The 57,671-nt window shown below is 66.9% G+C and carries 41 protein-coding genes (2 of these 41 running past the window's edge); 8 read left to right on the top strand and 33 right to left on the bottom strand.

All coding sequences use genetic code 11. From position 1 onward, the window contains the following. From queA to GQY20_RS12520, 11 genes are all read right to left on the bottom strand, one after another. A protein-coding gene (gene queA, locus GQY20_RS12570; RefSeq protein ID WP_157217448.1) for a tRNA preQ1(34) S-adenosylmethionine ribosyltransferase-isomerase QueA crosses the window boundary here: on the bottom strand, positions 1 to 717 show its 5' portion. Its footprint begins 309 nt before the window's first position; only the first 717 of its 1,026 coding nucleotides appear in the window; it begins with the start codon at positions 715 to 717; the stop codon falls past the left edge of the window. A 7-nt stretch (positions 718 to 724) separates the two neighbouring features. Next, positions 725 to 1,444: a peptidylprolyl isomerase gene (locus GQY20_RS12565; protein ID WP_232476029.1), complete on the bottom strand. Its 720-nt coding sequence runs from the start codon at positions 1,442 to 1,444 to the stop codon at positions 725 to 727. 90 nt (positions 1,445 to 1,534) lie between these two features. Further along, positions 1,535 to 2,032: a pantetheine-phosphate adenylyltransferase gene (gene coaD / locus GQY20_RS12560; protein WP_198350963.1), complete on the bottom strand. Its 498-nt coding sequence runs from the start codon at positions 2,030 to 2,032 to the stop codon at positions 1,535 to 1,537. Between the two features lie 6 nt (positions 2,033 to 2,038). Continuing rightward, entirely contained in the window at positions 2,039 to 2,956 is a 918-nt protein-coding gene (locus GQY20_RS12555) for a polyprenyl synthetase family protein (RefSeq protein WP_157217445.1), read from the bottom strand. Then, positions 2,946 to 3,194 (bottom strand): exodeoxyribonuclease VII small subunit, encoded by a 249-nt coding sequence (locus GQY20_RS12550; RefSeq protein ID WP_157217444.1) that lies wholly within the window; start codon positions 3,192 to 3,194, stop codon positions 2,946 to 2,948. The genes GQY20_RS12555 and GQY20_RS12550 overlap by 11 nt, the downstream gene beginning before the upstream one ends. Before the next feature lie 31 nt (positions 3,195 to 3,225). Further along, entirely contained in the window at positions 3,226 to 4,332 is a 1,107-nt protein-coding gene (locus GQY20_RS12545; RefSeq protein WP_157217443.1) for an MBL fold metallo-hydrolase, read from the bottom strand. Positions 4,333 to 4,345: 13 nt separating this feature from the next. Continuing rightward, on the bottom strand, positions 4,346 to 5,002 hold the full coding sequence (locus GQY20_RS12540) for a DUF1013 domain-containing protein (protein WP_157217834.1): 657 nt from the start codon (positions 5,000 to 5,002) through the stop codon (positions 4,346 to 4,348). A gap of 131 nt (positions 5,003 to 5,133) precedes the next feature. Then, positions 5,134 to 5,946 (bottom strand): enoyl-CoA hydratase, encoded by an 813-nt coding sequence (locus tag GQY20_RS12535; protein ID WP_157217442.1) that lies wholly within the window; start codon positions 5,944 to 5,946, stop codon positions 5,134 to 5,136. A gap of 61 nt (positions 5,947 to 6,007) precedes the next feature. Then, positions 6,008 to 6,769, bottom strand: a complete 762-nt coding sequence (locus GQY20_RS12530; RefSeq protein WP_157217441.1) for a glucose 1-dehydrogenase — start codon at positions 6,767 to 6,769, stop codon at positions 6,008 to 6,010. A 67-nt stretch (positions 6,770 to 6,836) separates the two neighbouring features. Continuing rightward, the gene (locus GQY20_RS12525) at positions 6,837 to 7,856 is read right to left on the bottom strand and encodes a glycosyltransferase family 4 protein (RefSeq protein ID WP_157217440.1); all 1,020 of its coding nucleotides are present in this window, start codon (positions 7,854 to 7,856) and stop codon (positions 6,837 to 6,839) included. Continuing rightward, positions 7,853 to 8,743, bottom strand: coding sequence for a UDP-2,3-diacylglucosamine diphosphatase (locus tag GQY20_RS12520; RefSeq protein ID WP_157217439.1), 891 nt, complete (start codon positions 8,741 to 8,743; stop codon positions 7,853 to 7,855). Before GQY20_RS12520 ends, GQY20_RS12525 begins: the two co-directional genes overlap by 4 nt. 154 nt (positions 8,744 to 8,897) lie before the next feature. Here GQY20_RS12520 and GQY20_RS12515 point away from each other — a divergent pair, with 154 nt between their 5' ends. Further along, on the top strand, positions 8,898 to 9,476 hold the full coding sequence (locus tag GQY20_RS12515) for a glutathione S-transferase family protein (RefSeq protein WP_157217438.1): 579 nt from the start codon (positions 8,898 to 8,900) through the stop codon (positions 9,474 to 9,476). Between the two features lie 8 nt (positions 9,477 to 9,484). On the opposite strand, the gene GQY20_RS12510 is transcribed toward GQY20_RS12515, so the two are convergent. Then, positions 9,485 to 10,018: a hypothetical protein gene (locus GQY20_RS12510; RefSeq protein ID WP_157217437.1), complete on the bottom strand. Its 534-nt coding sequence runs from the start codon at positions 10,016 to 10,018 to the stop codon at positions 9,485 to 9,487. After that, positions 10,018 to 10,995, bottom strand: coding sequence for an NAD(P)H-quinone oxidoreductase (locus GQY20_RS12505; protein WP_157217832.1), 978 nt, complete (start codon positions 10,993 to 10,995; stop codon positions 10,018 to 10,020). Before GQY20_RS12505 ends, GQY20_RS12510 begins: the two co-directional genes overlap by 1 nt. A gap of 77 nt (positions 10,996 to 11,072) precedes the next feature. Between GQY20_RS12505 and GQY20_RS12500 the strand changes: the two genes are divergently transcribed. Both GQY20_RS12500 and clpA read left to right on the top strand, forming a co-directional pair. Then, positions 11,073 to 11,300, top strand: a complete 228-nt coding sequence (locus tag GQY20_RS12500; protein WP_456298467.1) for a DUF1192 domain-containing protein — start codon at positions 11,073 to 11,075, stop codon at positions 11,298 to 11,300. A gap of 135 nt (positions 11,301 to 11,435) precedes the next feature. Beyond that, the gene (gene clpA / locus GQY20_RS12495; RefSeq protein ID WP_157217436.1) at positions 11,436 to 13,751 is read left to right on the top strand and encodes an ATP-dependent Clp protease ATP-binding subunit ClpA; all 2,316 of its coding nucleotides are present in this window, start codon (positions 11,436 to 11,438) and stop codon (positions 13,749 to 13,751) included. Between the two features lie 262 nt (positions 13,752 to 14,013). Here the strand turns inward: clpA and GQY20_RS12490 are convergent, their stop codons facing one another. Further along, on the bottom strand, positions 14,014 to 15,030 hold the full coding sequence (locus tag GQY20_RS12490; RefSeq protein ID WP_232476027.1) for a Rieske (2Fe-2S) protein: 1,017 nt from the start codon (positions 15,028 to 15,030) through the stop codon (positions 14,014 to 14,016). Positions 15,031 to 15,269: 239 nt separating this feature from the next. Between GQY20_RS12490 and GQY20_RS12485 the strand changes: the two genes are divergently transcribed. Next, on the top strand, positions 15,270 to 15,968 hold the full coding sequence (locus tag GQY20_RS12485) for a type 1 glutamine amidotransferase domain-containing protein (RefSeq protein WP_157217435.1): 699 nt from the start codon (positions 15,270 to 15,272) through the stop codon (positions 15,966 to 15,968). 17 nt (positions 15,969 to 15,985) lie between these two features. On the opposite strand, the gene GQY20_RS12480 is transcribed toward GQY20_RS12485, so the two are convergent. The 3 genes from GQY20_RS12480 to GQY20_RS12470 form a co-directional block, all read right to left on the bottom strand. Continuing rightward, entirely contained in the window at positions 15,986 to 18,667 is a 2,682-nt protein-coding gene (locus GQY20_RS12480; protein ID WP_157217434.1) for a LuxR C-terminal-related transcriptional regulator, read from the bottom strand. Positions 18,668 to 18,743: 76 nt separating this feature from the next. Further along, on the bottom strand, positions 18,744 to 19,598 hold the full coding sequence (locus tag GQY20_RS12475; protein ID WP_157217433.1) for an SRPBCC family protein: 855 nt from the start codon (positions 19,596 to 19,598) through the stop codon (positions 18,744 to 18,746). A 23-nt stretch (positions 19,599 to 19,621) separates the two neighbouring features. Then, positions 19,622 to 21,796 carry a TonB-dependent receptor gene (locus GQY20_RS12470; RefSeq protein WP_232476026.1) on the bottom strand — a complete coding sequence of 725 codons (2,175 nt, stop codon included), beginning with the start codon at positions 21,794 to 21,796 and terminating at the stop codon, positions 19,622 to 19,624. Positions 21,797 to 22,098: 302 nt separating this feature from the next. On the opposite strand from GQY20_RS12470, the gene GQY20_RS12465 reads away from it, so the two are divergent. Continuing rightward, on the top strand, positions 22,099 to 24,045 hold the full coding sequence (locus tag GQY20_RS12465) for an alpha/beta hydrolase domain-containing protein (RefSeq protein WP_157217432.1): 1,947 nt from the start codon (positions 22,099 to 22,101) through the stop codon (positions 24,043 to 24,045). A gap of 24 nt (positions 24,046 to 24,069) precedes the next feature. Here GQY20_RS12465 and GQY20_RS12460 read toward each other — a convergent pair whose 3' ends face one another. Next, complete coding sequence (locus tag GQY20_RS12460) at positions 24,070 to 24,981, bottom strand: LysR family transcriptional regulator (protein WP_157217431.1); 912 nt, start codon at positions 24,979 to 24,981, stop codon at positions 24,070 to 24,072. A 100-nt stretch (positions 24,982 to 25,081) separates the two neighbouring features. On the opposite strand from GQY20_RS12460, the gene GQY20_RS12455 reads away from it, so the two are divergent. From GQY20_RS12455 to GQY20_RS12445, 3 genes are read left to right on the top strand one after another with little or no spacing between them, the layout of a single operon-like run. Beyond that, positions 25,082 to 26,353, top strand: a complete 1,272-nt coding sequence (locus GQY20_RS12455; protein ID WP_157217430.1) for a DegT/DnrJ/EryC1/StrS family aminotransferase — start codon at positions 25,082 to 25,084, stop codon at positions 26,351 to 26,353. A gap of 54 nt (positions 26,354 to 26,407) precedes the next feature. Continuing rightward, positions 26,408 to 27,310 carry an SDR family NAD(P)-dependent oxidoreductase gene (locus tag GQY20_RS12450; RefSeq protein WP_157217429.1) on the top strand — a complete coding sequence of 301 codons (903 nt, stop codon included), beginning with the start codon at positions 26,408 to 26,410 and terminating at the stop codon, positions 27,308 to 27,310. Positions 27,311 to 27,370: 60 nt separating this feature from the next. Continuing rightward, positions 27,371 to 28,129, top strand: a complete 759-nt coding sequence (locus GQY20_RS12445) for an SDR family NAD(P)-dependent oxidoreductase (RefSeq protein WP_157217428.1) — start codon at positions 27,371 to 27,373, stop codon at positions 28,127 to 28,129. Between the two features lie 54 nt (positions 28,130 to 28,183). Here the strand turns inward: GQY20_RS12445 and GQY20_RS12440 are convergent, their stop codons facing one another. From GQY20_RS12440 to GQY20_RS12370, 15 genes are all read right to left on the bottom strand, one after another. After that, a complete protein-coding gene (locus GQY20_RS12440) occupies positions 28,184 to 31,243 on the bottom strand; it encodes an efflux RND transporter permease subunit (protein WP_198350940.1) in 3,060 nt (1,019 codons plus the stop codon). 8 nt (positions 31,244 to 31,251) lie between these two features. Then, entirely contained in the window at positions 31,252 to 32,277 is a 1,026-nt protein-coding gene (locus tag GQY20_RS12435; protein WP_157217426.1) for an efflux RND transporter periplasmic adaptor subunit, read from the bottom strand. Then, a complete protein-coding gene (locus tag GQY20_RS12430; protein WP_157217425.1) occupies positions 32,274 to 33,629 on the bottom strand; it encodes a TolC family protein in 1,356 nt (451 codons plus the stop codon). Before GQY20_RS12430 ends, GQY20_RS12435 begins: the two co-directional genes overlap by 4 nt. A 447-nt stretch (positions 33,630 to 34,076) precedes the next feature. After that, positions 34,077 to 34,970 (bottom strand): ROK family protein, encoded by an 894-nt coding sequence (locus GQY20_RS12425; RefSeq protein ID WP_157217424.1) that lies wholly within the window; start codon positions 34,968 to 34,970, stop codon positions 34,077 to 34,079. Positions 34,971 to 35,134: 164 nt separating this feature from the next. Further along, positions 35,135 to 35,959, bottom strand: a complete 825-nt coding sequence (locus GQY20_RS12420) for a universal stress protein (RefSeq protein WP_157217423.1) — start codon at positions 35,957 to 35,959, stop codon at positions 35,135 to 35,137. Positions 35,960 to 36,275: 316 nt separating this feature from the next. Beyond that, positions 36,276 to 37,790, bottom strand: coding sequence for a hypothetical protein (locus tag GQY20_RS12415; RefSeq protein WP_157217422.1), 1,515 nt, complete (start codon positions 37,788 to 37,790; stop codon positions 36,276 to 36,278). A gap of 2 nt (positions 37,791 to 37,792) precedes the next feature. Beyond that, positions 37,793 to 44,434, bottom strand: coding sequence for a hypothetical protein (locus tag GQY20_RS12410; protein ID WP_157217421.1), 6,642 nt, complete (start codon positions 44,432 to 44,434; stop codon positions 37,793 to 37,795). After that, complete coding sequence (locus GQY20_RS12405; RefSeq protein WP_157217420.1) at positions 44,434 to 46,470, bottom strand: ATP-binding protein; 2,037 nt, start codon at positions 46,468 to 46,470, stop codon at positions 44,434 to 44,436. The genes GQY20_RS12410 and GQY20_RS12405 overlap by 1 nt, the downstream gene beginning before the upstream one ends. Continuing rightward, positions 46,470 to 48,116: a hypothetical protein gene (locus GQY20_RS12400; protein WP_157217419.1), complete on the bottom strand. Its 1,647-nt coding sequence runs from the start codon at positions 48,114 to 48,116 to the stop codon at positions 46,470 to 46,472. The genes GQY20_RS12405 and GQY20_RS12400 overlap by 1 nt, the downstream gene beginning before the upstream one ends. A 10-nt stretch (positions 48,117 to 48,126) precedes the next feature. Next, positions 48,127 to 48,357 (bottom strand): hypothetical protein, encoded by a 231-nt coding sequence (locus GQY20_RS12395; RefSeq protein WP_157217418.1) that lies wholly within the window; start codon positions 48,355 to 48,357, stop codon positions 48,127 to 48,129. Positions 48,358 to 48,367: 10 nt separating this feature from the next. Continuing rightward, positions 48,368 to 50,446 carry a hypothetical protein gene (locus GQY20_RS12390; protein ID WP_157217417.1) on the bottom strand — a complete coding sequence of 693 codons (2,079 nt, stop codon included), beginning with the start codon at positions 50,444 to 50,446 and terminating at the stop codon, positions 48,368 to 48,370. Between the two features lie 13 nt (positions 50,447 to 50,459). Next, the gene (locus tag GQY20_RS12385) at positions 50,460 to 52,415 is read right to left on the bottom strand and encodes a hypothetical protein (RefSeq protein ID WP_157217416.1); all 1,956 of its coding nucleotides are present in this window, start codon (positions 52,413 to 52,415) and stop codon (positions 50,460 to 50,462) included. A 22-nt stretch (positions 52,416 to 52,437) separates the two neighbouring features. After that, the gene (locus GQY20_RS32135) at positions 52,438 to 54,969 is read right to left on the bottom strand and encodes a YncE family protein (RefSeq protein WP_198350939.1); all 2,532 of its coding nucleotides are present in this window, start codon (positions 54,967 to 54,969) and stop codon (positions 52,438 to 52,440) included. A gap of 5 nt (positions 54,970 to 54,974) precedes the next feature. Next, the gene (locus GQY20_RS12375; protein ID WP_157217415.1) at positions 54,975 to 57,149 is read right to left on the bottom strand and encodes a phage tail protein; all 2,175 of its coding nucleotides are present in this window, start codon (positions 57,147 to 57,149) and stop codon (positions 54,975 to 54,977) included. Continuing rightward, positions 57,149 to 57,671, bottom strand: the end of a protein-coding gene (locus tag GQY20_RS12370) for a putative baseplate assembly protein (protein WP_157217414.1). Its footprint extends 1,487 nt past the window's final position; only the last 523 of its 2,010 coding nucleotides appear in the window; the start codon falls outside the window, past its right edge; its stop codon occupies positions 57,149 to 57,151. The genes GQY20_RS12375 and GQY20_RS12370 overlap by 1 nt, the downstream gene beginning before the upstream one ends.

Genomic DNA, 57,671 nt, shown 5'->3' with positions numbered 1-57,671 from the left:
ATTCAGCCGGTCGACCGTCGCATCGTCGATTCGTCCCCATTCGGCATGCATGCGATGCTCGTCGGTATCCTCCGCCTTCACCGGCAGGAACGTGCCGGCGCCGACATGCAGGGTAAGCGTGACATGACCGATGCCCCGAGCCTCCAACGCAGCGACGAGCTTGGGCGTGAAGTGCAATGCAGCCGTAGGCGCGGCAACGGCGCCCGGATCGGCGGCGAACATGGTCTGATAATCTTCCGCATCCCGTTGATCGGCAGCGCGCTTTCCGGCGATATAGGGGGGCAGCGGCATGCGGCCGGCGCGTTCGAGCAGCAGTTCGACGGGCTCGTCGCCCGCGAAATCGAGCGCGAAGCTGCCATCCTCCCCGCGATCCGATGCGACCGCGGACACGTCGTTGCCGAAATCGACGGCATCGCCTTCCCGAAGGCGCTTGCTGTTGCGGATGAAGGCACGCCAGCGGCGCGGGCCTTCCCGCTTGTGCAGTGTAGCCCCGATCCGCGCCGCACCGCGAAGTCCCTCGAGTTGGGCAGGAATGACGCGGGTGTCGTTGAACACCAGCATGTCGCCTGCATTCAGGAGATCCGGCAGATCGTGAACGTGACGGTCGGCGAGCCCCTGGTCGTCGACCAGCAGCAGCCGCGCCGAATCACGCGGACTGGCCGGGCGAAGGGCGATCCGCTCCTGAGGCAGCTCGAAATCGAATGCATCGACCCGCATGGCGGGATCAGCGGCCTGGGCCCTGCTTCTGCGAATCGATCGCCTGGTTGCGCACCGCCTGCTTGGCGGCCTCACGAACCTGCTCCGCCTGAGCTGCCGCCTTTGCCTTATCCTCCGTCGGCAGGACGGTGGGGATCGCCCATGCGGGAATTGCCGCGACCGCAGCCTGGCCATCGACATCCGCGGCGATCTGCGCCTTCACGATCTTGGTCGGCTGCGCCGGCGGCTCGCCGCGATGTATGGCGTCCACATATTGCATGCCCGATACGACCCGGCCGATGACCGTATATTTGCCGTCGAGCTGCAGCTTGGGCGAGAGCATGATGAAGAACTGGCTGTTGGCGCTGTCCGGATCCTGCGCACGGGCCATCGCCATCGCGCCGCGCACATGCGGCAGATCGTTGAATTCCGCCTTCAGGTTGGGAAGATCCGATCCGCCCTCGCCGGTACCTTTCGGGTCGCCGCCCTGCGCCATGAAATCATCGATGACGCGATGGAAGATCAGGCCATTGTAAAAACCGCGGCGAGCGAGCGTGCGGATGCGCTCCACCGCAACCGGCGCCTTGTCGGGGCGGAGCAGGACGACGACACGGCCGCCATCGTCCAGATCGAGATACAGGATGTTCTCCGCCTCGACCTTGATCGGTGTACCGGCCTCACCCATCGCCTGATCAAGCGACTGCGCTGCGACGGGCGCGGCGAGGAAAAGCCCCATCAGGGCCGTCATGATCACTCTCACTCGCATGGCGCTCTCTTCATCTCCCGGCGGGCAACCTGGCTGCCCTCTACCATCTGCGGCTGTCGCGGCCGTGAATGCTCAGTCCCCAAGCTTGCCGAGCGCATTGACGCGGGCGACGACATCCTCGCACACTGTCGGCGACACGAACTTGTGGATCGCGCCCCCATATAACGCGATCTCCTTCACCAGCCGAGAGGCGATGGGCTGCAAAGCCACATCGGCCATGAGGAAGACGGTCTCCACGCGATTGTTGATCTGCTGGTTCATCCCCGCCATCTGATATTCATATTCGAAATCGGCGACGGCACGCAGGCCGCGCACGATGATCGAAGCGCCCTGCCGCTCGGCGAAATCCATCAGCAGGGAGTTGAACGCAACTACCTCTATCCCCGGGATGCCGGCGGTTTCGCGCCGCACCGTCGCAAGCCGCTCCTCGAGCGAGAACATCGGCGATTTGGACGCGTTGGTGGTCACACCGATCACCAGCCGATCGACCAGCTTGGCGCCGCGTCGGATGATGTCCATGTGACCGAGCGTGATCGGATCGAAAGTTCCCGGATAGACGCCGGTTCTCAAGGTCATTCAGCGATCCCTCTCGATCACGTAACGGGCGATGGCACGCAGCAGATCAGCCTCCGAGCCATAGCCCTGGAGATGTGCGATCGCCTGGTCGACGAGCAGATGCGCCTGCTGGCGCGCCCGATCCAGGCCGAGCAGCGACAGGAAGGTGGCTTTGCCCGCAGCCGCGTCCTTGCCGACCGCCTTTCCGGCCGCATCGGCATCGCCCTCCGCGTCGATCAGATCGTCGGCGATCTGGAACGCGAGACCGACGTCGCGCGCATAGCCGCGCAAATGCGTCCGGCCCTCCGGAGGCACATGACCCATGATCGCCCCGGCCTCCAGGCAGAAGGCGATCAATGCGCCGGTCTTCAGTTGCTGAAGACGAGTGACGGTCGGCAGATCGAAGGTCTCGCCCTCGGCGACCAGATCCATCATCTGGCCGCCGGCCATGCCAGCCGGCCCCGCCGCCCGCGCCAGCGCGAGCACCAGTTCGGACCGGACGAACGGATCCTCGTGGGTCGCCTCGTCCGCCAGCACCTCGAAAGCAAGCGCGTGGAGCGAATCGCCGGCAAGCATCGCCGTCGCTTCGTTGAACTGGACGTGGACCGTGGGCTTGCCGCGGCGCATGTCGTCATCATCCATGCACGGCAGATCATCGTGGATCAGCGAATAGACATGCATGCATTCGATCGCGAGCGCGACACGCAACGCCCGATTGCGATCGATGTGAAAGATATCGCAGGCGGCGCAGACCAGCAGCGGGCGCAGACGTTTGCCGCCACCGATCGCCGCATGGCGCATCGCCTCGTATAATTCGCGGCGGGGATCGTCCGGCACGGCCAGCAGCCGATCGAACAGGCGGTCGATATCGCTGGCCACGCGCTCCAGCGCGGACTTCAGAACCAGCGGAATGCCGCCGTCCACGAGCTCAGCCGACATCGAAGGGCTGTACGCCGGCCGGGCGGCCGTCGCCGCCGAGCGTGATCTTCTCTATCCGGGCCTGCGCAGCCTGAAGACGCGCCTCGCATTGCTGGCGCAGCCTGTCTCCCTCGGCATAGAGTTCGATCGACTGATCCAACGGCACGTCTCCGCTCTCCAGACGCTGCACGATCGCCTCCAGGCGACGCAGCGCATCCTCGAAACTCAAAGTCGCTATCGTATCGGGTTCTTCGGCCATGGCTGGCTTGTGGCGGCAGGTCAGCCGGGGGTCAAGCAGGCGCGAGCGCGCGAAACCACCAGACGCCGTCCTGCGTCTCGCGAGCCACGCGTCCATCGACCTCCAGACGGCGGAGATGCGCCAGCGTCTCACCGGTGGCGAGGATCAGATCGTCTCCCGAAAGCCGCCGACGAAACAGCACCTCGAAGCAATCCTTGGCGCGCGCAGGCGAAGCCAGGAAGCGATGGAGGTCGATCAGGCGGTCCTGATGGCCGCTACGCAGCGCCTCCAACCGCGCATGCAGGCCGGCGAACGGACCGCCATGAGCCGGCAGCACCAGAAGATCCGGGGGAAGCATGGCGCGGAAACGATCGATCGACGCCAGCCAGTCGCCCAGCGGATCGCCCTCCGGCTCGATCAACGAAAGCGACACGTTGGAAGTGATGCGGGGCAATACCTGATCTCCGGCGATCAGCAGGCCGCCCGCTTCGTCCCACAGGCAGGCATGCTCCGGCGTATGCCCGCTTCCCACGACGATGCGCCACGTCCTTGCGCCAATCCGAACCTCGTCGCCATCGGCCAGACGCATATGGCCTGCCGGTGGCTGACTGCAAATCTGCGCGAAGCGCCCCCAGCCACGCTCGCCGACCTCGGCCACCTCAGCATCGCTCCACCCTGCGGCATGCCACATCGCTGTCGCCTCGCGCGGTGGCTCGGGCCGCTGATCGGTATAGAGCATGCTCAGCATCAGCCATTCGGTGCGGGCCATCCACAGGCGGACGCCGAACCGATCGCAAAGCCAGCCGGCGAGGCCGGCATGATCGGGATGGAAGTGGGTGGAGAAGATGCGCGTAACCCGCCGTCCGGCGAGCGGCCCCTCGAACAGCGCATCCCAGACGGCACGGCTGCGCTTCAGGTCCATCCCGGTATCGACGATGGCGACACCCTCGCCCGCCTCGTCCCGATCGTCGAGCAGCCAGACGTTGATGTGCTCGAGCCCGCCGGGAATGGGCAGCCGCGCCCAGCCGACCCCGGGCGCGACATCGATGCACTCGCCGGACGCCGGCCCGCGATCGCCGAAGGGATATGTCAGACCCTTGTGCGTCGTCGGCACGAAGCCTTCGTCGCCGAGCAGCGATTCGTCCGAAGCGCGGGCCACCCGCCTGTTCGAATCAGTGCTTGAACGGATCGATGAAGCCGCCAGCGTGCTGCACCCCGGCGTGATCGTCATCAGCCAGATGATGCGCCGCCTCGCGCTCGGCCCGAAGCTGCTCGATCAACGCTTCGCGATCGCCTTCCAGGCGGCTGTCGACGGGCGCTTCGATGCCGGCAGCCTTCGCGGCCTTCGCCACCAGCCCGTCGAGCTCGCGCTGCGAGCACAGGCCCAGCGTAACCGGATCCTTGGGCTGGATATTCGCTATGTTCCAGTGTGTGCGATCGCGGATGGCCGCAATGGTGGTGCGGGTGGTGCCGATCAGCTTGCCGATCTGGCCATCCGATATCTCCGGATGGTTGCGGATGATCCAGGCGATGCCGTCCGGCTTGTCCTGCCGCTTGGAAACCGGCGTGTAGCGCGGTCCCTTGGTACGGCGCACCTGATCGGGGCCTTTCTGCATGACAAGCCGATAATCCGGGTTCTTCTGTCCCTTCTCGATCTCTGACATGGTAAGCTCGCCCGCGCGCACCGGATCGCGGCCGGTGAGCTTGGTCGCGGCCGTGTCGTCGGCGATGGCCTGCACCTCGAGGATGTGCAGGCCGCAGAAGGCCGCAATCTGCTCGAAGCTGAGCGCGGTGTTGTCGACCAGCCAGGAAGCGGTCGCATGAGGCATAAGCGGCTGGGCCACGAGGCATCCTCCGGAAATAAATAGGGCCGCCCCATCACGGAGCGGCCGATGCATGGCCGAGGATGTAATGCGCTGCTGCGCGAAGGGCAAGCAGAAGCGCCTGTCCCTGCTACAGCCTATGTCGCCTTCCCCGTCTCGCTGCCCTTCTGGATCGCGCCGCTGAGCCCCGTGTCGCGCGCGCGGCGAAATTCCTCGCTGCCGTGAGACAGCTGGTGCGTATCGAAATGGGCCTGGAGCGCGGTGCGGAAGCCCTGCATGTCGAAGCTGCGATTGAGCGAACGCTTGGTAAGGCGGAGGGCGAACGCCGGCGCGCGGGCAATCTGCTCGGCCAGTTCCAGCGTGGCGCTTTCCAGCTCCGCGCGCGAAACGACGCGGTTGACCATGCCCATCGCCAGCGCTTCCTGTGCGGGCACGCGCCGGCCGGTGAACAGCATGTCCTTCGCCTGGCGCAGCCCCATCACCCAGGGATGCACCAGTATCTCGACCGCCGCCGTGCCGAGGCTGTGCAGAACGGGATCCGCGAAGAAGGCGTCGTCCGACGCGACGATCATGTCGCAGAGATTGGCGACCATGAAGCCGCCGGCGATGCACGCGCCCTGCACCTGTGCGATCACCGGCTTGGGCAGATCCCAGAGGCGCAACGCATAATCGAAATAATGGGAGATCTCATAGTCCCAGCGCTGTTCGACGGTGAAATCGGCGCGTGAGCGCTGCGCTTCCTTGAGATCGTGGCCGGCCGAGAAATGGTCGCCCTTGGCGCCGACGATGACCACGCGAACGGAGTCATCCTCACCGGCACGGCGCACCGCATCGTCCAGTTCCTCCAGCAGGCGTTGGCTCTCCGCATTCCGCGCCTCGGGACGATCGTGAGAGATGCGCACGATACCATCGAAGCGCTCGACGGTGATATCGGAATAATCAGGGCTCACGCGGGGCTCCTCTGCACTATAGAGACGCGCGATATCATCGCCATGCCGCCATGCAAGCCGATCACTGGATCAGGAAGCCGCCGTCGATGACCAGTTCGGACCCGAGGACGAAGCCGGATTCATCCGACGCGAGATAGAGCACGCCCCGCGCGACATCCTCCGCCGTGCCGAGATGGCCGATCGGATGGCTGGCGATCTGGGCCTCCAGCGCTTCGGGATAGGCGTCGAAATAGCCGCTGACGAGCGGCGTCACGCACATGCCCGGATGGATCGAATTGACCCGGATCGGCAGCTTGTGCGTCGCGCAATAGAGGGCTGCGGCCTTGGTGAGGCTCCGCACTCCGCCCTTGCTGGCGCTATAGGCTGCGGTGGTCGGGCTGGCGGTCATCGCCATCACCGAGGAGATGTTGACGATCGATCCGGGCTCGGCATTGCCCCGCATCGCCCGGACGCCGGCACGGGTGCCGAGGAAGGTACCGTCGAGATTGACGCTCATCACCTTGCGCCACAGCTCGAATTCCATCTCGATATCGCCGACCGGCGCGATACCCGCATTGTTCACCAGCACCGTCAGCTTGCCGTAGCGCGCGATGACGGCGGCGATCGCCTCGTCCCAGCCGGTTTCGCAGGTCACGTCGAGACGGACGAACATGGCCTCGCCGCCCGCCGCCGCGATGCGATCGACCACGCTATTCCCCGCCTCCTCGGCGATGTCGGCTACGGCAACCTTGGCGCCCTCCCGGGCGAGCAGCAGCGCCATCGCTTCGCCCAATCCGCTCGCCGCGCCGCTGACCAGCGCGACCTTTCCGCTCACTCTCCCCATGCTGCACCTGTCCCCGGTTGCCGTTCGACGGGCCATAGCCGCGATGGCGAAAGGGCGCTAGGCGCCGTCAGGCCGCAGCCCGCCGACGGATCGGCGCGAGCGCATCCAGGAACTGGAGCGCGCTTTCTTCCCAGGTGAAGCGGCGTCCATAGCTGGCGCACGCCGCGCGGTCGCGGGTCAGCGCGACGGCGATCGCATCCCCGAGATCCTCGTCCATGCAGCCGACGGTGGTGTCGAGCACGTCGACGGGGCCGATCACAGGATAGGCTGCGACCGGCGTGCCGCTGGCAAGCGCCTCGATCATCACCAGGCCGAACGTGTCGGTGCGGCTGGGAAAGACGAAGACGTCGGCACCCGAGTAAGCGGAAGCGAGCGGTTCGCCCGACAACGCGCCGAGAAAGACCGCATCCGGATAAGCGCGCTCCAGCCGCTCGCGCGCCGGCCCGTCTCCGACGATGACGCGGGTGCCGGGGTGGCGGGTCTCAAGGAACGCTTCGATGTTCTTTTCCACCGCGACGCGGCCGACGTAAAGTTGGATCGGGCGCGGAAGATCGGCAAAGGCCGGATGCGGCGGCACGTCTGGATGGAAGCTGGCGAGATCGACGCCGCGGCCCCAAGGCCGCACCTTGACGATGCCATGCGCTTCGAGCGCGCGGCGCACCGTGGACGTCGAGGCGAGCACGGCGGCGGCAGGGGCGTGGAACCAGCGGATATAGCGCCAGACGAAAGAGGCCGGCACGCGTGTGCGGCGCGCGACATATTCCGGGAACTGGGTGTGATAGGCCGTTGTGAAAGGATAGCCGCGCGCCATGCACCAGCGCCGTGCGGCGAGACCTAGCGGCCCCTCCGTCGCGATATGGATCGCATCCGGCGCGAAACGCTGGATCCGCCGGCCGACGGCACGTGCCTGTGTGATGGCGAGCCGGATCTCGGGATAGGTCGGGCACGGCATAGAGCGGAAGCCGTCCGGCGAGAAGACGCCGACGACATGCCCCATCCGTTCCAGTTCGCCACGCACCGCCTTCAAGGTGCGGACGACGCCATTGACCTGCGGCGACCAAGCGTCGGTGACGAGAATGATCCTCATGCGGCAAGCCGGCGGCGGCCGTCGGTCTGGCTACGCGCCTCCTCCGCACGCGTGCGGACCTCGTCGGCCCAGTGCAGCACCTCCATGCGTCCGTCGAAATGCTCGACGAGAGCAGTGCAACCCTCCACCCAGTCGCCGTCATTATAATAAGCGACCCCGCCGATCTCGCGTATCTCGGCAGTGTGGATGTGACCGCATACCACGCCGTCGACGCCGCGCGTCCCGGCTTCGTGCGCCACCACTTCCTCGAAGCGGGAGATGAACTCGACCGCGTTCTTCACCTTGTGCTTGGCGTGTTTGGAGAGCGACCAGTAGGGCAGACCCAGCCGGCTGCGGACGGCGTTCACCACCACGTTCAGCCGCATCAACGTTTCGTAGGCGAAATCACCGATGTGGGCGAGCCAGCGGTGCGCCAGCATGATCGTGTCGAATTCGTCGCCGTGCAGGACGAGAAGCTTGCGGCCGTCAGCCGTCTCGTGAATCGCCTTGCGGCGGATCTCGACGCCGCCGAAGCTCATGCCCGTGAACTGACGGAACATCTCGTCATGGTTGCCAGGGATGTAGACGATCCGCGTGCCGCGCTTGGCCCGCTTGAGCACGCGCCAGACGATATCGTTATGCTGTGCCGGCCAGTACCAGCGCTTCTTCATCCGCCAGCCGTCGATGATGTCGCCGACCAGATACATTGTCTCGCTGTCGACGCTGTCGAGGAAGTCGATCAGCATCCCGGCATTGCAGCCACGCGTGCCGAGGTGGACGTCGCTGATCCAGACGGTGCGGTAACGGCGCCGCTGGCCCTCGCGCTCCGGAATCGACGGATCGAAAGGTACCGCATCGGAAAGTTCGGCGAGAGCCGCCACGGCTGGCAGGCGGACAATGGCGTTCATCTCGGCGCGCCTCCCGTCATTGCTACTGCGGGCGCTATCGCTCCTTTGTGTTACAGTTCGAAGGGCTTCCCGCTTTCCCCGGCGCGAAGGGAAGAATGATGCGGGACATGACGAACGAGCGACGTTAGGAAACCGCGACGACGGAGCGGTGGCAATGCGGATCTTTGGCGACAGCATCTCGGGAAACTGCCTCAAGGTGAAATGGACCGCGGATCATCTCGGGATCCGCTATGACTGGGTCGAGACGAATATCCTCGAAGGACAAAGCCGCACGCCCGATTTCCTCGCGATGAACCCTGCAGGGCAGGTGCCTACCATCCTGCTGGACGACGGCCGCACCCTTGCCCAGTCCAATGCGATCATCCTCTATCTCGCCGAAGGCTCGGCGCTCGTCCCAAAGGATGCGTTCGCGCGGGCCAAAATGATGGAGTGGCTGTTCTGGGAACAATATAGCCACGAGCCCTATGTCGCCGTGGCCCGTTTCCAGGTCCGCTATCTCGGTAGATCTCCCACCGATCTGGAAGCCCGTATCGTCGAACGCGGCCATGCTGCGCTCAGCCGCCTGGATGCGGCGACGGCAGAGAATCGTTTCCTGGTTCCAGGCGGCGTTTCACTCGCCGACGTCGCGCTGATCGCTTATACCCGAGTGGCGCATGAAGGGGGGTTCGATCTCGATAGATATCGTCATGTCCGGCGGTGGATTGCCGATACCGAAGCTGCGCTCGGCATTTGATCAGGCCGTCACAGAATTCCGCTCGCGTCGCGCCGCCGCTTTTCGTCCAATACCTGCAGACCCAGCCAGAGAAGGAAGCCCACGGCCATCGACCAGCCCCAGAGATAGGGCCAGACGGAAAAGGAGTAACCCGCCGACAGATCGCGCCCCGCCGCCTGACGGAGCAGCTTCAGATAGTCCGCATCGAGCGGAACGGCTTGGTAGGAGCCCGCACGCTCCACGAACATCACATAGCCCTGATCCTCATATGCGAAGATCGGCATGCGCAATATGTCCACCTCGCGGAACGAATAGCCTAGCGCGGGCGCCGTTTCCGTCGTTCCGGGAATCAGCCGCGCGATGTCCGGCATGGTTTTCGGGATCGTGATTCCGTAGCTGACGAAGCGGCGCATCTTGAGGAGATCCGCCTCTTTCGGGATCGGCGCGACGAGATCGATCCGCGGCCGATCGGTAAGCGACCAGCTGCGTGGCGACCAGAAGCTGATCGCTGCAAAAGCGACGAGCAGGACGGCAGCCAGCAGATGGCGCGCGGCGGTCAGCATCAGACGGTCAGCACGATCTTTCCGACATGCTCGCCCGAATCCATCCGCGCATGGGCCTTGGCCGCCTCGGCGAGAGGAAAGACGCTGTCGATCACCGGCCTGAGCCTCCCCTCGCGCACATGCGGCCAGACGGTGTGGGTGATCTCATCGGCGACGAGCGCCTTGAACTCGGCCGAGCGCGGCCGCAGCGTCGAGCCCGTCAAGGTCAGGCGGCGCTGCATCACCGGCACGAGGTTGAGCTCCGTCTTGGCGCCGCGCTGTACGGCGATCGAGACGTGGCGCCCCTCCTCGGCGAGGCAGGCGAGATTACGCGGCAGATAGTCGCCCCCGATCATGTCGAGCACGGCCTGGCAACCCTTGCCGCCGGTGATTCGCTTCACCTCCTCGACGAAATCGCTGCTGTGGTAGTTGATCGCATGCGCGGCGCCGATCTCCAGCGCCCGCGCCGCCTTGGCGTCCGATCCGACGGTGACGATGACGGTGAGGTCGAACAGCTTGCCGAGCAGGATCGCCATGGTGCCGATACCGCTGGTGCCGCCATGGACGAGCACGGTATCGCCCTCCACGGCATAGGCCCGCTCGAACAGGTTGCTCCAGACGGTGAACAGCGTTTCCGGAAGGGCGGCCGCCTCGACCATGTCGAGCGCCGGCGGCACGGCCAGACATTGGCCGACCGGCGCCACCGCATAATGGGCATAGCCGCCGCCGGACACGAGCGCGCAGACCGACTGCCCCAGCATCTCCGCATCGACGTCGGGCCCCATAGCGACCACCGTGCCGGAAAGCTCAAGCCCCGGAATCGTCGGTGCGCCTGGCGGCGGCGGATAATGGCCCTTGCGCTGCATTACGTCAGGCCGATTCACCCCTGCAGCGGCCACCCGTACGAGGACCTCGCCGGGCCCGGGGCTCGGCACCGGACGCTCCACCGGGACGAGCACTTCGGGTCCGCCCGGCGTCGAGATGTCGATCGCCAGCATGTTTTTCGGCAGTTCGGACAAGGATTTTTCCCCAGATCGCGGCAAAGCGTTTCAAAAGCAGCGAAGGGTTTATTGACATGGGCGCCGTCCCGGTCAACGCTGTGGCCATGGAGCCGGAAGATCTTTTCGCAAAACGGGCGGACGATCCACTGACCCTGCTCGCACGCCAGGATCTCGATCCCTTTTCAATCGATGAGCTTCAGAAACGGATAAACGCGCTGGAAGCCGAAATAGCGCGGACCAAGGGGAAGATGCAGGCTGCGGCCAGCCACAGGGCCAGTGCAGAGGCGCTGTTCAGGCGATGAAGTCCGCCGGACGGAAGCGCGGAAAACGCACTTTGCTCCGTTCCGGAAAGGCCGTTCTTGATCAACCGGCAACCAGACCCGACATAGTGTCCAACGGGTCCGCTCTCGTGCCGGTCCCCTAGGAGTAAGAAGACCATGCCATCTTTCGCCCGCGAGCTGGAACAGACGCTCCACAACGCGCTGACCGCTGCCAGCAGCCGTCGTCACGAATATGCCACGCTGGAGCATCTGCTCCTCGCGCTGGTGGACGACGAGCATGCCGCCAAGGTCATGACCGCGTGCGGAGTGGATCTGGCCGAGCTCAAGGAGGCGGTGACGCTCTACCTCGACACCGAGCTCGAAAATCTCAAGATCGAGGGGCAGAGCGATCCCTCGCCCACATCCGGTTTCCAGCGCGTGGTGCAGCGCGCCATCCTCCATGTCCAGTCGTCCGGACGCGAGGAAGTGACGGGCGCCAACGTGCTCGTCGCCTTGTTCAGCGAGCGTGAAAGCTACGCCGTCTATTTCCTGCAGCAGCAGGACATGAGCCGCCTGGATGCGGTAAGCTATATAAGCCACGGAGTCGGCAAGGCAGGCCAGCCTGCGGAGCCGCGCGAAGTGAAGGGCGCGCAGGAAGAGGACAAATCGGCGAAACCGGATGGAAAGAAAGGCGAAAGCGCCTTGAAACAGTTCACCGTGAACCTCAACGAGAAGGCCAAGGAAGGCCGTGTCGACCCGCTGATCGGCCGCGCCGCCGAGGTGGACCGCACCATCCAGATCCTTTGCCGTCGATCCAAGAACAATCCGCTTTACGTCGGCGATCCCGGCGTGGGTAAGACGGCGATCGCGGAAGGTCTCGCGCGCAAGATCACCGAAGGCCAGGTGCCCGACGTGTTGAAGGACGCGGTGATCTACTCGCTCGACATGGGCGCGCTGCTCGCCGGCACCCGTTATCGCGGCGATTTCGAGGAACGGCTGAAGGCGGTCGTGACAGAGCTCGAGAAGATGCCCCACGCGGTGCTCTTCATCGACGAGATCCATACCGTCATCGGCGCCGGCGCCACGTCCGGCGGCGCGATGGATGCGTCGAACCTGCTGAAGCCGGCGCTTTCGGGCGGCACGATCCGCTGCATCGGATCGACGACCTACAAGGAGTTCCGCAACCACTTCGAGAAGGATCGCGCGCTGCTGCGCCGGTTCCAGAAGATCGACGTCAACGAGCCGACGCTCGAGGACACGATCAAGATCATGACCGGCCTCAAGCCCTATTTCGAAGAACATCACAAGGTGAAATACACCCCCGACGCGATCAAGTCGGCGGTGGAACTCTCCGCGCGCTACATCAACGACCGCAAGCTGCCCGACAAGGCGATCGACGTGATCGACGAGGTTGGCGCTTCGCAGATGCTGGTGCCCGAGAACAAGCGCAAGAAGGTGATCACTGCCAAGGAAGTGGAGGCGGTGGTCGCGACGATCGCGCGCATCCCGCCGAAATCGGTGTCGACCGACGACAAGAAGGCGCTCGAGACGCTCGAGACCGATCTCAAGCGTGTCGTTTTCGGGCAGGATGCCGCGATCGAGAAGCTCGCCTCGGCGATCAAGCTCAGCCGCGCCGGCCTGCGCGAACCGGACAAGCCGATCGGCAACTATCTGTTTTCCGGCCCCACCGGCGTCGGCAAGACGGAAGTCGCGCGCCAGCTCGCCTCGATCATGGGCATCCCGCTCCAGCGCTTCGACATGAGCGAATATATGGAACGGCACTCGGTCAGCCGCCTGATCGGCGCGCCTCCGGGTTATGTCGGCTATGATCAGGGCGGCCTGTTGACCGATGCCGTCGATCAGCATCCGCACAGCGTGCTGCTGCTCGACGAGATCGAAAAGGCGCATCCGGATCTGTTCAACATCCTCCTGCAGGTGATGGACAACGGCAAGCTGACCGACCACCACGGCAAGACCGTCGACTTCCGCAACGTGATCCTGATCATGACCACCAATGCAGGCGCGTCCGACATGGCACGCGAATCGATCGGCTTCGGCACGGTTGGGCGCGAGGATGCCGGCGAGGAAGCGGTGAAGAAGATGTTCACGCCGGAATTCCGCAACCGCCTGGATGCGGTGGTGCCCTTCGGTTATCTGCCGCCTGAGATCGTGGCGCGCGTCATCGACAAGTTCGTGCTCCAGCTCGAACTGCAACTCGCCGACCGCGACGTCCACATCGCGCTCGACGACGATGCGAAGGTCTGGCTCACCGACCGTGGCTACGACAAGCTCTATGGCGCGCGACCGATGGGCCGCCTGATCCAGGAGAAGATCAAGCAGCCGCTGGCCGAGGAGCTCTTGTTCGGCAAGCTGGTCCATGGCGGCGAAGTGAAGGTGCATCTCAAGGACGACGCGCTCGCCTTCGAGATCAACCCGAGCCCGCCCAAGGCCCCGAAGTCGCGCAAGGGCGGTAAGCCGAAGGTGAAAGCGTAACGGGCAGGCTTCGCTCCTCTCCCGCCGGGTGAGGAGCGGCGTCTTTCCAGCGATGCCGAACGATCGCCGCTCCCGTCAGCCGGGAGCGGCGATCGTTTCGTTATGGTCTTCTCCAAAGCAGACGGGCTGTCACCGGCATCGACAATGACGATGCGCCCTTCGATCGGCTCGGAAGGACGCCCCCAGCGCCTCCCGATCGCAGTCCGGCTCCCTCTCCCGCCTCTGGTTGGATCTGCGATTTGCTCCGAAATGCAGATCGCAGTCAGCTAATGAATTCAGCCGATGGATGGGCCCGCGGGAAAGCGCGCATATAATCGAAAAAGCGCGACAAAGTGAGATCGCTGCGCGTCAGCGTGCCGGGTTTCAGGTGAATGGTCTGCATGTTCATGAGATCGTCGAGCACGACACGCGTTTCCAGCTCGGCAATCTCTTCGAGAAATTGATCGACCTCCTCCGGCGTGCCCATATCCTTGCGCGCGCAGACGGTGATGTAGACCGTCGAGCGGCCCGGCCGGGTCAAGCTGAACGGCGAGACGAAACCGAACCAACGGCCAGCGAAGTCAGTGCTTTGGAAATACATGCTGGTGCCGACGATACCGACCCGATGGCGCACCGGATCTCCGGTCACATGCGTCCCGGCAAATTGATAGAACATCGAATGATCGGTCCATTCGACCGTATCATGCGGGTTATCGCCGTTGATCTCGATGCCATGCAGATAGCGAATATGCTGCATGTCCGGCGTATTGGCGCACAACACCCAAGGATCGACGGGCACTTCCTCGCCGAAGATCTTGGTCTTGAACACCAGTTCTTCATCAGGAAAATCGAAATCCGGCAACACATAGTGCGGCTCTGTGCCGTTATAGGCCCACACGATGCCATATTTTTCGCACACCGGAAACTTGAACAGACGCGCGGCGCTGGGGATCGGATCCGTGCTTGGCATGCCGCTGCACCGCCCGGCCGCGTCATATTTCCAATGATGATAGATGCAGCGCACCTGTCCGTCGATCATGTCGCCGATCGAAAGGTCTGCGCCCAGATGCGGACAATAGGCGCTCATCACATGCGCCTGCCCCTCCTTGTCGCGGAACACGATCACCCGACCGTCGAGGAAATCGAAACCGCGCACGAAATCGGGCGTCGCCGCGCTCGACATGCAGATCGGATACCAGCTCTGCGTGAACGTCCCGCCTTCTCCCTCGGCTGGCACGGCGCGGCCGAACGCTCGGCGGAACGGCCCGGTGACGGGAGGCTCAGAGGCCGTCCTGGGCATGGGATCATCTCGCGACATCTCGCATCTCCGTAACTGGCTGACATATCGGAGGCTGCCGCACTATCGCCGGACTTCCTACCTGCCCGTTCGAACGGGGCGAACCGCAACGCGGCCGTCACGGCGGGCCGGTCCCGTGCCCCTATCCGAAAAGACGGGCGCGCTCGCCGATCGGACGAGTGGGCCGCGCCTGCATCCTGTGGGAGCGTCCGGCGCGTATCGCAGGTACAGGAGCCGATCGAATGAATAAGAATTTCCTCTTCATCGTGTCGTCGCACGGCGAGCTCGGCAGCAGCGGCAACAAGACCGGAAGCTGGATGGAGGAACTGGCCGCCCCTTATTGGCGGTTTCGCGATGCCGGCTATGCCGTCACCATCGCATCGCCCAAGGGCGGGGCAGCACCGATCGATCCGATGAGCGTCGAGGACAATTGGCTCAGCGACGCCGGGCGCCGTTTCCGTGCCGATCCCATGGCGAACGCCGCAATCGCGGACACGGTTTCGCTCGATACCGTCGATGGCGATGCCTTTGCCGGGGTCTTCATGGTTGGCGCATCCGCGACGACCTGGGATTTCCCGCACAATCCCGCGCTCAAGGGGATCATCGAGGGCTATTTCGCGCAAGGCAAGGTGATCGCAGCCGTCTGCCACGGCGTGATCGCGCTGGTGCAGGCGGTGGACGCCAATGGCGAGCCGCTGGTGAAGAACCGCCAGCTTACCTCGATCAGCAACGCCGAGGACGTCATGATGGGACTCGACAAGATCGTGCCGGTGCTGCCGGAGGAGATGCTTCGCAAGCTGCGGGCGATCTACTCGGCCGCGGCGCCGCTCGCCGCCCATGTGGTGACGGATCCCCCCTTCTTCACCGGACAGAATCCCGCATCCGCCGATCCGCTGGCGCTTGCGATATTGGCGCATCTCGAAAGGGCGGCCGCGGTCTGATCCCTGGTTCTGCCCCGCTATCGAATGTCGGCGAACGTCCGGTAGCGGGCCAGCGCTTGGGTGCGGTTCTGAGCATGCAGCTTACGATAGATGTTGCGTAGGTGGAACTTGACGGTCGCCTCGCTGAGCCCCAGCCGATGTGCCGCTACCTTGTTGGGGTGGCCTTCGCCCATGAACAGCAGGATCTGCCGTTCGCGCGAGGTGAGCGGATCGCGCGACAGCGCCCTCGCCGCCTCGGCCAGCGGCACATCGCGCAGGCTCGGCACCGGCAGGGCCGCGAAATCGGGCAAATAGCCGCGCACCCATTCCCCCGCATCGAGGAACAGCCGAACGGGAAGGGATCCTATGCGCAAATCGGCGGCCGCATCCATGCAGGCCTGCGCAGCAGCGATATCCCCAAGATAATGATGATGTCGCGCCTCGCAGATGGCGAGGATCGTGGCGAAACGATGCGCGCTGGTCTGCACGATCAGGTTCCGCGCGAGATCGATCAGCCGCACGGCCGTCTCCGCTTCCCCCCGTTCGTCATGCAGGCGTATGGCGGTCAGCACGCCGGCAATGCGCTCCTGCCAGGTCAGCCGCGCGCCCTCTCCTTCGAGGAAGGCCGCCTCGGGCAACAGCAGCGCCGCGGCCTCATGCGCGGCGCGATCGCCGTCGCCAAGCCGGATCGCTATGTCGACCGCCGCGAGCCGCATGTTCCAGGCCATGCGCGGGACATCCAGCCGCCGTGCGACCTCCAGCCCGTAATCGACGATGCCACGCGCCTCGCCGCCTCGCCCTTCGGCGAGCGCGGCGCGAGCGCCCATCAGATGCACCCAGATCTGCACTTCGCTCCAGCTCTCGACGGCCGCGACCGCGCCGACCAGCGCTGTGATATCAGTCAAAGGATCGGGCCGGCCAAGCTCATGGAGAAGCCCCGCGCGCAGGCTGCCGCTCATGGCGCGCAGCCGTTGGTCTTCCGGAAAGAAGATCCGCGTTATCCGCTCCGCAAGCGTGACCTCCTCCAGAGCGCGATCGAGATCGTTGCGCCAGAAACGAGCGAGCGTGCGGTGCACATGCATGAAGACGCAGCCATAGACGCCTTCGGTCTCGGCATATTCGCTCGCCGCGGCATCAGCCAGCGCCTCTGCCCCTTCAACATCCCCCTGGCAGAAGCGATCCCATGACATCAGGATCCGCGCCTGCGCTCGCCCATCATGCTCGTTCTCCGGCGCGGTCGCGATATAATGTTCCAGTGCCGGACCAGTAGCTGCATCCATCGTCTCGTCGCGGAACCCAGCGACGAACGCTTCGGCCAGGATGCGCTGCCCGTCCAGCGCAGGGTCGCCCGCTCCATCCACCGCGATACGCTGCTTCGCTTCGGCAAGACGGGATGCGGCCTTGTCGACATCACCCTCATGCGCATGGATCAGCGCCAGCGAAAGGAGCGTGCCGGTAGACATGCCCTCGGGCTTGAACCCGATCGAATCGAACAGATGATGCGCCGCCTGGACACCTGCGCGCGTGACGATCCGGGCGTAGCCGATGCGATCGAGCAGCATGACCGCCCGTTCTCTGTCTCCGGCAGCGACAGCGTGGCGGAGCGCCTCGCTGTCGCGCCCGCGCTCGGCAAACCAACCGGCCGCGCGCCGGTGAAGTGCAACGCGTTCCTCGTCGTCCAGCCATGCGAGCCGGCGCTCCAGAAAACGACGCAGCATCTCCGAGAAATAAAATTCCTGCGTGCCACGATGCCGCAGCAACAGCCCATCGACATGATGAAGCCGCTCGATCATGTCGGCGGCGCTGCGGCCGACCAGCGCACTGGCGAGCGACAGATCGAACCGCTCCACCACGACGAGACGGCTCATCGCCGCGCGAAGCTCGGGCGGAAGCGTATCGAGCACCTCTGCCCGATAATATTCGTGAAGCTGGTCGTGCCAATTCTCCGCGCCGATCATGTCGCGCGGCAACTCGTCGATCACCCGCCGCGCGAAACCGACGGCCACCGCCTCGCCGCTGGTTTCGAGATGCAGGCGGCGCGTGTAGAGTTCGGGCACGTCGTCGTCGAAGATGGCCCGGGTTTCCATCGGCGTCAGGTTGAGATCGGAGGGACCGATCTCGAACAACTGGTCGCGCGCCCGCAGGCTGCCGAGCGGAATCATCGGCCGGATCCGGCTGGCGATCACCAGCCGGATGGTCACCGCATATTGCAGGAAGCCGCTGATGATCTCGCCCGCGGCGGCGCCATCCATCTCCTCATATTGATCGAGCACGATCACAGCAGCCTCGCCCGACCGGTTGGCGATGGAGGCGAGCATTTGCGCGATCTGGAGGGTCGAGCGCCGGGGAAGGTCACCGAGCATGGCACGGAAACCTTCGGCGATCGGGCCACAGCCTGCCTCTTCTAGCGCTGCGGCCAGCCCCGCGACGAAATGCGCGGGATCGCGATCGGCCCGATCGACGGTGAGCCATGCGATCGGACGGTTCATTTCGAGCCCGACCGAACGCCATTGGGCAAGCAGCGTCGTCTTGCCCGATCCGGCGGGGCCACGCACGATGGACAATTGCTTGAGCAGGCTGGCTTCCGTGAGATGGCGCAGCAATTCCTTGCGGACCACGGTGAAGCCGCTGGGCGGCCGGGGTGCGTAACGATAGGGCAGGACCAGATCGAACGGGGCAGCCCCCGTCTCGCTGCTCTCGGCTTCCGTTTCGTCGGGCAAGGGCGGCCTCCTCACTATTCGCGTTGCGTGCCTCTCCGTTCGTCAGCAACCGTCGAGCGCGGCGCTCCGCATAGTGTCACGAACCATAAGGGCGATCGAGCCCCAGATAATCCCAGGCGAAGAAATCGGTGGCAACGCGCCAGTCTCCGCCCGTGCAGGTCCAGACGATCGAATAGCGGACCGCGAGCGGCGACGCCGCGGGATCCCGGGGCGACACGGTCGCCTCACCCAGTTCGTGGGCAAGATCGCCCGAGCAGGACACGTCGATCTGACGGAGGCGACACGATCCGAAATCCTGCATCAGGCCAGCAAACATCGCCTCGACCGCAGCGCGTCCCTCCAGCATCGCCGCGCCGGGCATGATGACACGAGGCGTTTCGACATAATAGTTGGCGACCAGCGCGGTCGCATCGCCGGCAGCGAAATCCGCTTCGAACCGGTCGCTGCGGCTTCGGACGATCGCGGCGATACTGTCCTTGACCTCCGCTCCGGGCGTTTCGGGACACGGGAGCAACGCCGCGATGGCATCCAGCAGCCCAGTCTCCATGCTTTCCCACTCGGCTGCCCAGATGTCGTCCGCCACATCCAGGCCAGCGAAGTGATTACGGATCAGGACGGTGCAAGCGTCTGGTCCTGCCCGCGTGACCCGGACCGAACCGACATAATCGGTGATCGGAAGCGCCCCGCCGTCGACGATGCGATAGCCATAACCGAAGCCCGGCTCATCGATCCATTCCAGTCGCTCGCGCAGGACGAGGCCGGAAGCCAGCCGCAGCGATTTTGTCGCACCGGCGACGCTGTCCTCGCTTTCGAAGCGGACCGCCTCGAACAGCCCCTCGCCTGCAAGCCTGGCCATGCCGCGCCAGGACAACAGCGCCCACACCTGTTCCGCCGGCGCATCGAACCGGCGGACGACCCGTGCCTTGCCCATCGATCCCTCCTTTTCCCGGAATGTCAGAAATCAAACCGGGCCTTCACGCCGACACGACGTCCAGGCGCAGCAGCGGAAAAATCGTTGGAGGCGCCGCTCCACTCCTTCGGAACGAATTCGAGAACGTAGCGATCCTTGAACAGATTTTCGGCAAAGACGGTGACCGAAAGCTTGCGATAGCTGAGCGTCAGGCGGGCATTGACCAGGGTGATGCTGCCACGCTTGTCGAGATTGTCGATCTCCCAATAATAGGCCCCGCCCGATCCGTTGAGCTCGACCCTTGGCGTGAGACTCATGTCATTCGCGAGTGGGATGCGATATTGCCCGGACAATGCGTAGGAGACTCCGGCGACCTGCGGCAGATGATTACCCTTGAAATCACCGGCGGCCGGAAGCCCCGCGAGCACGCTGCTGTCATAGCTCAATATCTTCGATCCGGTGACCCCGATCGAAGCGGAAAGATCGAGATTTCGCACCGGCCGTGCCGAAAGTTCCGCCTCCAATCCATATACTTCGGCCTTGGGGATCGGATTGATCAGCGTCTGCGCGGAATTGATGACGTCTAATATATAGACTTGGCGATCCTTGATACGGGTATAGAAGGCCGCACCGTTCAGCGAAAGGCGCCGATCGAGAAGGCTGGTCTTGAAACCGGCCTCGAAATTCCAATTTTCCTCCTTCTTGTAATTACGGCTGATCCGGGCCTGAGGATTGAATCCGCCGCTGCGGAAGCCCTTGCCCACGGTCGCATAGATCATCGCATCGGGATTGATGAACCAGCTCACCGAAGCCTTGGGCTGGAGCGACCGGAAAGTGTTGCGATATTCGGGCTGGCCGGCGGCAACGAGATCGGTCTGATGCCGCTGATCGATATCGTAGCGCAGCGCGCCCGTGAGCTCGATGCCCGTCGCGAAGCGATAGGAGAGCTGGCCGAAGGCGGCATAGGCATTGTTGCGATCGCGGGCCTTGGTCGTCGAGAACAGTAATGGAGCGAGCGACGACGGCAGGCCGAGCAGAGGCAGAAGATCGGCGCCGGCAAACACCTTGGTATCCAGAGTCTGGCGGGTGCGGAGATAATAGACGCCGCCAAGCCATTTGAACGCGCCCGACTGAGGCGAGACGATGCGCAATTCCTGGCTGAGATTGTTGGTTTTCAGCCGCTGCTCGGCGGAGGTCTGGTCCAGCGGGGTAAAGTCCAGATCCTCGGCGAGAAAGGAGCTGACCTTGGAAAGTGCTGTGATCGAGGTCAGCGTCGCACCGCCTAGATCGAGATCGGCCTTGGCCGAGAAATCGTTGAGGATGCGGTTCGCGTGGCCGGGGAAATTGCCTATATATGGCAGGGGTTGGTTGATCGACGTGCCGGATTCGACGGGCGCATAAAAAGCCGCACCGGCGCGGGTTTCGAGCCTGGAGTAGCGCAGGTCGATGGTCAGCGCTTCCGTCGGTTTCGCCAGCAGCATGCCGCGAACGTTGCGATCCTTCTGCCAGTTCACCTTGTCGCGCCCGGGCGTGTTCAGGCTGTCGATATCGCCGTCGAAGTTGCGGAAGGAGCCGGCGACGCGGAACAACAGCTTATCGTCGATGATCGGCCCGCTGACGCTCGCGCTCAGCCGGACATCATCCCCGGTGCCATAGCCGCCCTGCAGGAATCCCTCGAAATCGTTGGTCGGCTGGCGGGTGATGATGTTGATCGCGCCGCCGATCGCATTTCGTCCATACACCGCCCCCTGTGGCCCTTTCAGAACCTCCACGCGCTCGATGTCGAAAAGGTCCTGCGTGATCTGGTTGGCGCTGCTGAGCTGCACGCCGTCCACCACGACCGCAACCGGCGATTCCCCATTGCGCGCCTGGCCCACGCCGCGAATGTTGATCAGCGCGACTCCCGGCTGTTGCGCCTCGACGATCGATACGTTGGGCACGCGCACCGCGACATCCTTCACATTCTGGATGTTCGCGCTGACGATGGCATCGGCGGTGAAAGCCTTGATCGAATCCGGAATATCCTGGATCCGCTCGGTGCGCTTGCGCGCCGTGACGTAGATCGTCGTGTCGGGCTCGTTCGCCGCGGGCGGCTGGTCCGCAGCCCATGCGGCGGACGGCAGGAGCAGCGTGCACGACAGCGCCACGGCTGCCGCTCCGATGAGCATCCGCGCGGCCGCAGGATTGCGCGTCTCATGGAATGCGAACGTAGAAACCATGTCTTTCCCCTTTGTGCGTCGACCGTTCCTGCTGCACAGCGCGGGATCCTTGTTGGATCTCCGCAACGCTCGCCGGGTGCTGCCCCTGACGACCAGGGCAAGTAAATGCGATGGGGCGCGAAGATTCACGCTATCTTTGGACGGTGGCAGGAAGCCGCCGGCCCATCCGAACGGCTAGGTGGAGGGGCAGGCCTCGATCCGTGGCGCCGCAGCCCCTTCTCACAATCGAAGCCGCTCGCGCTGCCGGCCGGCGATCCGCTAATCCCTGCGGCAGACAGAAACAATTGGTGCGAGCAAAGATCGTGTCCGCTTTCGGAATCGCCGTCGCGATCGCGGGCGCCGCGCAGGGACAGACCGCGACGCGGCCCACCGTCAGCCTCGAGATCACCTCACGCACGGCCGCCTTCGGCGGTCGCTCCTTCGGCGAGCGCGGCATCTACGAGACGCTGACCGGCGTCGCGCACATGCGGATCGATCCGGCTGCGCCGGCCAATCGCGCCATCGTCGACCTCGATCGGGCGCCGCGCGATGCCGAAGGGCTGGTGCGATACGATGTGGACGTGACGATCCTGCGGCCACGCGATCCCGCCAAGGCGCGGCGCGTGATGCTGTTCGATGTGGCGAACCGGGGGATGAAGACCGCATCCGTCGCGATGAACGACGGATCATTCGCCAGCCTGGAGTCCGCGGGCGATGCCGGCAACGGCTTCCTCATGCGGCAAGGCTATACGATCGTCTGGGCGGGCTGGCAGGGCGACGTAGGCGGACCGCAGATGATCGGTGCGCGCTTCCCGATCGCCACCGGCAGGGATGGGCCGATCACCGGTCGGATTGCGACGGAAACGATCTTCGACGATGCCGTCGGCGATCATATTCCGCTGCCCTACCCGGCCGCCAGCCTGGATCCTGCCAAGGCCACGCTCACCGCCCGCCAGCACGCCGACGATGCCGAACGGCCGCTGCCGTCGGACAGCTGGCATTTCGAGGACGATCGCCATGTCGTGCTGATCCGCCCGGCGGACATGGATGCCGGCGCGATCTACCGCTTCTCCTATGTCGCGCGCGATCCGAAGGTGATGGGGCTCGGCTTCGCGGCAGTACGCGATGTCGTCTCCTGGCTGCGTCATGCGGATGCGGACGCCGGCAATCCGCTATCGGATATCGCGGCTGCCCCCTGCGAGCACGCCGCCCCAGGCGGATGCACCGCTGACGGTGGCGGCGCATTCGATACGGCGATCGCATTCGGAGCCTCCCAGTCCGGCCGCTATCTGCGCGATTTCCTCTGGCAGGGCTTCAACCGCGATCTGGCCGGCGGCCGTGTGTTCGATGGTGTGATCACGATGATCCCCGGCGCGCGCCGCACCTTCACCAATGTCCGCTTTTCCGAGCCCGGCCGCTTTTCCCGCCAGCATGAGGACCATGACGTCCCCGGCTTCGACTTCCCGTTCACCTATGCAACGCTCCGTGATCCGGTGACCGGGCGAACGGACGGCCTGCTGGCGCGATGCAGTGCCGATGGCAGCTGCCCCAGGATCTTTCACGTCGATACGAGCGGCGAATTCTGGCAGGCGGGTGCCTCCCTGGTGGGCACCGGTGGCACGGATCGCGACATTCCCTTTCCCGAAACGGTGCGTGCCTTCATGATCGCCGGCGCCGCGCACGCGCCCGGCATGACCATGCCCGCCTGCCGCAGCCCCGCGAACCCGATGAGCTACAATCCGCTGGTACGCGCGCTGACGGTCGCGATGGTGGATTGGACATTGGGTCTTCGGGAGCCGCCGGACAGCCGCTGGCCGCGCATCGCCGCGGGCGAACTGCAGCCGATCGAGGCGCTGAACGCGCCGGACCTGAGCGGCGCCGGCATCGAATGGCCGAGAGTGTTGAACCGTCCGATCGCGCCATCCGGAATGCAAGGCTGGCCCGTCCTGCTGCCCCGTATCGATGCCGACGGCAACGACATGCCGGGCGTGCGCCTGCCTGAGATTGCCGCGCCAAATGGCACCTATCTGGGCTGGAATTTACGCAAGCAAGGCTACGCTCCGGGCGATCTGTGCTTCGTCTTCGGCTCCTACATTCCCTTCGCGGCCAGCGAGGCGACCCGTGGCGCGGATCCTCGTCCGTCACTGGCGACGCGCTATCCGGGCAAGGGCGATCGCGAGACGCGGCTGCGCGCCGCGGCCGAGGCGCTGCGCCGCGACCGGCTGCTGCTCGACGAGGACGTCGCCGCGATCGTCGGGCCGAAGCCATAGTGGAGCCCGCGCCGCCCAATCCCGTCAGCCTAGCTCTCCCCCTCCCGATCGCTCCCGCGCCTCCACGATCATCTCCGAAAATTGCCGGAGCAGCCGATTGGGATTCTTGCCGCTGGTCAGGAAGCAAAGCTCCACCGGCACGCTGAAATCGGCGACGCGGCGGAGCACCACATTGGCGTTGAAATGCGCCGGCAGGCTGTCGAGCACGAAAGCGATGCCGACGCCGACCGCAACGAGATTGAGCACCATCGATTCGTCGAACGCCTCCTGCTGGATGCGTGGCGACATCTTCCGGTCCGCGCAGCAGGCCAGCATGCGGTCATGCAGCCCCGGATTCACCGCGCGCGGCAGCCAGATGAACGCTTCCTCCGCGAGATCGGAAAGAAGGAGGGACCTGCGCCGGGCCAGCGGATGGGAAGAAGGCAGCGCCAATATCCAGTCGTGCCGGGTCACGACGATCCGATCGAGGCCCATATCGGCCTCGGCATACATGAAGGCGCCGTCCAGTTTCTCCTCGACGATCGCGGCGATCATGCTGAGGCCGGTGCTCGCCGAAAGCTCCAGATCGGCATCGCCGTTTGTCTCGCGGAAACGGCGCAGCGCCTCGGCGACGATCGGCTGACGACTGGCGGCCGACTGGAAGCCGACCCGTAGCCGCCCGAAATGGCCTTCCGCGAAACGGCCGAGATCCTGCCCCGCACGATCGATCAGGCCGACCACCGATTGCGCATAATCGAGCAGCATCGCGCCCGCGGGCGCAAGCGTCACCGCGCGGCCGTCCCGCCGGAACAGCTCGACGCCATATTCCAGCTCGATCGCCCGGATCTGGTGCGAGATGGCGGACTGGACGACGGCGCTCGCCTCGGCAGCGCGCGTGAAACTGCCATGCTGGGCAACGGCGAGGAAATAGCGCAGCGCGCGCTCGGACAGAGCCATGATCAAATCCGATGGATCAAGCAATAATGATCACTTGGCCTCATAGCTGAGTCAGCCGAAAAGTCCATCGAGAGGAAACGGCATAGAGAGGGGATTGCAGATGGCAACGCCAATCCAGGCCGCGTCGGACGGCGAAAGCGCGCGCGGCTTCACGGGGCTGCTGCCCGGAGCGCGGCGCATACGCTACGGTGGCGCGATGATCGACGAGCGAGAGATCGAGGCGGTCAACAAGGTGATGCGCACCGGCATGATCGTCGGCGAAAATGTGCGCAGCTTCGAAAAGCGCGTGGCCGAACTGATGGGCCACTCCCATGGCATCATGGTCAACAGCGGCAGCTCCGCGCTGCTGCTCGCCCTCCGCCTGTTCGATCTTCCGCCGAAATCGGAAGTGATCACGCCTGTGCTCACCTTCAGCACGGATGTTTCGAGCATCGTACATGCGGGACATGTTCCGGTTTTCGTCGATGTCGTGCTCGACAGCTACCAGATCGACCTCGATCTCCTGGAGCGCGCCCTGTCGCCGAAAAGCAAGGCAATACTGGTGCCCAATCTGCTCGGCGGCATTCCCGACTGGGATCGGCTGCGCGCCTTTGCGGACGAGCATGGGCTGCTCCTGCTGGAGGACAGCTGCGACACGCTGGGCTCCAGCCTGCGCGGCGCCGCTCCCGGCACGCGCGCCGACATCTCCGTCACCAGCTTCTCGATCTTCCATATCATCACCTGCCTCGGCAATGGCGGGATGGTGGCGGTGAACAGCGAGGCGCTGTGGGATCGGGGCCTCTCGATGCGCTCGTGGGGCCGATCCTCCGAGAAATATCTGAGCGGCACGAAGCGTACGGAAAGCGATGGGCGCTTTCTCGAAGATGTCGACGGCATTCCCTATGACGGCATGTTCATCTTCGAGGATCTCGGCTATGGTTTCATTCCCAACGAAGCCGGCGCCGCATTCGGCCATGTCCAGCTCGACAAGCTGCCGATGTTCACCGAACTGCGCAACACGGTGTTCAACAATCATAATCGCTTCTTCCGGGATTATGCCGACGTCTTCATCATGCCGACGCTGCTGGACGGGGTGGAAACCACGTGGATCAACTACCCGCTCCAGCTCCGCCCCGAGACCGGCTGGAGCCGGCGCGAGCTGCAGGAGCACCTCGAGGCGCACGGCATCGTCACCCGCACCATCTTCTCGGGCAACATCACGCGTCAGCCGATGATGCGCGGCGTCGACTATCGCGCCGATCCGGCAGGCTATCCGGTGGCCGATCAGATCATGCGCCACGGCGTCTGCCTGCCCTGCCATCCGACGATGACGGACGAGGATTGCGACTATCTGTACGGCGTGCTGCGCAAATTCGTCGACGCGCGGCGCTGACCCTTCTGAATAGACAGAATTGAGGGCCATCGCGCCCCTTCACAGGAGAGATGAATGACTACCCCCCTTCCCGATCTCGGCGGACGTGTCGCGCTCGTCACCGGCGCCAGCCGGGGCATCGGCCGCGCCATCGCCCAGCGTCTCGCATCTGCGGGTGCGACCCTGGTGATCAGCGCACGGTCCACCGGCGCGCCCGCGGCCGGCACTCGCTTCGGGTCGCAACAGCAGGTGGCCGGTACGTTGGAGGAGACGGTCTCGCTGATCGAGGCCGCAGGCGGCCGGGCTCATGTCGTCGCCGCGGACCTCGAAAAGCCGGTCGATCGCGCCAGCCTGATCCAGCGCGCGCGAGAAGCCGGCGGCGGCCGGCTCGACATCCTCGTCAACAATGCCGGCTTTGCCGACTATGCGCGCATCGACCAGATGAGCGACGACACCTTCGCACGCACGCTGACCCATTATCTGCAGGCGCCCTTTGAGTTGGCTCGAGCCGCCGTTCCGGTCATGAAGGCCAATGGAGCGGGCTGGATCGTCAATATCGGGTCGGTCACGGCGTTGCCGCCGGTGCGTCCCTATCTCGACTATGCCCGTCGCGGCGGTGACACGCTCTATGCTGCGGTGAAGGCCGCGCTCCACCGCTTCACCCAGGGCCTCGCCGCGGAGCTGATCGACGACAATATCGCGGTCAATGCCGTCGGCCCGTCCACCGCGATCCGCACGCCCGGCGCGGACGATCTCATTCCGCAGGACTATCCCACCGAGGATGTCGCCTATCTGGCTGCTACGGTGCTCGATATGTGCCATCTGCCCGCGGCTGAACGTACCGGCGAGGTCGCTTTCTCGATGCACTGGCCGTACAGCCAGAAGCTGCGGGTGATGAGCCTGGACGGCAAGACCGAGCTGCCCGCAGCCGAACCGCCGGCCTGGTCGCACCCCGATCTGCAGGCTGCGCTCGGCTGACGATCTTTGCGAGGCGTTCCGGCACGGAACGCCTCCTTTCCTTGGGAGGGGAGAGACGGCATGCGTGGACTGGACGGCAAGGTGGCGGTGATCGCCGGCGCGGGCGGCATCGGCGGCGAGACGGCGGCACGGCTGGCATCCGAGGGTGCGCTCGTCTTTCTCGGCGACCTCGATCTCGCGTCGGCCGAGGATCATGCCGGACGCGTTCGGACGAAGGGCGGGACCTGCGTGCCCTTCGCCTATGACCAGACCGACGACGCATCTGTGAAGGCGCTCATGGATGCAGCTGCAGCGCAATTCGGGCGGATCGATTTCCTCCACGCCAATGCCGCGGACCTGCGCACCATCTTCGACGACAGCGATGCCCTGTCGGTCGGCCTGGATGTGTTCGACCAGACCATTTCGGTCAATCTGCGCGGCATGCTCTCCTGCACCCGTCACGCCCTGCCCCACATCCTTCGGAGCAAGGGCGCGATCGTCTATACCAGCTCCACCGCCGCCCATGCCGGCGAGCCCGTGCGCCCCTGCTACGCCATGTCGAAGGCGGGCGTGACTGCCTTGATGCGACATGTGGCAAGCCGCTGGGGCAAGGACGGAATCCGCGCCAACGCGATCGCGCCCGGCATGATCATCACCGAACGGCTGGCCGTGACGATGGCGCAATCGGCGCAGGATGAGATGCTGGCGGGCTGCCGCAGCCCGCGGCTGGGCCGGAGCGCGGACATCGCCGCCATGGTGGCGATGCTGTTTTCGGACGACGGCGCATGGATCAACGGACAGGTCATCGCGGTCGATGGCGGGTCGACGCTTCGTCCCTGATCCGTACGGAAGACGGCGCCGGCAGAAATACTGACGCCGCATTGACGCACAGTCTCACGCTTGGAACGCTCCATTTCCCGCGGAAGGCGCATCTCTCCGCCGGCGTATGATCACCAGCAGCAGAATGGGCAGGAAGCAGAGCACCAACGGTGCGCCGATCACGAGCCCGGCGATGATCGCCGTGGCCAGCGGGGTCTGTAGACCCGCCCCCCGACTGATTCCCAGCGCCAACGGCAGCAGGGTGAGCACCGCGATCAGCGCCGACATGAGGATCGGACGCAGGCGCGCCTTGCCCGCGTGGAGGAGGCTTTCGGCGGTCACAATTTCCTCTTCCGGCAGCTCGGCCAGGAAGAAGATGGCGAGCTCCGTGATCATGCCGACCACCATGGTGAGGCCCATCAGCGCCGAGATGTCGAGCTCCGTGCCGGTCAGCCACAGGCCGAAGAACACGGCCGAGGTCGACAGCAGCACCGTTCCGATCACCGCCAGCGTATAGGACCAGCGTTCGAACAGCAGCATCAGCAGCAGCGCCGAGAGCAGCAGCGCGGCTACGAACACCGTGGTCAGATCGGCGAAGGACTGCTGCTGCTGGGCATAGAGGCCGCCATAGTCGACGCGGATGGTGGGCGGCAGGTGGAGCCCATCGACCGCGGCCTTCACCTCGCGCATGCCGCTGCCGAGATCCTTGCCTTCCAGCCGTGCGGTCACCGGGATGAAGGGCGCGAGATCCTCGCGCGTGATCTGGCGTTGCCCGGCGGCGATGCTGATCTTCGCAACCGAACCCAGCGTGGCGGTGCGCCCGTCCGGCGCACGCAGCAGCAGCTGGCCGAGTGCATCGGCCCGGCTGCGCAGATCCTGCGGCAGGCGGACACGCACGTCGATCAGCTGTTCACCCGCAAGGATCTGCGTGGCAATGGTGCCGCCGACCTGCGCCTCTACCTGCTTCGACACTGCATCGGGATCGAGCCCGGCCATCGCCGCCGCAGCGCGATCGACATGGATCTCGATCGCGTCGCCCGCGACGCGCAGACCATCGACGACCTCGACGATGCCGTCGATCCTGCCGATCGCCTCCGCCACCTTGCGGGCCGAGTCCACCAGCTGCCGGTCATCGTCGCCGAACAGCTTCACCTCGATCGGCTGCGGCACGGCGGTGAGATCGCCGATCAGGTCTTCCATCAGCTGCGCAGTCTCTATTTCGAGGCCCGGCACCTGATTGTCCACCTTGCCGCGAATCTCGGCCATCACTTCGTCGATCGGCCGGCGCCGGCCGCTCTTGAGCCGAATGAAGAAATCACCTTCGTCGGCTTCGGTCAGTCCCCCGCCGAGCTGCACGCCCGTGCGCCGGGAATAGCTCGACACCTCGGGGGTCTGGCGGATGATCGTCTCGACCTGGCGGAGCAGGCGATCGGTATCGGACAGCGCCGCACCCGACTTGGCCTTGTAATCGAGGATGAAGCCGCCCTCGTCCATCGCAGGCATGAAGCCGGATTCCAGATGCATCCAGGAAAATGCACCGACGACGATCAGCACCGCGGCGACCACGCCTGCCGCCAGGCCGGGGCGGCCGAGCGCCCATCCGCCGACGCGGGCATATCGGCCGGCAATGGCATGGGTCATCGCCGCGGCCTTGTCGGCGGCCTCGGCATCCTTGAGCGTCAGCCAGCGGTCCGCGACCAGCGGCAGCACATAGCGGGCATAGAGCAGCGAGACCCCGAGCGCCGCGACCATCGTCGCGGCGAGCGCCTTGAAGAAGCCGCCGGTGACGCCGGAGATGAAAGCGAGCGGCAGGAACACCACGATCGTCGCCATGGTCGATCCGAACAGCGGCCGCGCCATTTCGCGGGCCGCACCCAGCATCGAAGGACGCTTCGCCTCACCTTCGGCCTCCTGCAGCCGGCGCATCAGATGCTCCAGCATCACCACCGCATCGTCCACGACCAGGCCGACCGCGGCCGCCATGCCGCCCAGCGTCATCATGTTGAAGCTCATGTGCAGCGCCAGCAGCGCGAGACAGGTGGCGGCAAGCACCGCAGGAAGCAGCATTGCCGTGATCACCATCAGGCGCCAGGAGCGCAGGAAGAGGAAAAGCACCACCCCGGCCAGCACGGCGCCCAGCAGGATCGCATCGCGCACAGCGCTGGCCGCGCCCGTCACCAACTCCGACTGATCGTAGAATATACTGATCTTGACCGAAGCGGGCAGGTTCGCCCCTTTGAGCCGATCGTTCACGTCACGCGCCAGCTTCACCGCATCCGCGGTCTGCGTCTGGCGGATGTTGACGAGCACGGCCTTGGTGCCGTTCGAGCTCACCCGCGTCCAGGCCGGCGCCGGGGAACCGCGGATGCTCGCAACCTGGCCGAGCGTCGCGACACCCACGCCGGACGCCGTGCCGGCCTTGATCGGGATCGCCGCGATATCGGCCTCGGTCGCCAGCCGATCGTCGACCAGCGCCAAATACAGGCGATGCCGGTCCTCGATACGCCCCACCGCCGAGACCGTGTTGGCTGTGCCTACCGAGGTCGCGACGTCGGCAAGGGTCAGGCCCAGCGCCTGGAGACGTGCGGGATCGACCTCGACCTCCATCTCCGGCGCGCCGCCGCCGAGCAGGTCGACTCCCGCCACGCCCGGCACGGTCGACAGAAGCGGGCGCAGGCGGAGCTCGGCAAGCTGCCGGAGCGCGACGCCATCCAGCGAGTGCGAGGTGAGCGAGATGCCGACCACCGGGAAGATGGTCGGATCCGATCGTCGCACGTCGAAGCGCGTGCCGGCCGGCAGATCCGGCGCGATCGTCGCCAGCGCGCCCTGCGTCGCCAAGGTGGCGACCGTCATGTCCGCGCCCCAATCGAAGCTGAGCGCCACCTCAGCCGTGCCGCGGCTGGTGGTGGAGCGGATTCCGGTGACGCCCGGGATGGCGCGAAGAGCGATCTCGGCGGGACGGGTGATGTCCGCCGCCATCTGCCTGGCATCGCGCTCGCCCGCATCGATCGAGACGACGATGCGCGGGTAATCGATATGCGGGAAAAGCGTGACCGGAAGCTGCGTCGCCGCAACGATGCCCGCCAGTGTCACCAGGAAGACGCTGAGCCAGATCGAGCGGCTGTGACGCCGCATGAAATCCTTCACTGCTCGCGCACCTTCATGCCGTCCTCCAGCGCGGTGCCGCCTTCAGTGACGACCTTGTCGCCCGCCGCCACGCCCTTGAGGATGCCGATCCGATCGCCGCTGGAATTGCCGGGCGAGACCTGCCGCTGATGCGCCACTCCGCCCTCGACGACGAACACGTAGCTCTTGCCGCCATCGTCGAGCAGCGCCGAATAGGGAATGGTGAGCCCGCTCGCCTCTGCGCTCAGCGACAGCTCGCCGCGCACGGCCTCGCCGGGACTCAAGCCGAAGCCCTGCGGCACGCGCGCATAGATCGAGGCGAGCCGGGTCGTGGGATCGACCTGGGCATCGACGCCGGTGACCGTGAGGCTGGCGTGGCCATCGCCGTTCACGCTGTCCAGCTCCAGCGGCTGGCCGGGCCGCACGCGCTGTGCCGCCGCGGGATCGATCCCGAAATGAGCACGCAGATCGCCCTTGGCGGCGATGCTGGCGATGCTGGCGCCCGCCGCCACCTGATCCCCGCTCTTCGCGTTCAATCCCTGCACGATCCCGGCGATCGGCGCGCGCACTACGGTGCCGGCACGGCTCATGCCGAGATTGGCGAGCGTTGCCCGCGCCGTCTCGGCAGTCGCGCGGGCCGTCTCGACATCGGCATCGGATGCAAGGCCATCGGCGCGCATGCGGCGGGCGCGGGCAAAGGCGGCGCTGCTGGATACGGCATCGGCCGCCGCCCTGGCGATCTCGGTCGCAGTAGTGCGGCTCGGCCTCAGCGTGACGATCGCCTGGCCCGCCGCCACCTGCGTACCGTTCGGCGCAAGGATGCGATCCACCAGTGCCTCGGCGGGTGCGACGAGCGAACGCTCACCCCCCGGGCCCGCTTCGGCGGTGCCGTAGATCAGCATCTGAGTCGCCGTTGCGCCCTGCTCGACCGGTGCCGTCCTGACCAGCGCGACCGGCTCGGCCTTCTCGCCTTCGTCCGCGCCGCCGCCCGAACCGCAGGCTGCGAGCGCAAGCAGGGGCAGGAGAGCAAAATATCTGGTCATCGGGTCCATCCCTCGCTGGGCCCGCCCGAGAGCAGTTCGAGCGCGATGGTCTGTTCGGCGATCTGCTGATCGAGCTGGGAAAGGGTGAGTTCGCGGTCGCGCAGCGCCTGTAGGGCCGTCGCCGCGGTCGCCGGGGCGAGATCGCCGCGCCGTGCGGCCGCCGCCGACGTATCGGCGAAGCGGCGGATCGCCGGGATCTGCGCGATCAGCGCCGCCTTCTGGCGCCGCACCGATTCGAGCGCGGTCACGGCCGCGGCGATCTCCGCGCGGGTCTGGAACAGCCGCGCCTCATATTCGGCCTTCAACTGAGCACGGGTCGCCGTGGTGATGGCGATGCCGCCGCGATTGCGGTTCCACAAGGGCAAGGTGAAACCTACGGCAGGGCCGAGCGTGCGATTGTCGCTCGTATCCCGCGCACCCGCCAAAGTGAGCGAGAGGTTCGGGAACTGCTCCAATATCGCCTTGTGGAGGTCGGCCTCGGCCGCATCATAGCCGGCGCGCAAGGCCTGGAGATCGAGCCGCCGGTCGATCGCCTGCACGACGAGCGCCGGGGCGGTGGGGGGCACCACCGGCTCCGGCGTAGGAGCCAGCTTCAGCACGGTCTCAGGTGGCAGCCCGAGGAGATGGTTGAGCTCGCCTTGCGCGGTCGCGAGCAGGGCTTCGAGCTGCCGCGCCTTGTCGGCCGCGTCCAGAGCGGTCTGGCGCCGCGCATCGAGATCGGCAGCGGCGATGTCGCCGCGTCCGGCCGCACGGCTGGCCTGCGCGAACAGCGTTTCGCCCGAGGCATCGCTCTGTCGGGCCAAGCCGAGCTGGTCGGCCAGCGCCCGGATGCGCACGGCCTGGAGCCGCACCTGCCCCGCCGTCTGCCACTCCGCCCAGGCGAGATCGAGGCGAACCTGCCGCTTGCTCGCCTCGCCATTCTGGCGCGTCGCCTCGGCGGTGAGGAGTTGGTTGAGATCGAGCGCCAATTGGCCGCCGAACGCGTCGAATGGATCGGGACCGGACAGCAATGTGTCGTAATTGGCCTGGATCTGCGGATCCGGAAGCAGCCGCGCGGCGAACGCCTGCGCTTCGGCGACGCCCAGCTTGGCGCGCTGCGCCTTGAGATCGGGATTTTCCAGGACGGCGATCACGGCCAGCGCATTGGGCGTCAGCGGCGCCGTCCAGTCGATCGGCTGGGGCGTGAGGAATGGGCGCTCGATGGTCGCGGCGTCGGCCGAGACGATCGCCTTGTCCGGCATTGCGAGCACGCGCGCCGGGTCGGTCAGCGGCGCGGCATGGTAGCTCGCGCAGCCGCTCAGCGTCAGGGCTCCGGCCGATGCCAGCAGGAGAGGCAGATGTCTGAACCTCATCGATCTCCATCCTGCCCGGTGGCATCGTCCTGTCACGCCAGGCAGCGCCACTATGCCCTGCCGGGTATTGGCCCAGCATTGTCCGAATATTGGGAATCCCCAATGTGCCGCGGCGCGAACCCGGAGGGTACATCCGGTTCCGGCAGCGAATTCGATCAGAGTGATCCGGTTTTTGCGTTTCAGCCGAGCCCGGAAAAACGGCATTGAGCGGTCGATCGGGATCGACGCGAGGAAAGACCATGACGACGCAAAAGGGAGATAGGCCGGATCGCATGGACAGGCCCCTGACCCGGGCTGCGATTCGGGAGCGAATGCGCCAGTTCGCCCTGGCCAGCAAGATGCAGGGCCGCCCCGCCTTTCCGCGCAGCAAAGTGGCCGATAGACCTTCCCTATGGCTCGCCGACCGCCCGGACCGCCCTCCCTGGAGCAGGCGCGGGCGAGCGGGAATCAGGCACGATACGCCAGCGCGATCGCGCCGAGCGGCCCGGCCCGATCACCGAGCCCTGGCGCCATGACGATCCGGGCAAGAGACGCCTCATCGATGCCGACCAGATAACCGCCCAGCAGCCGAACCGTCTCGGCCCTTATCCGGGACAGGATCGTCGGTCGGCCGCCGACCACGCCGCCGCCGATCAGGATCCGGTCGGCCGACAGGGTGAGCAGCAGCATCGCCACCAGTTCGGCCAGTTCCGAGACGACCGCATCCCAGAGGGGGTGATCGTCCGGCAACGTATCACCCGGTGCGCCCGCCCGCGCAGCCAGCGCAGGCCCGGAGGCGAGCCCTTCGAGGCAGTCACCGTGAAACGGGCAAATGCCACGGAAGCCGTCGCCAGCGGCACGGCGCACGCGCACATGGCCGATTTCCGGATGGATGAGGCCGTGCACGGGTTCGCCCCTTATGATCACGCCGCCGCCTATGCCGGTGCCGATCGTCAGATACACCACCGCGTCGCAGCGCTGCGCCGCGCCCCATTCATATTCGGCGAGCCCCGCCCCCGCCACATCCGTATCGAAGGCGACCGGCACACCGAAGCCGCGGGCGAAGGTGCCCGCGACGTCGACATTCGCCCAGCCCGGCTTGGGCGTGGATGTGATGTGCCCATAATCGGCGCGATTCCGATCCAGTCCGACCGGGCCGAAGCTCGCGATGCCGATCGCCGAGACCGGTCCGAACTCCTCCTGCCACGCGGCGAGCCTCCCCCTCAGAGCAGCGAGCGTCGATTCCGGCTCGGCCGTGGGCAGCCGGGCCTGCGCCAGGATTTCGGCCCCGCGAGCGATCAGGACGATGCTCTTCGTACCTCCCAGCTCGCATCCCGCGACAAGCCGGTCTTTCTCGATCATCGCTCACGCCCTCGGATCACCAGCCGCCGAGACGGCAAAAGATGCGACGAGCTTAGAGCCGCCAATGCCGTCTGACCACCGGCCATCGATGCCCGCTATCTTCGGCTCGCCGCTCAGCCCCTGTGAGGCGGCCAATAGGGCGGTAAATGCGCTGCGGTCGCGCTCTAATGAGAGAGCAAGGCGGGAACAGGCGTGGTCATCAACAGATCGTAGGTGACGCCGCCGAACGCCCATTCGCGCATGCGGCTATGACCATAGGCACCTGCCACGATCATGTCCGCCGATACGCGGTGCGCATATTCGGCGAGCCTCAGTGCATCGGGACCATGGGTGGCATGGGCACAGGTCTCCGCTGCAACCCCATGCCGATGCAGCCACGCGGCGACGTCGGCAAGGCGTTCCCGTGCGGCCGGCACCTCATCCTCCGCGACAAGCTCGACGATCGAGACGCGGCCAGCTCGCTTCATCATCGGCAAGGCGTCGGCGGCCGCGCGCCTGGCCTCGCGGCTATCCTTCCAGGCGAGCAGGACATGGTCGAGGCGGATACCCTGGCAGGTGCCGGGCACCACCAGCACCGGCCGCCCGCTGCACATGGTCAGATCGCCCGTGGCGAGATGGCGTGTGTTCGCGAAGAGCGGAGCGTGATCGTTTGCCGTCACGATCAGGTCGGCGGCACGCGCTTCGCGCCCGAAATATTCGAACAACGGCTCGAACGTGACCGCCGATCGCCACTCGATCGTCTCGACGCGCTTCAATTCGGCGCGGAACTCGGCCTCGGCCGCCTTCGCCTCCTCCGCGATCTCCAGCCTGTCGAGCAGCGCGACGTCTCCCGTATAATAGGGCGTGCCCGATGCGATCGATGTCGGCCGGCAGGCGCCGACGCCGATCACAGCGCTGCCGAAAGCCGTCGCGACATCGGCGGCTGCCCTGAGCACGGCGACGTTCGACGATCCAAGCTGAACCCTCACCAGCAGCGACTTGTAGCTCATACTGCGCCCTCCCGGCCCTCGCCCCGGCGCCGCCGGGCTGGATCGGGCCTGAATAGGCTGCGCCGCCGGGCGTCTCTATCGGGGTATGTACGTACGGCTCGCCAGCGCCTGGCATGCTGGAGAAGACCGACCTTGGCGTCGCAGGCCACGTATCGGCCCCGCGACCGTTCACATTTGAGGATCCACTTTCGCGTAGCGACGCGGTGGCGGCGCTATGCCTTCACCCACGGCTTGTTCGGGGAGAGGCTGCAGCCTTTCCACGGCCGTTTGAAAGGCGTAGCAGCGAAATGGCGCGGTGTCCGGCGCGGCCTGAACCTCACCCGTCGAGCCAGGCAGACCACGCACCCGGCACCCCCTTCCCGACCGCCTCGCGGCCGCCGAGCAGAGCGAGAAGCAGCGCGTCGGCGCGATCCTCGGCCGACGCCGGCAGCCGGGCGAGCCGCTCCTGCAGCCTTTCCTGGAAGGCGCGCCTTTTGGCCGCGATCGCCGGATCGGGCGACGAGCCGCCGGGCGCGATCCCGGCTGCGCGGTCATGCGCGGCCTGCCGCAGCGCAAGCAGCATGCGGCGATCCTCCTGGCTGAGACCATCCTGCCCCGCCGCCGGTACGGCCGCCGCCATCGCCCAGCCAGCAAGTGCGCGGAGCCCCAGCCGTCCCACCGCAAGCACGGCCGTCATCCGCACCCGCCAATCGGGATCGGCGAGGCCCGCAGCCACCAGCGCGCGCACCGCGACATCATTCTCCGGAACGGCGGCGCGTACCGCCTCCCGCAGGATCACCCAGCGCGAGGCGCCATCGCCGGCCCGCGGCGAAACGGTGAGCAGATCGGCCAGCGCATCCGCCGGGTCGCCCCCGACCCGCCCGCCGAGCGCCGCCGCCAGCGCACCGGCGCGAACGCCGGCATCCTCGCCCCGCAATTCCAGCCAGATGTCTCCATCCTTGTCGTGCCAGTCCATCTCGAATCCGCCGGGCCGGGCTTCGGTCCAGGATGCGAAGGCGGGTTTCGCCTCGTCCTGCCGCACGGCGTCGGCATCACGCAAAAGACCCAGATAACCGGCCAATCCATCGACCCGCACGAACAGCGAGGACGACGGCAGCACGACGAGAGCGTCCTCTGTCTCGGACCAGCCACGCTCCGCCAATGCCGGCGGCAGCGCCACCTCGGGAAGAAAGGCCCACGCCATCAGCAGCGCGCCGGCGGCATCTCCGGCAAGGCCCGGACGCGCGAACAGCAGCTGGCACCAGTTCGCCACGCGCGTGAAGGCGCCGGCTCCGGTCCATATCGGGACATGTCCGGCCAGCATCGACGCAAGCGCTACCGGATCTTCTTTTCCACGCGCGATCGCGAGCAGCGCCGCCACCTCGGCATCGTCCCCGCTGCTCTCGCCCGCCGCGACCGCAGCCTCCGCATCACCGGCCAACAGACAATCGAGCAGATGATCGGCAAGCTCCGACGGCGCCAGCTCCGGGCCCGATGCGAGATAGTCGGCACCGGCCCTCGCCGCGCCTTTGGCGGCTTCGTCCGGATCCTCGCCCCGCAGCCAACGCGCGACGGCCAGCGCACGGCGGCGGCGCTGGACGCCGAACGGCCCTTCCGGATCTTCGTCGCCCCCGGCCGCTTCGCTGTCGGTCAGCCAGGATATCGCCTTGTCCAGCCGATCGGCGACGGCGGCCCCTTCCCCGACCAGCCAGGCGGAGACGATGGTCTCCACGCCGAATGCCGCGACGCGACCCCGCATGGACGGATCGAAATCCGACGCGGGTCGATCGAGCGTCAGGTAGAGATCGCCGCGAATGGTGGCGGCCAATGCCGGAGGATCGAAATTGCCCATGTCTAGTCGCGCCCGACCTCCTTTCGATTTTCGAATATGATCCGCCGGTCGGTGAACGATCCGCCCGTGGTATGGGACGTGACCATATCGAATGTTTCCGTGGACATCGCGTCGATCACCTTCTGGCGGAGATCCGGCGGCAGCACGCCCGGATTTTCGTTGAGACGATCGAGCACATCCTTCACGGCCGCATCCCGCCTTCCCTTGACGTCGAACGTATCCGAATGGCCGGTGCTTTCCACCGTATGATATTTCGAATCCCACAGCGTGACCTTGCCCGTCGCCGGATTGATGGAGGCGAGGTCGGTGCCATGTTCGTTGATCTTGTGGCCATATTGGAAGACCAGTTCACCGCTCTCCGCAATCCGGTTCGCGAGGCGAAGTTCCGACATGAATCCGTTCTGATTGTTCAACAGAGCCTGAAGTTCTGCTGAGTTCAACACCTTGCCCGGCTCAGGCGCCGGGAAATAATTCCGGCCTGCCAAGGGTTCGGGCAGAGAGGGGTGGAGCGGAACCCGGCCGTCGCCTGCAAAACGATTATATTTTCCTTCGCCAATCTTTTCGCGTGTCCGCTCGATCGCCTTGTTGACCGTATCGAGTTCGGCCTCCAGTGCCTTTTCCCGATCCTTGCGTTTCGGCTCGGCTCGCTTGGCCTCGGCGATCGTCTCGCGCAGGCTGTCCGCGAAGCTTTTCTCCTGGCCGGGACGCCTCTGCTCCGGCGGCTTGTCGCCGATCCATTCGCCCAGCTTGCGCAGACCTTCGTCGCGCCGCCCCGCCGCAAGCGTGTCGAGCATTTCCTGAAGGCGCTGCGGATTGGCGCCGGTCTCCTGCATCTCGGCGATGCGGTTCTCAAGCATGTCGATGATCTCGTCGACCGGCCGGGAAAGCTGCGTCCGCTCCGTCTCCAGCTGCTTTTGCCTGGCCGTTCCCTCGCCCAGATCCTTTTGTAGCTTCTGCGCGCGCTTGCGCGCGCGCGCTGCCTTCGGATCTTCGACCGCCGCCGTGCCTTTGCGCGGCTTCTTCGTGCCCTTGGCAGCAATATAGCCCTTCGCCTCGGCCGCCGATCCGAGTGCCAGCCGTGCATGCTCCTCCTGGAACTGACGGCCGAGACCGTTTATCTCATCAACCAGCGCCCGCGCGCGGCGCGGATCGGTCTCGACGGCCAGTTGCTTGACCCGATCCTCGATCATCGGTCCGAGCTTCTTGACCTCCCCCGCCGCTTCCCAGCGGCCGCGATCGCGCGGGCTGATGATGTCGGCGCCGAGCGCGTTGGCGACGTCGATCGCCGCCTGGCGGGAGCGCCCTATCAGTCCTTCGAACTTGCGCACGCCATCGATCGTCGCGACATGCTCGCGAATCTGCTGCGCGGTCGCTTCAGGACCGATCTCCAGCCGCACCCCATGAATGGTGCCGTCCGGATCCATCGGCACGACACGTACGCCGTCCCGCCCGAGGCCCGGATCGTTCACCACGTCGATCGGCACGCGGTTCTGCAGGCGCTCCGGCAAGGCCTCGGCAGCGTTCGCAGTCCGGCCGCCGGAGGAGGGCGCGATCTCCTGCCGTACCTGCGGCGCGAGATCGCGCAGCGCCGACGGCTGGCCGCCCTCGCGAATGACGATCGCCGTCTGGCCGTCCTTCTTGAAGATCATCGCATCGCCGGTCTGGCCCTTGTTGAGCGCCTTGAACTCGGCCTCGCTGACGCGGACGATCTCGACATCGGCAAAGCCCGCCCGCTCCTTCGGCGGAAGCGCGTCGAACAGCGCCTTGCGCGCCGCGCGCGTCTCGAGCCGGGCGAGGTCGATATCCTTGGCCGCCGCCGCGGCACGGCTCTCATTCTGAGCGACATAGTCCGAACGCGGCTTGCCGGGATTGCTCTCCTGCCACGCCTTGTAGTCCGCGAACCGCGTTTCGACCGCCGAGCGCGGAGCATTTTCGACATGCACGACCTTGCCGAGCCCGGACTGCACGACATGGCCGGCCGCGCCCATCACGGCGCCGACCTTCAGATTCTCGATGCTCGCGTCGAACGTGCCATGCGCGATGTTATGGAACGCATTGCCGTTGCGCAGATTGCGCTCGTTCATGACGTTCGCAACCAGCGCGGTCGGCAGCGCGGTCACGAACTGGTGCGCCTGGTTCTTGGCCATTTCCTTGGCATTCTTGCCGATAAAGGTCAGTGCCCGGCGGGTCAGCGATCCCTTGCCCGCGGTCTCCGCCGCTTCCTTGACCGTCGTCGCCACGGTCCGCTTCGCCGCCTGCTTCAGCCCGAAGCGGATCGAGGCCTTGCCCAGTTCCTTGAGCTCCGTCTTGGCCGCGGTGAGCAGGCTGCTCCCCTTCGTCGTGCCGAGCGTGGCGATCGTCACCGCAAGATCCACCGCGCCGACCACGGCATCGGTCAGGAATTCCTCGCTGCCATAGGCGCCGCCCTTCACCGCCGCCTTGATCGCCATCCCGCTGAGCGTGCCGAGGATCGAGCCGGCGATCGCGATCAGCGCTGGTAGCGCTGTGCCGCCGGAGACGACAGCCACGATGGCGCCGAGGATCACGGCAATCGCGCCGATCACATATTGCGCGATGGTCGTCAGCATGTCGGCCATCGCGTCGACGCGTGCACGCTGCGCCTCGATCGCGGCATCGGCATGATCGATCCGGCGGTCGAGCTCGCCGGAGAGGAATTCGCGCTTCCGCGGATCGAGGTCGGGATTCTTGAGATCCGCGGTCAGCGCCTCCATCTCCGCCAGTTCGCGATGCGATCGGGCCGATGCGTCGCGCGATCCCGAGGCGCCGAGCGGACCGACGCTGTCCTCGTCCCGCTTCAGCTTGCGGCGCATCTCGTCCATGCGCTGGTCGACCGTCAGGGCGGCGCCATGCTCGACTGTGTCGACGAGATCGTCCTCCTCGCGTCCGCTGGTGTCGGACTGCACCGCTTCCTTGAAGGATTCGTTGTCGTGGTCGGCTCGCCACTTCCTGTCGATATAGGCGAGATCTTCCTTGTCGAGACCGGCGATCCCGCCCTTGAGTTCGTCCATATCGGTGCCGACGCCCTCGATGGCGTAGCGCACGCGCGAATAGGCCCAGTCGCGCCGCCGATCGCGCTTGGCGTCCTTCAGCGCCTGCGGCGTATCGCCGACGATCTCGGTGCGCATCACCCGGAGTTCGGACTGTGCCTGGCGCTTGTCGCCCCACGACATGTTCTCGGCGATCATATTGTCGAGCGTGATGCCGTGATTGGCCTGGAGCACGGCATCGAGCACCGTGGAATTGGCCTTCGCCCGATCGAATGCCTCGTCCTGCAGCATCGCGTCGCTTTCGCGCTGCAGCTTCATCCGCTGGTTGATCTTCTCCTCTTCGGTATAGGACTTGATGATCTTGCCCGTCTTCCTGTCGACATGTTCGTCCATCCAGGCCTTCATGCCGTTGTCGACACGCTGGGCGAGTTCGGGGCCGCGATCGAGTTGGGCGCGATCGAAAGCGCGGTCATATTGCTTGCGAACGACGCCCTTCAGCACGGAATCGTCCGCGTAGACGCCCTCGCGCTCGGTCTGCATCAGTGCGGCGTCGGCCGTCGGCATGTCGTTTTCGGCAAGCGCGTTGACCAGCTTGCGATTGGCCGGATCGAAGGGATAGGCGGCGGTGATCGCCGTCTTCAGCGTCGATTGGCCGCGGCCCCAGGCATATTCGGGAACGCCGGAGAATTTTTCCCCGAACCTCTTCTCGATCTCGCCATTGCGCCGTTCGATCTCGGCATCGAGCTCGGCCGAAGTCCAGTTATTGGCCTTGGCCTTGGCCATCGATTCCTGCTGGACACGATCATAGACGGCGGTGACACTGTCACGATCCGGGCTGAACACATGGCCACGCAGCCCGCCGTCGATCGCGATCGCATCGGCCTCTCCCTCCTTGCCCTCCAGCAGTGCCTGAACCTGGCCGAGATCGGCACCGGACATGTCCTCGGCCAGCCGCGTCGACAGATCCTGGTCGTACTGATCCTTATAATAGGCGATGGCGCGCTTGCGCTCGTCCTCGGTGAGGCCGCGCAGCGCATCCATGACCTGCTTTTCGTTGGTGCCCGGCCCCCACACCGCATCGTGGATCGCCTCGGCCGCGGCCGCCCCCTTGTCTCCTTTCAGCAGATTTTCGGCGCGGCGCAGTTCATCGCCGCTCATCTCGTCGTTGAGCGCCCAATCGAGCGTGTGGCCGTGCGTTTCGAAATAATGCGCCTTCACCGCGGCAATGCCGAGCGGCGAGATTCCGCTCAGCGCGCCGTAGATGGCATCCTCGTCGGTACCGATCTTGTCTTCGCCGTTCTTGAAGATGGTGTCGGACCGCTTGTCGGCATGGAAGCCCGAATCCTTCGACTGGACCAGCGCCTCCATCGCCTTCCATTCGGAGGTCGGCAGCGCCAGCGCCTCGGCCTCGAGCGCGGCTTCCACCTTCGGCTTGTCGACCTCCACCACGCGCTGGCGCATGCTGGCGGCAAGGCCCGCGCCGATCCCGGCGCGATTGTCCTTGTCGGAGACGAGCTTGTCGACGAAGCGCTTGCGCTGCTCCTCGGGCAGGGCGGCGAACTTCGCCGCATCCGCGCCTTCGGTGGCCAGCTTGGCCTCCAGCCCCTCGCTGATCGCCTCCAGATCGCGCTGCATCTGCAGCCGCGCGAGCTTGCTTTGCACCTGTGCCCAGGTCGTCGCGGTATCGTGCGCGGCGCCTGCCCAGCTTTCGAGATTTTTCGCGCTGTCCGCCCACCAGCTCTCGACCGCGCCGTCCTGCGTATCCCCCCACGCCTTGAGCGCGCGAAACGCGGCCGCTCCCTCGTCCTGCACCGCGGTGATGTTCGCCTTGGTCTGCGCCGCGGCCTCGTCCTTCAGGCGCTTGACCTCGCCGTCCAGCAGCTTACGCCGTTCCTCCGCCCAGGCCTTGGCGGCATTGATCGCCGCCGACATGCGCTCACGCGCGCGCTTGCCCTCGGCTGCGGCGGTGAAGGGCTGATCGTAGGGTGCGGCCTTGTTGGCCACCGAGGCCGCAAGCTGGTCGGCAGTGACGGCGTCCTGATAGGCTTCGAGCTGCTGCCGGCGCGCATCGTCCAGCTTCTTGCCGCGCTCGGTCTCCATGAGCTGGAAACCGGCTATGGCTTCGGCCACCTTGTCCTTGATGCGGGCCGCCGCCGCATCCGCGGTCTCGCGGAAGGTCGGCTTGGGCTTCTTCTTCGCGGCCGCTGCGCGCTGCTTCGCATCGGCCGCCACCGCCTGCGCCTTGGCGGCATCCGCATTGCGGGCGTCGGCATTGTCGGCAACCGCCTGCCGACAAGCATTTTCTCCATTTTTGAGCTTATCCTGGGCTTCCAGCCGCTCCTTCTCGAGCGCGGCCTTCCGATCGGCGACGGCATCGTCGAGAATCTTGCCGGCCACCCCCATGGCGTCGGCGACGGGATTGACCGCCGCGCGCAGATCCTGCTTGATCTCGCCGAGCTTGGCCTCGCCCATCGGCTTGAAGACCTTCTCGAAATTCGGATTGACCAGCACCCGTCCAGGAAATGTGTCGCTATTTTCCTTGAGCGTATCGAGAATGCCGTGCGCCTCGCCCGCGGGATCCACGAGAAGCTGGGCGAGCGCGGCGGTGAACAGATCGCGCTGCGCTACGGTCAGCACGGCCGGTGGAAGCGGCTTGAGCTTGATCGGCTCGGCCACCGGCAGCACGACGGGAACCGGCTTGCCGTCCTCGCCGAGTTCCGGCGGCGCCAGCATCGCGGCGCGGGCATCGCGGATCTTCTGCCGCTCCGTCTCCGGAAGGTTGGCGGTGTTCATCCCCTCCTCGCCGACGAGGACGAGGCGACGCTGCTCCTTGGTCAGCGGCTTGGCGTTGATCTGGGGAACATGGCCGCCCGGGCTGATCGTGACGGGCGGGAAGACGACGTCGGGTAGCTTGCTGTTCGCCGCTTCCTCGATCTTCTTTGTCGCCTCCGGGATCGGATCGGGAATGTTCGCATAGGCCGGCGTCGCCATCGGCACGGGCGGCGGCCCCGCCATCGCCTGTACCCGGTGGGCCGGCGTCGGCTGGCGACGAGCGGGCGGAGCCGGGGCATCGACGGTGGATGCCGGCGGCTGCGGCATGGCGCCGGCGGTCTGCGCCGCCGCCTGCTGCACCGCCTGGGGGCCAGCGGCGGCATTGGGCTCGATGATCGGTGCAGCGCCGCCGGGAGGAGCGCCGCCCTTGCCCGCCGCGCCCTTGCCGACGCTGCCTTTGACACCCTCCGGCTGGTCGGCCGGCGGTCTGGCCGGCTTGGCTCCGCCGGCCTCCTCGGAGGCGCCCGCCGTCCCGGCGGATGGTTTGATCGGCGTTTCGGCAGTTCCCTTCGCAGGCTTCGCATCGGTTTCGGGGAGTGCCGCGGCGCCGGGCGGGGGCATCATCCGGGCCGCGAGACGCGCTATCGCGGCATTGCCGGCGCCTGCATTGGCAGCCGCGCGCATGATCGCCTCGCGATCGACCGGGAACATCGGCAGCGCCACGCCGGTGCGTGAACCCAGGATCGAGTGGACGAGCTCGGGAGGCACGCCAGCCAGCGGTGCCGACTGGCCGCGGGGCGTCGGCGCATCCGGCACAGGCGCGTGCGGCACGGCGGCATGCGCTGCTGTCCGCGGCGGCGGCATCAGGGATCGTCGGCGAGACCGCCGAAGTCGGCGGCGATTGGCGCACGACCCTGCTTCTCCAACTCGCGCCCGATGGCGCCGATCACATGGCGGAGGCCGATTGCCCCATCGTCCGCAGCGGCGCGATAGGCGGCCGCGATCGCGGCATTGCGGATATTGCCGCCCGACAGATCGAAAATCTCGGCGATCGCATCGAGATCGAGATCGGCATCCAGCGGCGCGGCGGCGGGAAAGGCGCGCCGCCACAGCTGCCGCCGCTCGGCGATGCCGGGCAGCGGAAAGGCGACGGTCATGGCGAGCCGGCGCGCAAAGGCATCGTCCATATTACCCGCCAGATTGCTGGTGAGCACGACGAGGCCGTCATGCGCCTCGATCCGCTGCAGCAGATAGGCAGTCGATATGTTGGCGTAACGATCATGCGCGTCGCGCGTCTCGGTGCGCTTGCCGAACAGCGCGTCCGCCTCGTCGAAGAGCAGCGCCGCGCCGGCTTCGTCCGCCGCATCGAACAGGCGGTCGAGCTGTTTTTCGGTCTCGCCGATATATTTGTCGAAGATCGCCGCGAGATCGACCCGGTAGAGCGGCATGCCCGCGCCGGCCGCGATCAGCGACGCCGCCATCGTCTTGCCGGTTCCCGACGGCCCGCTGAACAGCGCGACGACATTTTGCGGACAGGGGGTAGATGCCGCAAACCCCCATTCGCCGATCACCCGCGGCCAGTGCCGCTGCGTGGCCGCCAGCTCCTCGAGCTGCCGCCGCTGCCGGTCGGGCAAAAGCAGATCCTCCCAGCGCCACATCGGATCCACCCGCCGCGCGATCGCCGGCAGGCGGCTGCCCGCGTGGAGGCTGGCCGCGCCGATCAGGTCTGCCGGCCGGCGCGCGAGCGTGCGGGCGATCGCGACGGGGCCGAGCCGGGTGGACTGGGCAAGCCGCTCCGCCGCGCTCCCGGCCGGCGCCCACCAGAGCACACGCTGCTGCACCGGCGCCTTCGCGAGGCGGATGATCGCCAGATCGGCCCGCGCCGCGATGGTGGCGGTATCGACCGAACCGGGACGCGCCGTCACGAAAAGCGGCAGCGGCGGATCGGACAGCGCGGCCGCCAGCCGATCGAGCCGGAGGGACGACGCGCCAGGGCCGATGCCGACGAACAGCCCCATGCCCCCGAGCCGCGCCTCGCGGGCGATCAGCATCGCGCGCTCCCCGGCGCCGGCCGTCATCTCGCCATCGCCTTCGGCGAGCAGCAGGCCGAGCCCGCGGGCGGCGCAGGCGGCCCGGGCGGCGGCATGCTGCCCGCAATCCGCCGCGGCCTCGAAGAGGAGGCAGTGCGCCCCGCCGTCCAGCGCAGCCTCGACCGCGGCCAATAGCGCCGGATCGACCGGCAGGTCTTCGGGCAGGTTCATCGCGCCGTCGGCGATGCGGGAATCGATCGCCCCATCGCCGAGCAGGGCGGCCGCGACGCGATCGTCGACGCCGAAACCGCGATCGGCGAGCGGACGGCCGCGTTCCGCGTCCGGCGAGACCAGCAGCCCATGGCGGACGAGCGGCGCGCCCGGCGCGAAACGGGTCAACCCCGCCAGCCGCTCGGCACGATCCTCGGCGAGCAGCGCCAGCATCAGCTCCGGCGTCGCGATCCGGCGCCCGACATCGTTCTGGGCGAAAGCGAACAGCGTGGCGTAGCGCCGGTCGAGCGCGGGCGCAGCGGCGACGAGCAGTGCCGCGCGTTCCAGCGGATCGAGGCCACAGGCCCGCGCGATGCGACACAGGGGCAGCGCGGGGCTCCTCTCGGCACGCGCATCCAGAACCTTGCGCTGGAGCATCAGCGTCTGCGCATCGCAATCCGCATCGTCCTCGGATACGAGCAGCGCCTGCGCCTCTTCCTCGCCCACATAGAGGCCGCGCAGCGGATCCTCGTTGAACCGGCCGGAGCGCCGCAACGCCGCGACATGCGCCGCCAGCCGCCGGTCGAGCCAGTCGAACTCGGCAGCGATCTGCTCCAGCGCGCTGTCGAACGGTTCGGATCGGGGAGCGTCGAGCCGCATCAGCTGGCCCCCGGCAGCAGCAGGCGGAAGCCGCGCCCCCCGCCGAGATCGACCCGCATGCCGTCCATCCCGGTCATGCGGAGCACGAGATCGAGCGGCACGCGCGGCAGATGCACGCGCGCTTCGCCATCCTCCACCGTCAGCTCGCCTCGCCCGGCGACGAGATTGGCGGCCACCCAGGAGGCGCTGGACCGGGCCAGGCCGGGCAGCCGGCGGGCGAGATCCGCATGGGCGGCGCGCGCGAGTAGCGCCCAGCCCACGCGCCGCCGATCCGTGGCACCGAAATAAGCCAGATCTGTGGCGACGGGACGGGCCTCGTCCGGCGCGGGCGATGGCCTTGCGAGACCGAGCGCAACAAGTTGGCGGCGGGCGTGTGCAGACGATCCCGCGATCAACCAATCTTCGGTCAGCGCATCCTGGACGATCCGGCCATCTTCACCGAAGCGCTGCTCGATCAACGCCGGAACGCGCGGCGCGGCGCGATCGACCAGCAGCCGCGCGAAGGCGAGTCCGGCCGGCGCGCGCGGCACGGCTTCGTCCGGCTCGGGAATATGATCGGCAAGCCAGTGCAGCGCCGGATCGTCCCGCGCCGCCTCGCGATCCGGGCCGGCCAGCGTCGCCGCCAGCTCGAGCCGCATCCGTCCATCTGCAAGCAGCGCCGGCAGGCCAAGCTCGACCACCGATCGCCAGAGCAGGAAGATGCCGGCAAAGGACGTCGCGAGAGACAAGGGACCCTGCGCTGCCACCTGATCGGCCAGCTTCGACCGCGCGCGCGCGTGAGCGGCACGGCGGGTCGTGCCGGCTGGCGGTCCCGGATCGGCCGCCCCCTCCGCCGGATCCGTCGCCGGGAACGGCACTGCCGCCAGCCTGTGGCGCCGCGCGAGGATATGGAGCGCCGCGGGCACGGCCGCGGCGAGAGCGGCGGGCGGCGCGGACAGCTGCGCCGCGCCGATGGCGACGAGCGCGAGCCGGGCTTGCGGCCCTTCCCGCCACCGCCGGAAGCCGGGCTCCGCCCCGACCGCGTCGACGAGGGCGCCGGGATCTACCCTGCCCTGCCGATACGTCTCCACCGGCACCAGCGCCGACAGTGCGGCGCGCGCGCCTTCGCCGCCGATCCGATCGATCCAGCGTATGAGCCTTCCGCTCTGATGCAGCAGAATGACGGCCGGCAATCCGTCCTCCGGCTCGCCGAGCAGCGCCAGCCGGACGGCCTGGGCGGTCGGAAGCGGTGCGAGCGCGCGGTAGCGGCGGTGATACCAGCGATCGAAGGCATCGCCCGACGCGAGATCGAACAGGAAGGTCGCGAGCCGCGCCGCCCGGCTTTCGAACCGGACGACCCCGTCCGCCCCTCCGGCCAGCGCACGGGCCACCGCTTCGCGCATGGCACGGGCCAGCGCCTCGGCTCCGTCCGCAGCGGCATCGGCAACCGCCACGACATCCAGCCGCCGGATGACCCACAGCGCATCGTCCCCGGAGTGGAGCAGCGGCGCAACCTCGCCGCGGATCCGGGCGACGAGCTCCGCCTCGCCGAATCGCGGCTGGCGCGCCGCGAGCCAGGGCGGCATGGCGAGCCGCGTCGCCAGACGCACGCGGCCGAGCCGCAGCCGCGGCCCGGCCGGCGGCAGCGGCGCGGGAAGCGCGGCCATCGTCGCGCTCCTAAAGCTTGCCCGCGGCGATCGCCGCCTTGATCGCCTTGATATCCGCGGCGGTCAGTCCGGCGGACTCGGCCCGCTTCTTGCGCTTGACCTCGACGATGGCGCCATTCTGCACCTGCCATCGGCCGGGATCGTCATGAAAACCCTCGGGCAGTTCCACGCGCTTCGCGCGCGGCGGGGTCGGCGCATCGTCGGGCACGCTGAACAGAAGATCGTCGCTGATGAGCCACATCGCCGCACCTCTAGGGAAGGAAGATCACCACGTAGCTGAACCAGAAGAGCTGGCCGTCGCTGTCGTTGACCGTCCAGTTCACATTGATGTTCGCGCTGGTCGTGCCGGTGCGCACCCAGCTTCCGGGATGCACCGCCCAGCGCGCATCCGTCGCCACGTTGATATTGGCGATATCGGACAGCGCGACCATGAACTGGATGTTGGAATAGGCCGGCAGCCGCGTCGTGACCGGCACCGGCACCGTGCCCGATCCGGCCCCCGTCCGGTTGAGGAAGGCTTCGCCGGCATAGACGTCGATCAGCGGCTTGCGGCCACCGACCCAGAGATCGCGCGCGACGCGCACGTCCCCATCATTCTCGACGATGAACTGTTCCTGAAATGCCCCACCGCCCGGCTGCGTGCCGACCACGAAGCGATCGTCGCCGCTGAGATTGTCGCCGATCATCACCCGCAGGTCGTTGCGATCGGGGGCCCAGTTGATCCGCGCAATCTCCAGCGGATCGGTATCCTCCCCGCCGCCGACCGTCAGGAAACGCAGCCGCGTGCCCCAGAGCTGGACGTCGCCCTTGGAGACGACGCCGCCGGTCACCGAAAGCTGACTGTTATTGTCCAGCGTCATCGCCACGGCGCCGCCGCCGGGATCGAACTGCCCCGAATTATGCGCGCCGCCGCGATACCAGGCGAAATGCCGGTCCGATCGCATGTAGAGCACGCGATCCTGGGCGCCCACCGCATAGGTCTGCCCGGCAACCGACGCCTCGATCATGTGGCGATAGGGATCGCCGAACCGCAGCGTGCCTCCCGCGGTCAGCTCGAGCTGCTGCACGCCGGCCGCGCCGGGATTGCCGTCGGCATTGTCGTGGACGCCCTGGAGATACCAGTAATGGCTGCCTTCCGAGCGGTAATAGACGCTCGTTCCCTGCCGTCCGAACGCGTTGTGGCCCGCATGGACCACGCTGGACGCGCCGAGATCGATCAGGGGACGCGAGCTGCCCTGAAAGAACAGCGTGCCGGTCGGAACGTAAACCTTGTCGTCGCCGGCGACGGCGAACACCACCTTCTCGGTCGCGGCCGCGGTGGGTTGCGGCCCCGGCCCGACGGTGAGGCGGGTGACGGCTTCCGGTGTGTCGCCGATATGGATGCGCAGGTCCGCGCCGCTGCCGACCGCAGCGCCGAGCCGCTGCATCCACAGCGGCCGTGTCTCGTCCGTACCTCCCGCGGCGAGCAGCTGAAGGCGCCCGCCCTCGATGTTCACATCCTTGCGCGCCGCGAGGCTACCGTCGACGATGACGCGCCCGGCGATCTCGGCGAAGGGTTGCGCCTCGACATCGGCGGGGGCGATGCGCGGCGCGATCAGGAGGCCGGGCCCCTCGACCAGCAGCGAACCGCCGACGAAGCCGGCATAGCGGCGGTTGGCATTGCGGATGTCCGCCGACGCCGCCGGCCGGAACTTGCGGACCGTGCCGTCCCAATGCACCCAGCCGAGCTGGACGAGCCAGCGCGCCGCGCGATCGACGGCGGGAAACTCCTGATAGGGGATGGAGGCATCGGGCGGCTCGATCGGATCGCCGGGGCCGGCGGACGCAGCAGGCAATGCATTGCTCCCGCCGACATCGACGAAGTCGTGGGAGGGGTCGGCGGAACTGGTCGTCGTCGCGGTCGGCGTTCCGACGAAGAACCGGAACGTCTCGGTGATCCGCGAATAGGCGGTCGCATCGGTGCAGGGTGCGAAGCCGCCGGTCGCCGGCTGGCCGGCCAGCTCGTCATACTGGATCCAGAGCTCGAGATGCCGGTCGGTCGCATAAGCGAGGAATAGCTCGGGATCGATCTTCGTCTGCTCGAAGATCACCATCTCCCGCCCGAAACCGTCGACGACCACGCCGGGCATCACGACGATATCGACGAAGGGATCGTCCCCTTCGCGCGGCACCTCGGCGATCGTCGCGCCGGTGACGATGCCCCAGCTGTGCGGCCCGAGATTATGCCGTCGGCGCATGTCGCGATGATAGGCATCCAGCGCCTGGAGATCCTCTGCGCCGAGATATTGATATTGGTAGAAGTTGACGCGCTCGATGCTGTCGGCGGCCATCGCCCCTCTCCCTTCAGCCCTTGCCGCGACGGCTGGCCGGCGCGCTCTTCGCGAGGTCCGCCACGGTCTGGCGCAGTTCGGCCAGCTCGCGGCGCAGCGTCGCCACCTCCCCCGTGTCGGATGCGGATGGGGCAGCGCCCGGCGCCGCCGCCTCGCGCACCGCGGCGACGACCTTGCCGTCCCGCGCGTAGAGCTTCACCGTGTCGCCGCGCCTCAGCAGCGGCTGGGTGCGCATCGCATCGACCATCGCCGTATCGTCGCCGATCGCCAGCGTCTGCACCTCGGCCTTCACGCCCGCGGCCGCCAGCGCCTGCTGCGCGGACCTGACGTCGTTTCCGCCGTAGCTGGTCGTCGCGCCCGCAATGTCGAGGCTTTGCGCGATGCGGGTGGCGAAAGGAATGTCGCCCGCCGCCACGACGCGCGCGAGATAGGTTTTCGGCAGCGCGAAATCATTGGCGACGATGGCGCGCCGCAAGGTGCCGGTGGGATCGATCTTGTCCATCAGCGGCACGAGATCGTTCACCAGCGGCGAATTGCGGCGCAAGAGGTCCGGCCGGCAGCAGATCGAGGCGAGCGCCTTGGCGATCAGCGGGAGGAGCGGCACGATCGACAGCCAATAATAGAGCGCCGGGAAGGAGCCGGCGTAACGCCGGCAGCTATGGTTGCAGATCGAGAGGATCTTCCCGCCCTTCACGGTGACGCAGGCGATCTCCACCCGATCGTCGCACGGATCGTCGTTACATTGCGGCAGGAAGGCATGGCAGATGCAATCGAGGATGAGTTGGATCCAGACCGCCAGCAGATCGGCGACGGCCGCGCGGACCTGATCCAGCCACGCGCCGCGCTCCGGCCCGTCCGTCGGTGGCGGCGCCGAAACCATGATGTCGCCCGCGGCGCGGCGCATCTGGCAGCGCGTCGGATGCGTATCGTCGGCCAGCTTGTCGAGCACCGCCTGGCGGAAGGCGCAAAAGGCGGAATGCACGGCCGGCAGCGAGACCTGCGCCTGGAAGAGCTGGTCGTTGGTCTGGGTCGAGACCTGGGCGAGCAGCGCGCCGTCCCCGGTCTTGAAGCGCTGCATCAGTTCCTGGAGATCGCCGACGACGCAATCGATGATCTTGCGCAGCAGTGTCCCCTCCGGGATGAACTGATCCCAGACGCCCAGCGACGAACTCGCCAGCTGATCGCGATCGCGCGAGACCAGCACGGGCCGGCACCCATCCTTGGAGCATATGGCCGTCACCTCGAAACATTCATGGACGCGCCGAGGCGAACAGCTGCTGTTCGACGATGGCAGCGCGGTCGAGGCCGACGAGGCGGAGGCCAGCGCCGTCGTCGAGCGGACGGAACCGCTGCAGCCGCAGCCCCCGCCGCACGAGCCGCCACAACCGCAATTGCCGCCGCAGCCACAACTACTGCCCGTGCCACCCGTGGCGGTGCTTCCGCTGCAGCCACAATTGCCCGTCGCCTTGCCCGCCACGAGACCTTGCACATAGGCCGTCTCGACCTCGCGATACTTCAGCGCGACGCACCAATGGCTCTCGGCATCGCCGCACCCCGGATCGGGCGGCGGCATCCACGGATCGCAATTGCCGGTCTTGGCGCGCTGCTGATCGGCGCAGGCGCGGATCGCCGCGATCAGATCGAAGCGCACCGGCTGGGCGACGATGATGTCCTCGCCGCACGGATCCAGCGCATAGCCGGGCGAGATCGTCACCGAGCCTTCACAATCGTTGCAGCTCACCTCCAGCCCGCAGACGACGCCCCAGCCATGCAGATAGCGGCTGTGCAGCCGATTCTTGGCGCGGACATAATCCTGCAGCGCGGTGAGATCCGCGGCGGTGAGCACCTGGCCGGCGCCGAACAGCGGCCGATCCTTGAGCACCAGCCCCCGGCAGGTGGGGCAGCAGCAATTGCGCCCATGGCCGTTCCGGCTGCCCGGCTGGAGCTGGAGGGGGTAACGCGTTGCCATCGTCGATACTCCTTCCCGAGGCCTAGCCGCGGGCCTTGACGGTAAACCAGCTGAGGAAGCGCCCGCCCTCGACGCGGTCGCCGGTGGGGCAGCGGCCCTGGCCGATGCCGGGGGCGAAATGATTGCCGTCGAGCGCGGGATTGACCTTGATCGTCTCTCCCGGATTTTCGACATTCTCGATCTCGATTTCCTTCTCGCCGAGAATATGGTCGCCTTCGAGGATGACGCGGTAAGTGCCGGGCGGCAGCGCCGTGGGGCGCCCGTTGCGATCGAACACGCGCATCCTGACGCCGGTCGTCGCCGGACCGGGCGCATCCTCTTCGGGAATGTCGAAACGCTCCTCGCCGCACTTGGTGGTGACGTCGATCGGCGTCACCTTGACCTCGACATTGTACCAGGCGGTGAGCGAGAGGCGGAATTCCGGCCGGTTATCGCCGACCTGCGGGACGCTCTCGACCAGAAGCTGGCAGCTCTGGCGGTGCAGCGTCTCCGCGAGGATCGGCGCGGCCTGATCGAAGGCGACGACGAGGCCGAGCTTCGAGAGAATGGCATGCTGCTCGCCGCCCTGCTCGATCTCGCCATTGTGCGGCCAGTTGATGCCGACGATGCGCGGCAGATCGTCCCGCAGCCCGGCACCGTCCTTGCCCGGTGCACCCGGCTGTCCCGGGGCGCCTGGAGCACCCGGAGCGCCTGGAGCACCCGGCGTTCCGGGTGCGCCCGGTGCTCCTGGGGTGCCTGGGGCACCGGGAGGCCCCGGAGGACCCTGCTCGCCCTGCGTTCCAGTGCCGCCGCTGCATTCGGCGAGGCAACGGACCACCTCGGTCAGCACCGACGTCGAGGGCAGTAGGCGTCGCACGCGATTGTCGATCATCGCGGCGAGGATCGGCTGTTGCCAGACATAGTCGGTGATCGCGGCGAGCACGATCTCGTCGCCATCCTCGCAGGCCGGGCACGGCCCGAACAAGGTGTCGAAGATGGCGAGGCAATCGCCTCCGGCGATCGTGTAGGTGGCGATGCCGCCCGGCTGGCGCGGGCTCGCAGCGTCCGGCGCGCCTGCGAAGCCGATGACGAGCCCCCGCGCGGCGACGACCAGCGCGTCCGCCCCGATCGGCGCCACCACCTCCGCGCCGATCGACGGCTCGGTGCCGGCGGCGCGGCGGTCGATCGAGACGACTTGAACGATCGCGCTGCCGTCCGCCTTGGTTTCGAGCGCATAGGCCCAGTGACCGCCGATTGCGGCGCCGACCGCGACCGGCGTGCCCGGCAGGCCGGCGATCGGCGTGCCGATCGCGACCAGCTTGTCGGCCGGGTTCGCGGCATCGGGCACGGCGCTCGCAAGGTGGAGGCCGGCATTGGAGCCGTCGCCGATCACCAGCAGGTCGCGCCCCTCCCGCTGGCCGACCGCGAGCGCGACGGGACGGGCGGTACCGCCGCTGCCAACGGCGAGAAGCTGGGTGGAAAGATCTGCGGCCTTGATCGCCGTCACCTCCGCCGCATCGCCCGCCGCGACATAGAACCAGTCGGTGCCCGGTCCTTGCGCGATCGCCAGCGGTCCGTTGGCCACCGCGATCACGGTGGCCGCAGCCGGCGGCGCGGCGCCGACTATGTCGGTTCCCCAGACCCAGACCGTGTCGTTGGCGGGGCTCGCCGCGCACAGCCGACCGTCGGCCAGCGCCAGCAGGCGCACCGCCCCGTCCGCCGCGCCGGCCAGGGGCACGGTCTGGATCGGCGCGGCCGAGATGTCCGCCGCGTCGAGCACGCGCAGCTCGGGATCGCCCCCGCCGTCGGGGCGCACCACCACGAAGACGTGCAGGCCATCCTGCGCGACTGCGACGTCGACACCGGCGAAGCCCGCGAAACCGGCGCTCGCCTGGATGCTGTTGGTCTCCGTTTCCAGCTTGGCGAGCATCGCCGGCGAGGGACCGGTCAGCGCATAGAGCGTCTTGCCATCGCCGGTGGCGGCAAGGTGGGCGACATGATCGATATTGTTCGTGCATTCCCATTCGAGCGTCTGCGCATTGCCACCGAGCCCCGGCAGCGGCCGATCGATCAGCACTCCGAATTCATAACCGTCGACGATCTTGCCCGGCAGGCAGGCGGACGGACCGGCCCCGCAGCCTTGGAACACGGCGGGAACCGGATCGGCGGTGCACTCGCGATAGCGGACGACGATCTCGACGCGATGCTGCTGGTCGTCGGGCGTGCTTTTCGGGCCATGGGCCAGTTGCCAGGCGGCGAGAAAAGCGTCCTGCACGTCCATCATCTGGACGGAGCGCACCAATATCTCCCGCCCGCAGCAATCGATCGCAGCGCCGGGGGAGATCGTCACATAGCGATCGCGGCAGGCAGGATTGGGATGCTGGCCGACCAGCAGCCCGCAGGCCACGCCCCAGCCGTGCAGATATTGGTTATGGCGTCGGTGCTTGCCGAGGAAATAATCCTGCTCATCCGCGAAATCGCGCGCGGACATGGGCTTGCCGTCGAAGAAGGTGTTGCGCGCGAGCTGCGGGATCTCGCAGGGGGCACAATCGACCGGCGTACAGATGTCGCTCATCACGGTCACTCCAGGATCGTATCGGTGCCGAGCCGCAGGCCCGGCTGCAGGCTGAAGCCAGGGAGCGGGCCGGCCAGGCGAATGTCCTCGCCGAGCACCGCTTCGTCGATCGTCGCAGGTCGGCTGTCGATGCCGAGCACGGTGTTGACTCCGATGACGAGATCGCAACCGACCACGAAGCGCGGCCGCATCAGCCGGATGTCGACATCGACATGGGCAGGTCGCGCCGCGTCCACGACTGCCTCGAGCGCGGCGAGATCGGCATCCGAGAAGCCGTCGCCGACCGGCACGTACAGCGTCGCGCGATGCGCGAAGGCATCGAACGGATCGGTCAGCGGGTCGCCACCGTCGAACAGCGCGAAACGGCCGATCTCCGAATAGGCGTCGAGTTGCAGGCGGCGCACGATCTCGGCGCCCCACAGCGCGCTGGTCTCGTCGAGCCGTCCCTCGTCCAGGGTCAGCCAGCGGCGCAGGCGGAAATGCTCCACGACCTGCGGCTCGATGCCGGTGTAGACGGCGACGTGGCGCTTCAGCCCCTCCACCGTGCCGCGGATGCGGAACAGCGCCGGCGCCCGCTCCACCAGCCGCCGCCGCCGCGCGACCGACCAGTTGCGATCCAGCGCGACGCCGATCCAGCCGGCCAGCCAGTCGAGGAAATCGTCGCCCGCCGCCCCCTGCTCGGCCGCGGGCACGGCGGACGGATCGAACAAGGCGGGCAGCCGGTCGATCGGATCGAGCATCCGCTCGCGCACCTCGTCGAACAGGCCGAGGAAGCGGGCGAGGAAATCGGCGCTCGCCGGATCGGCCGCGAACGCGCCGGGCAGATAGCGCATGCTCGTCGCGCGCGGCCAGGTGGCGGTGATCGCCCGCACCACCGGCGTGTCGGCGCCGTCCCCGTTCAGATCCAGCCGCAACCACAGATAGCGCCCCGGCGCGCTGCGGATCGCGCTGGCGCAGGGTTTGCCGTCCACGAAGCTCAGCTCGGTCGCGGACCACTGATCCGGCCCCATCGCATCCACCTCGGCGGCGGTGAGCGCGAGGCCGGTGGTGAAGCTGCTTGCGAACAGGCGCGTTCCGAACGGCGCCTCGCCCTCGATGCGCAGCCGATCCCACACCGTGCCGGCCACACCGGCATCGAGCGGGCCGATCAGCGCCCAACCGCTTGAGCCATAGCGCAGCCGCTCGGCGCGAAGCGGCGGCTTGTGATTGGGCGAGGCGAGGATAGGTCGCCCGTCCGCATCGAAGCCGATCAGCGCACACCCGATATCGCCGGGCATCGGCTCGGCAGGCAGGCACTGGCCGGCGCAATCGCGACGGATCACGCTGGTCCGGCCCGTCGCGGGATCGGCCAGCCACAGGCTGCCGTCGCCGTCGGGATGGACCAGCGAGGGATCGAACACCCCGGCAAGCCGACCCATATCGCTACCGCTGCGCGAGACCACCCGCCCCTCGGGATCGAGCCGCGCGACACCGGACACGCCCTCCTCGACCACGAACAGCCCGCCATCCTCGGCGGCGGCCAGCGCGGTCGGCCGCACCAGCGCGGGCTCCTGCCCGCCCGCCTCGCCCCAGACCGCGCAGCGCCGCCCGCGGCGATCGAAGACATGGATGCGGTTCGCCTGCACATCGCTGACCGCGATCCGGTCATGCGGCAGGATGGCGAGGCCGCGCGGATCCCAGGCATCGGCTGGAAAGGCGAGCGCGCCGGTCTCGACGCCCGTGACCGGATCCAGTTCCGGCTCGGGCCGAATCGTTGCCAATCCGGCCGGCCGGTCGGCAAACGGACCGAAGAGCCGGCGGATGCGATAGGTGACGAGCGACCAGGCGGTGACGGCCCGCATCGCCTTGTCGATCACGATGAGTTCGTCGCAGCCGATCGCGCCGATGGCGATCGCGCCGCCGGGGATGCTGACGCAGGGCAAAGGCACGAACCCTTCCGCGCAGGGATCGAAGCGCAGGATCAGGCCGGCACCGTCGAGCACCCAGAGCGTCCCGCCAATGCAGATCGCCGCCCGCAAAGGCGTCGTCACGCCCGAAAGCGCGGCCGCGTTGCAGGGCAAGGGCTGCGGCGGTGCCGGTGTCGAGGCGAGCAGGATACGGTCGCCGATCGTCACCAAGCCGCTGCGCGCGGCAAGGCGCCAGCCGATGCGGGAATCGAGGCGATAGGCCGGCTGCGCCATCACCGGACCTCCGCGACCAGATTGAGATCGTGCCCGTTCGACCAGACGAGCTCGCCCGGGCACAGGCTCACGTCGCGGCAGAAGGGCTGGGCTTCCCCGTCGCAGCGGATCACGAGCTGGCCGTTGTCGATCCGCACGACATCGGGCGTGTCGAGGATCAGGCGATAGATATCCGAGAAATAGACCTCTCCGCCGAACGGCCAGCCGAGACCGTCCGGCCCTCCGGTGAGGGGATGGAGGAAGGCGTTCAATCGGTCCTCCACCGCCGTGCGGGTCAGCCCGAAATCGGCATTGCGCCGCACCAGCAGGTCTGCCTCGATACGGATCAGCCGATATCGGGGCGGCGCGACATGGACCTCCGTCGTCATCAGCCGCACCTGATCGAGATGCGCGGCGACGGTGGCGAGCGTGGTGGCGCCCGGCATCGGATTGGGCTGGTCGCTGTCCGGCACGACGATCACCGTCACCGCACCCGGAATGCGCACGCCGGGATAGCGCGGATGGGCGAGCGGCAGCGCATGG

This window comes from Flavisphingomonas formosensis (assembly GCF_009755815.1).
GTDB classification, from domain to species: Bacteria; Pseudomonadota; Alphaproteobacteria; order Sphingomonadales; family Sphingomonadaceae; genus Flavisphingomonas; species Flavisphingomonas formosensis.
This window is presented reverse-complemented; position numbering and strand designations above follow the sequence as displayed.

Excerpts from the sequence above, each read along its gene's own strand:
- GQY20_RS12395 (WP_157217418.1), bottom strand. The coding sequence starts at position 48,357 with ATGTGGCTCATCAGCGACGATCTTCTGTTCAGCGTGCCCGACGATGCG.
- GQY20_RS12475 (WP_157217433.1), bottom strand. The coding sequence starts at position 19,598 with ATGGGCAAGGCACGGGTCGTCCGCCGGTTCGATGCGCCGGCGGAACAG.
- GQY20_RS12565 (WP_232476029.1), bottom strand. The coding sequence starts at position 1,444 with ATGACGGCCCTGATGGGGCTTTTCCTCGCCGCGCCCGTCGCAGCGCAG.
- GQY20_RS12385 (WP_157217416.1), bottom strand. The coding sequence starts at position 52,415 with ATGGCAACGCGTTACCCCCTCCAGCTCCAGCCGGGCAGCCGGAACGGC.
- GQY20_RS12530 (WP_157217441.1), bottom strand. The coding sequence starts at position 6,769 with ATGGGGAGAGTGAGCGGAAAGGTCGCGCTGGTCAGCGGCGCGGCGAGC.
- GQY20_RS12505 (WP_157217832.1), bottom strand. The coding sequence starts at position 10,995 with ATGCTGGCGATCGACATCTCGACGCCGGGCGGACCCGAAGTGCTCGTC.
- GQY20_RS12540 (WP_157217834.1), bottom strand. The coding sequence starts at position 5,002 with ATGCCTCATGCGACCGCTTCCTGGCTGGTCGACAACACCGCGCTCAGC.
- GQY20_RS12435 (WP_157217426.1), bottom strand. The coding sequence starts at position 32,277 with ATGACCAGATATTTTGCTCTCCTGCCCCTGCTTGCGCTCGCAGCCTGC.
- GQY20_RS12390 (WP_157217417.1), bottom strand. The coding sequence starts at position 50,446 with ATGGCCGCCGACAGCATCGAGCGCGTCAACTTCTACCAATATCAATAT.
- GQY20_RS12460 (WP_157217431.1), bottom strand. The coding sequence starts at position 24,981 with ATGGCTCTGTCCGAGCGCGCGCTGCGCTATTTCCTCGCCGTTGCCCAG.
- clpA (WP_157217436.1), top strand. The coding sequence starts at position 11,436 with ATGCCATCTTTCGCCCGCGAGCTGGAACAGACGCTCCACAACGCGCTG.
- GQY20_RS12550 (WP_157217444.1), bottom strand. The coding sequence starts at position 3,194 with ATGGCCGAAGAACCCGATACGATAGCGACTTTGAGTTTCGAGGATGCG.
- GQY20_RS12420 (WP_157217423.1), bottom strand. The coding sequence starts at position 35,959 with ATGAGCTACAAGTCGCTGCTGGTGAGGGTTCAGCTTGGATCGTCGAAC.
- GQY20_RS12525 (WP_157217440.1), bottom strand. The coding sequence starts at position 7,856 with ATGAGGATCATTCTCGTCACCGACGCTTGGTCGCCGCAGGTCAATGGC.
- GQY20_RS12430 (WP_157217425.1), bottom strand. The coding sequence starts at position 33,629 with ATGAGGTTCAGACATCTGCCTCTCCTGCTGGCATCGGCCGGAGCCCTG.
- GQY20_RS12490 (WP_232476027.1), bottom strand. The coding sequence starts at position 15,030 with ATGCCCAGGACGGCCTCTGAGCCTCCCGTCACCGGGCCGTTCCGCCGA.
- GQY20_RS12455 (WP_157217430.1), top strand. The coding sequence starts at position 25,082 with ATGGCAACGCCAATCCAGGCCGCGTCGGACGGCGAAAGCGCGCGCGGC.
- GQY20_RS12410 (WP_157217421.1), bottom strand. The coding sequence starts at position 44,434 with ATGCCGCCGCCGCGGACAGCAGCGCATGCCGCCGTGCCGCACGCGCCT.
- GQY20_RS12510 (WP_157217437.1), bottom strand. The coding sequence starts at position 10,018 with ATGCTGACCGCCGCGCGCCATCTGCTGGCTGCCGTCCTGCTCGTCGCT.
- GQY20_RS12425 (WP_157217424.1), bottom strand. The coding sequence starts at position 34,970 with ATGATCGAGAAAGACCGGCTTGTCGCGGGATGCGAGCTGGGAGGTACG.
- GQY20_RS12400 (WP_157217419.1), bottom strand. The coding sequence starts at position 48,116 with ATGGCCGCGCTTCCCGCGCCGCTGCCGCCGGCCGGGCCGCGGCTGCGG.
- GQY20_RS12500 (WP_456298467.1), top strand. The coding sequence starts at position 11,073 with ATGGGCGCCGTCCCGGTCAACGCTGTGGCCATGGAGCCGGAAGATCTT.
- GQY20_RS12445 (WP_157217428.1), top strand. The coding sequence starts at position 27,371 with ATGCGTGGACTGGACGGCAAGGTGGCGGTGATCGCCGGCGCGGGCGGC.
- GQY20_RS12515 (WP_157217438.1), top strand. The coding sequence starts at position 8,898 with ATGCGGATCTTTGGCGACAGCATCTCGGGAAACTGCCTCAAGGTGAAA.
- GQY20_RS12405 (WP_157217420.1), bottom strand. The coding sequence starts at position 46,470 with ATGCGGCTCGACGCTCCCCGATCCGAACCGTTCGACAGCGCGCTGGAG.
- GQY20_RS12470 (WP_232476026.1), bottom strand. The coding sequence starts at position 21,796 with ATGGTTTCTACGTTCGCATTCCATGAGACGCGCAATCCTGCGGCCGCG.
- GQY20_RS12520 (WP_157217439.1), bottom strand. The coding sequence starts at position 8,743 with ATGAACGCCATTGTCCGCCTGCCAGCCGTGGCGGCTCTCGCCGAACTT.
- GQY20_RS12555 (WP_157217445.1), bottom strand. The coding sequence starts at position 2,956 with ATGTCGGCTGAGCTCGTGGACGGCGGCATTCCGCTGGTTCTGAAGTCC.
- GQY20_RS32135 (WP_198350939.1), bottom strand. The coding sequence starts at position 54,969 with ATGAGCGACATCTGTACGCCGGTCGATTGTGCCCCCTGCGAGATCCCG.
- GQY20_RS12440 (WP_198350940.1), bottom strand. The coding sequence starts at position 31,243 with ATGCGGCGTCACAGCCGCTCGATCTGGCTCAGCGTCTTCCTGGTGACA.
- GQY20_RS12450 (WP_157217429.1), top strand. The coding sequence starts at position 26,408 with ATGACTACCCCCCTTCCCGATCTCGGCGGACGTGTCGCGCTCGTCACC.
- GQY20_RS12485 (WP_157217435.1), top strand. The coding sequence starts at position 15,270 with ATGAATAAGAATTTCCTCTTCATCGTGTCGTCGCACGGCGAGCTCGGC.
- GQY20_RS12375 (WP_157217415.1), bottom strand. The coding sequence starts at position 57,149 with ATGGCGCAGCCGGCCTATCGCCTCGATTCCCGCATCGGCTGGCGCCTT.
- GQY20_RS12415 (WP_157217422.1), bottom strand. The coding sequence starts at position 37,790 with ATGGGCAATTTCGATCCTCCGGCATTGGCCGCCACCATTCGCGGCGAT.